Source organism: Microbacterium sp. ARD31 (assembly GCF_031844425.1).
Genome location: NZ_JAUZVE010000050.1, coordinates 1 through 51,249, shown reverse-complemented (window position 1 = coordinate 51,249; position 51,249 = coordinate 1). Strand labels below are relative to the sequence as shown.

Sequence of the window (51,249 nt, the reverse complement as noted above, 5' to 3'; positions counted from 1 at the left end):
CATCGATTTCATCCCAACGCAGATCCGACACCGGGCCGCTCTCCTTCGAGGTCTGGCGGAAGTCCCTCTTGACATCCACCGCTTTGTGATTATGGTTTATCTAACGTGAGTCTTGTTGAAGATCACATAAAGATAACATGAGACCTTCGGGTCGGCGAGGTCTCCCGGCGCAGCGCTGCAGGGATGGCCACGCAAGGATCGTCGCCTTCAACGCCGGAGGCGGCAGACCGAAAACGGGAGCAAAGATGCGCGCAGTGGTTTTCAGTTCGGAGGGGCAGCTGGCCCTCGAAGAGCGATCGACGCCTGAACCGGGTTACAAGGAGATCCTGATCGAGACCGCCGCGGTGGGGATCTGCGGAACAGACACCCACGTTCTCGACGGCGAGTTCGAGGGGACCGTGTTCCCCCTCGTGCCCGGACACGAGGCGACGGGAACCATCGTCGCCTTGGGCGAGGGGGTCAACAACGGCGTCTTCGACTTCAAGGTCGGTGACCACGTCGCGGTCAACCCGAGCACCACCTGCGGCGAGTGCGAATTCTGTCTCAACGGACACCAGAACCTCTGCCGCTTCTGGAACGGCCTGGGCGTCGTCGCCTCGGACGGTGCTGCCCAGCAGTACTTCACCGCCCCTGCGGGCAACGTGTACAAGCTCAAGCCCGACACCGACATCTTCGAGGCCGCTCTCATCGAGCCCCTCGCGTGCGCCATCCGCGGCTGGGATGTGCTGCCCCGTCGTCTGGGCGATCACGTGCTCGTCTACGGTGCCGGAACCATGGGCCTGATGATGGCTCAGCTGGCCAAGCGCGCCGGCGCCGCCACGGTCTCGATCGTGGATCTGAACGAGGCGCGACTGAAGACCGCGGAGGAATGCGGTATCGAGCTGCGGTTCACCTCGGCGGACGACGCCGACCGCGAGAAGTGGGACGTGGTCATCGACTGCACCGGCAACATCCGGGCGATCGAGGATGCGCTCACGCGGGTGAAGCCCGCCGGCTACTTCCAGGACTTCGGTGTCGCGCCGGCTGACAAGACCGCTCAGTTCTCCCCCTTCCGCGTCTACCGCGACGAGATCTCCATCGTCGGGACCATGGCCGTCCTCAACTCCTTCGGCAGAGCCGTCGAGCTGTTCGAGGCGGGTGCGATCAACGCCACGGCGATGATCAGTCACTCCTTCACCCTCGACGACTACTCCGACGCGCTCGAGATGTTCCGCCGAGGCGAGGGCCGCAAGTTGCAGATCCGCCCCAACGACGCTGAATCGCGGGTGCTCCTGTGATGACGACGACGGGCTCCGCGCCGACGCGGAACCGGCTGCAGCCGGCAGTCGTGAAGCGGGCGATCTGGATCGGCGTCGCCGTCATCGCGCTTCTCCTCGTGGTGCTGGGCACCAAGGTCGTCCCCAACGACGATCCTCGCGCGCAGAGCGACGTCGCCTTCGACCCGGCCACCTTCGGCGCCGAGACCTTCCCCGCGGTCCGGGACGGGGTCATCGACCGGGCCGTGGATGCTGCGACTCTCGCCCAGGCGATCGCAGAGGACTCGGAGGCCGCGGCCGAGGAGTATTCGATGCCGAGTTCGGGCGGCCCCGTCTACAGCGTGACCTTCACCGGCGTCGCCGGAGAGGGCCAGTCCGGCATCTATCCGATCTCCGTCGAGGGCCTTCCCGAGGATCTGCTCGTGCGGGTGCAGACCGGACCGGCGATCAACGGCACCGATCTGCGCGATGCGACCGGAGACATCCAGTTCGGGCAGTTCCGCAACCAGATCGAATTCCAGAACGCCGCCGCCGCCCTGAACGAAGAGGTGAAGACGCAGGTGCTCGCCGATGTGGACACCGCGGCGCTGGAGGGGCAGACCGTCCAGGTCACAGGCGCCTTCACTCTGGTGAATCCTGCCGCGTGGCTCGTCACGCCCGTCGAGCTGAGCGTCCAGTGAGCGGCGGCGAGTTCGATGAGGTCGTCCTCGAGGCGCGCAACATCGTCAAGAACTACGGCGGTACGCGCGCGCTCAAAGGGGTGAACTTCGAGATCCGCAAGGGGACCGTGACGACCCTGTTCGGAGAGAACGGCGCGGGCAAGTCGACGCTGATGAAGATCCTCTCGGGCGTGGAGCGTCCGACCTCCGGTCAGATCATCCTCGACGGGGAGCCGGTGGAGTTCGCGTCGACCAACGACGCCCGAGACCGCGGGATCTCGATCATCCATCAGGAGCTGAGTCTCGCGCCGAATCTCTCGGTCCGCGACAACATCTTCATGGGTCGTGAGATCGTCGGACCGTTCGGCGTGGACTACGCCGAGGAGGCGCGGCAGACGCGCGCTCTGCTCGAGGAGATGCAGCTCGCCATCGGTCCCGACACCCTGGTCCACGACCTGCGGGTGGGGCAGCAGCAGATCGTCGAGATCGCACGCGCCCTGTCGGTGAATTCGCGCATCCTCATCATGGACGAGCCGACGTCCGCCCTCGCTGCAGCCGAGGTCGAGGTCCTCTTCGGGATCATCCGCGATCTGCTGGCTCGCGGAGTGGCGATCGTCTACATCTCCCACCACCTCGAAGAGGCGCTCGAAGTAACCGATCACGCGGTCGTCCTACGCGACGGAACCATGACGGCGAAAGCCGAGCGCAAGGACATCGACCTGGAGTGGATCGTCAGGAACATGGTCGGCGACAACTTCGACCTGGGGTCACCGCCGACCGGGTACGACTTCGGGCCGCCCGCACTCGCGGTCACCGGTCTGACGGTGCTCGATCGCGAGAACCCCGAGCGCGCCGTTGTGAACGGCCTGGATCTCGAAGTCCGCGCGGGTGAGATCGTCTGCCTGTACGGGCTCATGGGTGCCGGCCGCACCGAGCTGCTGGAGGCGATCGCAGGACGGGAGCCCATCGCCTCGGGCGACGTGCTGCTCGAAGGCCGGTCGATCCTCAAGGACTCCATCGCCGAGAGGATCGACGCCGGTGTGGGGCTCGTGCCCGAGGACCGCCAGCGGGACGGGCTGGTGCAGACCTTCGATGTCGGCACGAATCTCACCCTCGCCAGCCTGGGGCGCAGCCTCGTTCGCGGCATCATCTCGCGCCGTACCGAGAACGACAGGGCCACGGCGCTCATCGCGGACGTCACCGTGAAGACGCCCGGTCCGGATCTGCCCATCGGCGCCCTGTCGGGTGGCAACCAGCAGAAGGTCGTCATCGGCAAGATCGTCGGCACCCACCCTCGGGTCATGCTTCTCGACGAGCCCAGTCGCGGCATCGACGTCGGGGCGAAGGCGGAGGTCTTCCGGCTGCTGTCCGATCGGGCGCGGCAAGGCTTGGCGATCGTCTACTCCACATCCGAAGTCGGCGAATGCCTGAGCATCGCCCATCGGATCATCGTGCTGCGCCGAGGCCGCATCTCTGCGGAGTTCGGGCCCGACGCCACCAAAGAAATGATCATGGCCGCCTCTGGCGAGGCCGTGGCCGCCTGACCTTCAGAACGGACCTGAACAATGACGACAACGAACGTCATCATCGAGAACAAGAAGAGGTTCTCGGTGGCGAAGCTGCTCCTCGAAGGGCGCGCGTTCCTCGCGCTCGTCCTCATCATCGTGGTCTTCTCGATGCTCTCGCCGAACTACCTCACGGTCGGCAACCTGCTCATCATGGCCTCCCATGTGGCGATCTACGCCATCCTGGGCCTCGGGATGCTGATGGTCATCCTCAACGGCGGCATAGATCTGTCCGTAGGCTCCACACTCGGCTTCTCGGCCATCATCGCCGGGTTCCTCCTCCAGGGCGTGCCGATCAACATCTTCGGCATCACCCTCTTCCCCAGCGTGCCCGTGGTCGTGCTCCTGTCGTGCGGGGTGGGCGCGCTCGTCGGCCTCGTCAACGGCGTGCTCGTTGCGAAGTTCAATGTCGCCCCCTTCGTGGCCACCCTCGGCATGCTCTACGTCGTCCGCGGGCTCGCGCTCCTCATGACCAACGGCCTGACGATCAACGATCTGGCGGGCGACGCCGAGCTGGGCAACACGGGCTTCAACTGGCTCGGATTCAACCGCATCTTCAACATCCCGATCGGCGTGCTGATCATGGGTGTGGTCGCGCTCATCCTCGGGTTCGTCCTGGGGCGCACCCGCTTCGGCCGTTGGCTGTACGCAGCGGGCGGAAACGAGCGGGCGGCTGAACTCTCCGGGGTGCCCGTTCGCAAGGTCAAGATCTCGGTGTATGTGATCTCAGGACTGTGCGCGGCGATCGCCGGGCTCATCCTGGCCTCGACGCTGACCAGCGCCAGCCCGACGGCGGGCAACACGTACGAGCTCACCGCGATCGCCGCGGTGGTCATCGGTGGTGCTGCGCTCAGCGGTGGTCGTGGAAACGTCCGCGGCACTCTGCTCGGGGCATTCGTGATCGGCTTCCTCGCCGACGGACTGGTCATCGTCGGAGTCTCGGCGTACTGGCAGATGGTGTTCATGGGTGCGGTGATCGTCGTCGCGGTGCTGCTGAACACGCTGCAGTACGGACGTCGACGCCGGCCGGCGCCCGCATCCCCCACCACCCCCTCGGTGCCGCCCTCGGCGAGCGCGACGCCGGCCCCCACCTCGTCGGAACAGCAGCGACCGGTCTCCACCGAACGCTCGAACTGACCGTCGATCTCGGCGGCGATCACCGCCGCCGAATCATCAAGAAAGGACAATCCACATGAAGCGCATGAAGGCACTTGCCGCCCTCGCAGCAGCGGGCGCGCTCGTCATCGGACTCGCCGGCTGCGCCGGCGACTCGACCACCGGCGGAGGTGCGACCGACGGCGGTGACGCCGGGGCAGCCGGCGGCGACGCGGGCGGCCTGATCACCATCATCGTCAACGACCCGGCCAACCCCTACTGGAAGACCGAGGGCGACGTCGCCGCGGCCACCGCCGAGGAACTGGGCTACGAGGCGACCGTCGGCGCCCACAAGGGCGACACCAACACCGAGAACACCCTGATCGACACCGCGATCTCGAACCAGTCCGTCGCCATCATCCTGGACCCCGCGAACGCGGACGGCTCGGCGGCGGCGGTCAAGAAGGCGACGGACGCCGGCATCCCGGTGTTCCTCGTCAACGCCGAGATCAACGAGTCGGGCATCGCCAAGGCTCAGCTGGTTTCCAACAACGCGCAGGGCGCGGCGATCGGCGCTCAGGAATGGGTGCGTCTGATGGAAGAGAAGGGCGACTACGTCGAGCTCTTCGGCGCACCTTCGGACAACAACGCCCAGACCCGCTCCAACGGCTACACCACGGTGATCAGCCAGTACCCCGAGCTCGTCCAGAAGGGCATGGAGGTGGCCGACTGGGACCGCACGAAGGGCCACGACAAGATGCAGTCGCTGCTTCAGGCGAACCCCGACATCGACGGCGTCATCTCCGGTAACGACGAGATGGCTCTGGGCGCGATCGCCGCGCTCAAGGAGGCCAACAAGCTGGAGGGCGTGCTCGTCGGAGGCTTCGACGGCTCGCCGGACGCCGTCGAAGCCGTGAAGGCGGGCGAGATGGCATACACCGTCCTGCAGCCGGTCGCCGTCTTCTCGAAGACCGCCGTCGAGATGGCGGACGAGTTCATCCGCACCGGCGAGGCTCCGGAGACCGAGAAGCAGGCATTCGACTGCATCCTCATCACTCCGGAGAACGTCGACAAGATGACGGAGCCGTTCACCTACTCCGGCTGAGTCCGGCCAGATCGACCGTGCGCTCCCGCGCGGTCCGCGGGGGCGGACGCCCGGCGTCCGCCCCCGCACCACCATCGAGAGAGCAGCCATGAGCTACATCGTCAACGACCCCGACGACTTCGCCGCCGAGTCGACTCTCGGCTTCATCGCCGCGCACCGTGGCCTCGTCCGCCGTGTGAACGGCGGAGTCGCCCGCGCTTCCGCCACTCCGGCGGGCGAGGTCGCCGTCGTCATCGGCGGGGGGTCGGGTCACTACCCGGCGTTCGCCGGACTCGTCGGCCCGGGGCTCGCGCACGCGGCCGCGATGGGCAACGTCTTCGCGTCTCCGAGCGCGCAGCAGATCTACTCCGTCGCCCGGTCGGTTGCGACGGAGGCCGGCGTGCTCTTCAGCTACGGCAACTACGCGGGCGACGCCCTGAATTTCGACCAGGCGCAGGAACGTCTCCGCGCCGAGGGCATCCCCACCGCGACGGTGCGGGTCACAGACGACATCTACAGTGCTCCCCTCGCCGACCGCGCGAAGCGCCGCGGCATCGCCGGTGACCTTGCCGTTTTCCGCGCCGCGGCGTGGGCGTCGGCGCAGGGCATGGGACTCGCCGAGGTCGAGGCGCTCGCTGCCCGCGCGAATGAACGCACCCGCTCGGTCGGGGTGGCCTTCTCGGGCTGCACGCTCCCGGGCGCCACCGCGCCCCTCTTCACGGTTCCCGACGGGATGATGGCCGTAGGGATGGGGATCCACGGCGAGCCGGGCATCGATGTCGTCCCACTGCCTTCTGCGGGCGAGATCGCGGATCTTCTCGTCACCCGTCTTCTGGAAGAGCGTCCCCATGATCTCGGCGACGGCGCCTCCGCTCGAGTCGGGGTCATCGTCAACGGCCTGGGATCGGTGAAGTCCGAAGAGCTCTTCCTGCTCTACCACTCCGTCGCAGGGCTGATCACGCAGGCGGGCCTCGAGATCGTGGACCCGGAGGTCGGTGAGTACGCGACGAGTTTCGAGATGGCCGGAGTTTCACTCACTCTGATATGGCTGGATGACGTCCTGGAGCAGGCGTGGTCGTCCCCGGCGTACGCGCCTGCATACCGCAAAGGCGTCGTAGACCTCGCCGACCGAATCGCGGACGAGAACGCCGCCGAGGGCGAGACGGCAGAGGATGACGTGATCCATCCGGCGGCGACAGCCGATGCGCAGCGCGCAGGAAAGGACGTCGCCCGGGCTCTGAGCGCGATCCGGGCGATGATCGATCGCGAAGTAGACGAGCTGGGACGGCTGGACGCCATCGCGGGCGACGGCGACCACGGCATCGGGATGCAGCGCGGAGTGCGGGCTGCAGACGCCGCTGCGCAGGCGGCAGCCGGTTCCGACGCGGGACCGGGCACCGTGCTCGCGCGGGCCGGCGACGCATGGGCGGACAAGGCGGGTGGCACCTCGGGGGCCCTGTGGGGACTGGGTCTTCGCGCCGCGGCGAAGGTGCTCGGTGATGCGGCCGCCCCTGACGGGAGGACCGCCTCCGAGGCGGTCGCCGCGGCGAGGGATGCCGTGCAGACATCCGGCAAAGCGCAGATCGGCGACAAGACGATGGTGGATGCGCTCGTACCGTTCGCCGAGACCCTCGCCGAGCGGATCGCCGGCGGCGACGACCTGGCCACGGCGTGGGAGGCAGCCGCCGCCGAGTCGATGAAAGCGGCGCGAGCGACGGCGGACCTTCTCCCGAGGATGGGCCGTGCCCGGCCCCACATGGAGAAGAGTCTCGGGACACCGGACCCCGGGGCGATGTCCCTCGCTCTGGCGATGGCCGCGGGGGCTTCAGCATGGAACGACGGAACGACGGAGGAGAAACGATGAATCGAACGTGGCGCGTGGTCGTCGGCAGCGATGATGCGGGATTCGAGTACAAGGAGATGCTGAAAGCGGATCTCGAGAGCGATCCCCGGGTCGGCGAGGTCATCGACGTCGGCGTCGACGCTGACGGGCACACCGCGTACCCGTCGATCGCCATCAACGCGGCGGAACTGGTGAAGGACGGCCGCGCCGACCGGGCCCTCCTGGTGTGCGGAACCGGTCTGGGCGTCGCCATCGCGGCGAACAAGGTCCCGGGGATACGTGCGGTGACCGCGCACGACAGCTACAGCGTCGAGCGCAGCGTGCTGAGCAACAACGCGCAGGTCCTGACGATGGGTCAGCGCGTGATAGGACGCGAACTTGCTCGCAGGCTCGCGAAAGAGTGGCTGGGGTACGAGTTCGACGAGTCCTCGGCCTCCGCGGAGAAGGTCGCGGTCATCGACGGGTACGAGCAAACCGGAAGCTGTGGCTGACCCCGGGACGACCGGCCCCGACAAGGCGCGCTCCGTCGTGCTGGGCGTGAGCCTCAAGCTCTACATGGACGTGGCGACGACGCTGTCATGGGCCGAGGACGTGGCCCGGATGGCCGCGCGTCACCCTGCAGTGCAGGACGGCAGGGTGACCCTTTTCGTGCTGCCGTCGTTGCCCGCCCTGACTGGAGTGCAAGCCGCATTCGGGGGCACGCCGGTGAAAGTCGGGGCGCAGGACCTCCACTGGGCCGATCGTGGCGCATTCACCGGCGCCGTGAGCGGTGCAGATCTGAGAGAAGTGGGATGCGCCCTGGTGGAGGTAGGGCATGCCGAGCGCCGGAGCGTCTTCGGGGAAAGTGAAGGCACGTTCCGCCTCAAAATGGCAGCGGCCGTACGCAACGGGCTCACTCCCGTGCTGTGCGTGGGAGAGCGTGTGCGCACCGACGCCGCTGATGCTGCCGTGCAGTGCTGTGCTCAGCTCGCCACCGTGCTGGAAGGCATCGACGACCCCGGCGAGCTCATCGTGGCCTACGAACCGGAATGGGCGATCGGGTCGACCGAGCCTGCATCGGCCGAGCATGTCGCTGTCGTCGCCGCGGCACTGCGTCGACACGTGATCTCGCTCGGGGCAGCGGCATCGTCATCGGTCATCTACGGCGGAAGCGCCCAGCTCGGGACGCTCCGGGCGCTCGCCGGTCAGGTCGATGGGCTCTTCCTCGGTCGTTTCGCTCACGACCCCGATGCGCTTGCGCAGATCATCGACGAGGCGGCGCTACCGTGAACAGGGTGACGCACCCCGCATCATCCGCGACGGACAAGCTCGCCGATGCGCGCCAGAGCCGGCAGGCCGAGCGTCAACGCGCCATCACGGAAGCCGTCATGGCGGAGGGCACGGTGCGGATCGAGGACATGGCGAGTCGTTTCGGCATAAGCGTCATGACCGTGCACCGCGATCTGGATGAACTCGAGGCGCGGGGTCTGCTGCGAAAGAGCCGCGGAGTGGCCTCGGCGCTGTCGACGTCTCTCGTCGAGTCGAGCGACGTCTACCGCGCGAGCCGTCAGCTCGTCGAGAAGGACGCCATCGCGCACGCCGCACTGGAATTCATCGAGCCTGGCCAGGCGATCTTCCTGGACGACTCGACCACCACCCTCCACCTCGTGCCGCTGCTGGCAGCGAAGACGCCGTTGACGATCATCACGAACACCCTGACGATCATGAATCAGCTGCAGGGGGTGCGAGGGATCACCCTTCTCGGAGTGGGCGGCCAGTACTACAACTGGTGCAGTGCGTTCATGGGCCGGATCACGACCACCACCATCGCAGGCATGCGGGCCGATCTCGCCATCATGTCGACGCCTGCGATCACCGACGGCCAGGTCTTCCATCAGACACTGGAGACGGTGGACGTGAAGCACGCCATGTTCGATTCAGCCAGCAGGCGTCTCCTGCTGGCGGATCACACGAAGTTCGAGCGGCGGGCGCTGCATGCGCTGTTGCCGCTGTCCGACTTCGACGCCGTCATCGTCGACACCGGTATCGACCGGGATACGCTGCGGGCGATGCGCGATAGTTCGGTCAACGTTGTGGTCGCCCGTGGACAGCACGTCGGGCGGGGGTGACGCGATGACGCCGGCGGAAGCCGCGGTACTGACGGTGCTGGGTGCGGTGAACCTCGATCTGACAGCGCGTGTAACTGCGCTGCCGGCGGCCGGGGAGACGGTCGGCGGCGGTTCTCTCAGCCGTGAACCGGGGGGCAAAGGTGCCAATCAGGCTGTCGCCGCCGCCCGGCTCGGTGCACGCGTGAGGCTGGTAGGCGCGGTCGGCGCAGACGGCGAAGGTGCGTCCATGGTCTCCAACCTCGATGCGGCGGGCGTCGACACGAGCGCCTTGCAACGTGTAGACGAGCCCACGGGGACGGCCCTCATCGTCGTCGACGATGAGGGCGAGAACTCGATCGTCGTGTGTCCCGGAGCGAATGGGCGGATCGACCCGCGCCGTCTGCAGGAGGAGCGCCCCGACGCTCTCCTCGCGCAGCTGGAGGTCGATCTGCGACTGGTCGCCGATCTCGCGCAGCGCACGTCCGGCCTCGTCGCACTCAACCTGTCACCTGTCATGCCGTTGGACGACGGACTTCGGCAGCGCGTCGACCTGTTCATCGTGAATGAGGGGGAGTATGCGAAGGTGCCGTACCTCGCCACTGCGCCGCTGGTCGCCGTCACCCTTGGGGGCGACGGAGCACTCCTCCGACGCGATGGCGTCGTCATAGCCAGGGCGCGTGCGGACGCTTCGACGGTTGTGAACACGGTCGGCGCCGGTGACGCATTCGCCGCCGCTCTCACGGTCGCCATGCTGCGAGGCATCGACGATGCGGCAGCTCTGCAGCTCGCGTGCAACGTCGGCGCAGCGGCCGTTGCGGACGAGCGCTCCCAGCCGTTGCTCCAGCCGCTCGAGGCGTATCTCGGGATCTGAGGCTCAGCGCTCCGCCTCATCGGGCAGTTCGGAGCGGGTGATGACGACGACGTCCTGCACTTTCCAGTCCAGGCGGGTGATCGCTTCTCGCAGTCGTTCCACCCGACCCAATCGCACCCACGAACGTCGCGGGACGACGAACACCTCGACGTGGAACACCTGGCCCATGTCGCGCATCCGCACCGCGCACGCGCGCACCCAGCGCTCGGCTTCGACGCGGTCGCGAATCCGATAGAGCAGCGGGTGCGTCCGTGCGTCGTCCTCGGTGCGGGCGCGCTGGTCGATCAGATCGAGCACGGCGGCGCGGGCGTTGCGCCACCCGTCCCACACGATGCCCGCCGAGATGAAGAGCGCTGCGGTGCCGTCGAGCCACCACCAGCCGATGCCGATCCCGAGGACGCCGACGATGGACGCGACGGAGGTGGTCCAATCGGCCTTCGCCATGTCGGCGTCGGCGTAGAGCACCTTGTTGTGCAGGACCGGGGCGAGCTTCGCCTTCGCTCGGCCGTAGATGAAGGGCCCGATGACGATGACGCTCATGACGGCGACCATCAGCCAGCCGAGCCAGATCGTCTGGCCGAGCAGCCGCACGGTGCCGATCGCGGGATGCTCCGCGCGCACGAGGCCGAGGATCGACTCGACGGCGAGGCTGCCGCCGATCGCGAGCAGGGTGACGCCCGCGACGAGGTGGCCGACCCCCATGACGCGGTGCAGTCCGAAGGGGAACGCGCGCGAGGGCGGATGCCGGATGAACAGCAGCGCGACGAGGAACGAGATCTGGGGGACCAGGGAGAGCATGTCTTCGATCCACGCCGTGCGCATGGCCTGCGATCCGCCCACGACGAGGGCGATCAGTCCGATCGTCACGACCGTGTAGCCGATCGTGAACCACTCCCACCGGATCGCCTTGTGCAGCGCTTCCTGCTGCTCACGGGGGAGGTCGGTGCGCCCCATCGACTTCATGAGCCGTACTCCTCGTCGAGGTAGGACTCGAGGGCGCTCTGCAACGCGTTCTCGCCCATGGGGAGGAGAACGACGACGGCCGCCCCGTCCGCGCCGGGGAAGTCGGGATAGCCGCGAGTGACCGACACCTCGGTCGCCCACGGCGTCTGGTCGGTCATGCCGCCGATGGCCAGGTCCAGCTGCCCGCCGACCAGGTCGTCGACGAGATCCTCCTCGCCGTCCACCGACCACTGCACCCGCGCGTCGATGGATGATGCGAACCCCTCGATCGCGTTCGCGAGCGGACCGGTGACCTCCTCTCCGGCGACGGATACCAGACCCCCAGCGGGCGACGCACCGACGCGCAGGACATCGCCGCGCGCGGCCTCGAGCGTGCCGTCGGGGTCGGTCGGGATCGTCAGTGAGCACCCCGACGCGGTCGCCGCGACCAGCAACGCCGCGGCGACGCATCCCACAGCTCTCCTCGAGGCCATCACGCCCACACTGTCACCCTCGCCTTCTGCGGGCGCGACTCCCTTGACGGTCCGATGGGCTCCTGCTAGCCCAGGAGGACGTGATCGGGCGGTCTACGCTGACGGGACGACGAGCGGAGGGGAGTCGATGGAGAACCTGATCGGACGACTGGCAGAGGCGGCGCAGAGCGCGCGGGCGAGGGTCGCCGTCGCCGAGTCGCTCACGTGCGGAATGCTTGCGAGCACCATCGGCATGGGCGAGTCCGCCCAGGACTGGTTCGCCGGGGGAGTGGTCGCGTATCAGACCCGCACCAAGAACGACGTGCTCGGCGTGGCCGAGGGGATCGATGTCGTGTCGGGGGAGTGCGCCGAGCAGCTCGCCGGGGGCGTCCGCTCGCTCCTGGGGGCCGACATCGCGGTCTCGACGACCGGCGTCGGCGGTCCGGACGCCGAGGGCGAGCACGAACCGGGCACCGTCTACCTCGGGTGGGCCGACGCGGGAGGCACCGCTCACCGGCTCTGCCGCTTCGAGGGCGGCCCCGAGGAGGTACTCGAGCAGACGGTCGAGGCGGCCATGGCGCTGCTGGCCGAGCTCGTCGAGGGGGCGGCATCCGATTCTCGTGCCCAGGCGGACGGCGCACCGGAGCAGGAGGTGGATGCCGGGGTCTCCGGTGTCCGGATCCGCCCGATCGAGGAGGACGACGCCGGAGAGGTGCTGACCCTTCAGCGGGCCGCGTTCGTGCAGGAGGCGCTCATCTACGACTCGGTGCAGATGCCGCCGCTGACGCAGACGCTCGAGCAGGTGCGCGCAGAGCTGGAGGCCAACCTCGGCTGCGTCGCGGTGACCGGCGGCCGGATCGTCGGAGCCGCCCGCGCCCGGCGGGACGGCGACCTGCTGCTGATCGGCCGCATCTCGATCGCGCCGGACCAGCAGGGCGCCGGTCTCGGAAGCGCGCTGCTGGACGCGGTGGAGGCGCGCGGCCGGTCGGCGGGATGCCGCGAGGCGGAGCTGTTCACCGGATCGCTGAGCGAGGCGAACCTCCGGCTATACGAACGGTGCGGGTATCGGGAGCGTGAGCGCGTCGACGGGGACGACGGCGTCCAGCAGGTGTTCCTGCGCAAGACGCTCGCCGCCCCCTCCTGAGCGTGCGCCCCGCTCAGTCCGTCGCGATCAGTTCGACGACGACGGCGGTCTGGGGGTGGAGCACGGGCGGGCGCACGCCGATCGCGGCGAGCTGGCGTCCCGAGAGCACGGTGTCGTGCTCGGCCCATGTGAGGTTCGACTGACCCGCGCCGTGCGGCGGGGTGAGGTCGAGCACGCGGAGCCGATAGCTGCGGGAGGGGTCGAGCCCCGGCATCCGCACCCGGCCCGCCGGGTAGGCGATCGAGGTCTGCGTCTGCACGATCGTGAAGACGGCGGACGCGGAGTCGGCGGCGACCATGCCGCGCACGTCGATGCCGGGCTCGGTGCCGTCGACGTCGATCGTGCGGCCCTGCGCGACGAGCGGGCGCAGGCGCTTGGCGAGGGCCACCCACTCGGCGATGCGCGCGCGGGTGGATTCGTCCGTCTTGGTGAGGTCCCACTCGATCCCGAAGTGGCCGAAGAGGGCGACGCTCGCGCTCAGCGCGAGGTCGACCGTGCGGCCCGACGAGTGCACGACCGGGCTGGTGAGGTGCATGCCCATCAGCTCGGGCGCGACCACGAGCGCGGTGTGCCGCTGGTTGGACAGGCGCTCGAGCGGGTCGAGGCTGTCGCTGGTCCAGATGCGGTCGGTGCGGTCGAGGATGCCGAGATCGACACGCGCACCGCCCGAGGCGCAGCTCTCGATCTCGAGCCCGGGGTGCGCTGCGCGCAGCTCGTCGAGCAGTCGGTAGACCGCGAGGGTGTGCGCGTGGACCCGGGCTTCGCCTTCGGGCCCCGTGCCGGCGTCGACGAGATCGCGGTTGTGGTCCCACTTGAGGTAGGCGATGTCGTATTCGTCCAGCAGGGCGTGCAGTCGCCCGGCGATGTACGCGTAGGCCTCGGGGTGCGCGAGGTCGAGGACCTGCTGCTGACGTGCCGACGGGGGCAGTTCCGGGCGTCCGCGCAGGATCCAATCCGGATGCGCGCGGGCGAGGTCGCTGTCGGGGTTCACCATCTCGGGCTCGACCCACAGGCCGAACTCCATGCCTAGAGAGCGGACGTGGTTCACGATGGGGTGCAGCCCCTGCGGCCACACGTCCTCATCGACGGTCCAGTCGCCGAGGCCGGCCGTGTCGTCGCGGCGGCCGTGGAACCAGCCGTCGTCGAGCACGAAGCGTTCGGCGCCGACCTCGGCGCCGGCGTCGGCGAGCGCGGTGAGCCGGGCGAGGTCGTGGTCGAAGTACACCGCCTCCCAGGTGTTGAGCGTGACGGGTCGCGGGCGCCGGGGGTGCTGCGGGCGCGCGCGCCATTCGTCGTGGAAGCGGTGCGAGAGCTCGCTGAGGCCGTCGCCCCACGAGCCGATCACCCAGGGCGAGGCGACCTGTTCGCCGGAGGCGAGGATCAGCTCTCCGGGTCCGTAGAGCTCACCACCCGCGAGGAAGGCCTCGCCGGTGACGCTGCGTTCTGCCAGGGTGCGATGGTTGCCGCTCCATGCGACGTGGATGCCGTGGACACGGCCGGTCTCGAATCCGAAGCCGGGGCGGCCCGCGGCCAGCAGCAGCGTCGCGTCTGCGCCCGGTCGGCCGCGACGGCTTTCGCGCAGGTGCGTGCCGAAGGTGAAGTCGCGCCGCTGGGGCGACCGCTCGCGCAGGTGGCGGCCGGTGGTGTCGAGGATCTCGGTGGCATCCCACGGCACCGGAAAGGCCAGCTGCAGCGCCTGCACGGTGTACGGGGTGTCGCCGGTGTTGCGCAGCAGAACGCGCTGGTGGAACAGACCGCTCGGTCCGACGCGCAGCTCGATCTGGGCCGCGAGACGCGCCTCGGCGTCGACGAGGGCGAGGGTGGCCCGGTGGCCGTCGGACTGCACGCCGGCGAGGGCCAGCCTCGCGCTGAAGCCGGCGCCGGCGCGGTGGCCCTCGAGCGCTGGGGTGCCGAGCCAGCTGCCGGCGGGGGTGGCGAGAACGGTGAGGCGTGCGGTGGCGTCGAGGCCGCCGGACACCCGCTGAGGCTGCGCCGCGCGGGCCAGGCCCTCGAGCGTCCGCGGCGTCGCCTCGTCGAGCTCCTCGCCCCAGTGGACGATGGCGGGGGTCGGCGAGGCGTCCAGGTCGACGACCACACTCGTTCCGCCGCGGCGGAGGTGGAGGATGCGGGGTGTGGCGTCTTCGCGGGAGGTCTCGATGTTGAGATCGGGAGAGGGGGACGGCATGAGTTAGTTCTACCATGGAAGCAATAGCGAGTGTCAGGATGAAGACGATGCACCCCACGGCCGGAGGACAGTGTGCTCACCGCGAGTGAGGCGGCCCTCGCGCGCGCCGTGCTGATCCACGGGCCTGTGTCTCGCAGCGCGCTCACCTCCCGCCTGAACCTGTCGCCCGCCAGCCTCACGCGACTGGCGAAGCCGTTCCTCGACCACGGTCTGTTCGTCGAGCGTGATGAGGATGCGGACGGCAGGGTCGGTCGGCCGGCGCGTCCCCTGGACATGGCGCCGGGTCTCGGATCGTTCGTCGGCATCAAGCTGACCGGTGACGTGCTCTACGCGGTGGCCACCGATATACGCGCAACCGCGTTCGCCACGTACGATCAGCCGCTGGCCGGGCAGGATCCCGCGTCCGTCTTGGCGCAGATCATCAGCGTGGTCGGCCGGTTCGCTCTCGACGACCTTCGCGGCGTCGGTGTATCGGTGGGTGGATCGGTGCGTGACGACCTCGTGGAGTTCGCTCCGTTCCTCGGCTGGGCCGGCGTCGATCTCGCGGGCCCTCTCAGCGAGTCCCTCGGTGTGCCGGTGACCCTCGACAACGACCTGCTGGCCCTCGCCGAGGCCGAGCACTGGTTCGGCGCGGGCCGTGGTCTGCCCGGATTCTCGGTCATCACGATCGGCGCGGGGGTCGGCCACGCCCTCGTGATCCACGATGATGTGGTCCGCTCGCGCGAGGCGGGTGTCGGGCTCGCGGGCCACCTGCCCCTCGCGCACGGCGGACCCCGCTGTGCAGAAGGGCACCGCGGGTGCTCGCAGGCCCTGCTCACCTCGGGGTCGATCGCCGCTCAGGTGGCGGCGGAACTCGGACGCCCGGTGGACTACGACGGCGTCCTCGCGCTCGCCGTCGACGGCGACCCCGTCGCGCGCGCGGTGGTGGATGCCGCCGCAGACGCCCTCGGCCGATTCATCGCGCTCGCCGCCAATCTCACGCAGCAGCCGGCGATCGTTCTGGCAGGTGACGGCATGCAGCTGTTCGCGATCGCCGAGGAGCGGGTGAGGGCGGCGATCGCCGGCGACCGCGACCCGCGGGCCGATCCCGTCGAGCTGTTCGTGGACGACAGCGGCTTCACCGGCTGGGCGCGAGGCGCGGCGGCGGTGGCGATCCAAGCCGCGTTGCGTCGCATCGATCTCAGCGCGTCGTGACCGGCGATGTTGCGTTCTCGGCCCCCGGCCTCAGTAGGATCGGCGGGAAAGTGACCGTGACGACGTCGTCCTGAGCGCGGTGTGAAGAAGCAGCACATCGAGAAGGGGGTGACGTGTCGCGCGTTCCTCAGACTCCCTTCTCGCGGGCCCACTCGGTGCGAACCTCGGTGCGCCGCGCATGGTCGCGCATCGCCCGGGGAGTGTCGGCCGGGCTCGTCCTCGGGGCGCTGGTCGTCGCCTCGCCGGCATCGGCCGCGCTGCTCGAGCCGGATGAAGCCCCACTGGCCCCGGAGTCCGGCGCCTACTTCGGCGTGACGCTCGACTGGGGCACCGACAGCGCCGCGGCGCAGGCGGAGCGACTCGGCGCGGCTCCGGCGGTCTTCGAGCACGTCACGCCGCTTCCCGTCACCGACGCCGAGGCCGAGTACCTCGAGCAGTTCCTCCGCCAGGCGGCGGCGCAGGGCGCCCTGCCGGTCGTGAGCCTGCACCCGGACACCGGGCTCGCCGACTTCGATGACGCCGACGCACGCGAGGCCGTCGCCCACCTCATCGACGCGCGCGACGAGCAGACCTCGCCGGTGTACGTGCGGTTCGCGCCCGACATGAACGCTCCGTGGGTGCCGTGGGGGCAGGACCCCGAGGCCTATGTGGGTGCCTTCCGGGTCTTCGCGGAGGCCCTCCGCGAGGGGCTTCCCGACGCGGCCCTGGTGTGGTCGCCCTTCGACGGCGCGGGGTATCCCTTCGCCGGAGCTCCGGCGTCGAGCGACCCCGCGGTCGACACCGACGGCGACGGCGAACTGACATCCGGGGACGACCCGTACGGCCCGTACGACCCCGGGGCGGAATACGTCGACTGGGTCGGCCTGACCGCCTACCACGACCCGAGCGGGGGAGGCTCGCCGGTCAACCGGCTCCCCGGCGACGGTGACCTCGCCGCGAAGATCGACGGCGAGGGTGCACTCGCCTTCTACACGCGTTTCGCCGCGGCATCCGAGAAGCCGATGATGCTCGACACGGGCGCGATGTACGCCCCGGGTGCGGGCGGCAGCGCCGAGCTCCCTATCAAGCAGAGCTGGTGGCGGCAGGTCATGGATGTGGTGGGCCCGGACGCGTACCCGCTCATCGACGTCGCGATGTGGCGGGATGCGACCACGCGGCGCGCGGTGGTCGGCGAGGTCGTCATCGACTGGAGCCTCACCGAATCGCCCGCGATGGCGACGGCATTCCGGCGCGACGCCGACGAATCCGATCTGGTGTTCGGTCCCGTCTACGAACCGTCTGCGCTCGCGCCCGGCGGGGTCGGGCTCACGATCGAAGGCGCGTGGGTCTGGGCCGTCGCGATCGGCGTCCTCGTGCTGACGATCGCGCTCACGCTGTGGCTTCTCCTGCGTCGCAGGCCCGGACCGCTCGCCTACGAGGGGCCCGGCAGCCGCGATCTGCGCATCGACCTCCTGCGCGGCGTCGCCATCGTCTTCGTCATCGTCAACCACCTCGCGCTCACCTCGCTCCTGCAGAACGCGACGCAGGAGGCGATCGGCATCGTGTCGGGCGCCGAGCTCTTCGTACTCCTGTCGGGCGTGGTCCTGGGCATGGTCTACCGGCCGAAGGTTCTGGCCGGCGGCATCGGCGAGGTGACCGTGCGCACCGGGCGCCGCGCGTGGAAGCTGTATGTGACGGCACTGGCCGTCTCGCTCATCGTGGGCGCTCTCAGCCTGCTCCCCTTCCTCGACACCCGCGCGGCGACCACGTTCGTCGACGAGGGCACGGGCGCCGCCGGGAGCGCCGGTGCCGGACGCGTCTACGACCTGTACGCGGGGTTCGACCGTCTGACGACGTACCCCGTCGACCCCTCGGTGATCGTCGACCTGGCGCTGCTGCAGATCGGACCCTGGCAGGTCAACGTCCTCGGGCTGTACGTGATCCTGCTGGCGGTATCGCCGCTCATCCTGTGGGGTCTCGGACGCGGCCGCTGGCTGATCGTCTTGGCCGTCAGCTGGACGTTGTACATCGCTCAGGCGTTCCTGGCGCTGCGGATCCTGCCCTCGCAGTTCGAGGATTCGTTCCCGCTCCTCACCTGGCAGGTGCTCTTCGTCACAGGGATGGTCGCGGGGTTCTACCGCCGAGAGATCATCGCGTGGTTCCTCACCCCGCCTGGGCGTGTGGTGCTGGCGCTGTGCATCGTCGGTTCGGTCAGCCTGATGCTCCTGTCGTGGAGCAACCCCTACCTCTCGAGCCCGTGGGACGTGAGACTGGGCCTCGTGCCGGCCAACGAGTTCACCCAGCTGTACGCCACCTGGTTCGAGCGCACGACACTCGACATCGGTCGGCTGCTCAACGTGCTCCTCTTCACCGTCACGGCGTACGCCGTGCTCAGCGTGTGCTGGAAGCCGTTCGAGCGCGCGCTCGGGTGGTTCCTCATCCCCCTCGGGCAGGCCACCCTCTACGTCTTCATCATGCAGATGCTGTTCGTCCTGATCGTCGCCAACGTGCCGGTCCTCCGCGAAGGGAACGTGCTCATCAACACCCTGGCCTACGTCGCCGTGCTCGGCGCGCTGTGGGCGATGGTCAAGACGCGCTTCCTGTTCGGGATCGTGCCGCGATGACCTCCGCCCCGCCCACCACGCGCCGCGACACGCGAAGCACGCTCGCATCCCCCGGACGGATGCTTGCGCTGCGCATCGTGATCCTGCTCACCATCGTCCTCGGCGGCAACTACCTGCTGTGGCGGTGGACCGCATCGCTCAACTGGGACGCGTGGTGGATCGCCGTGCCGCTCGTGGTCGCCGAGACCTACAGCTTCATCGACGTGTGCCTGTTCGGCCTGACGATGTGGAGAGCGAAGGGCCGACCCGCACCGCCCCCGCCCGACCCGACGGCGACGGTGGACGTCTTCATCACCACGTACAACGAGCCGATCGAACTCGTCATGACCACGGCCCTGGCAGCCCGGAAGATCTCCTTCCCGCACCGGACGTGGATCCTCGACGACGGCAGCCGGCCCGAGATGCGCGAGGCAGCCGAGGCGGCCGACCTCGGCTACATCACGCGTTCATCGGCGTGGGACGACCGGCCCCGGCACGCGAAGGCGGGCAACCTCAACAACGCCCTTGAGGTGACCACGGGCGAGTACATCCTGATCCTCGACGCCGACCAGATTCCTCGCCCTGACATACTCGACCGCACGCTCGGCTACTTCCGCGACGACAAGGTCGCGCTCGTGCAGACTCCGCAGGTCTTCTCGAACGTCGCCACCGGTGACCCGCTCGGCAGCCAGGCGCCGCTCTTCTACGGGCCGATCCAGCAGGGCAAGGACGGCTGGAACGCCGCGTTCTTCTGCGGCTCGAACGCCGTGCTCCGACGCGACGCGCTCATGCAGCTGGGCATCGTGGGCTATGTGCGCGAACTCGACAAGCGCATCGCGCGCGCCCTGCCCGCAGCCGCGCGGGCGGTCACGAAGGCGTCGTCCCACCCCGCGGCGAAGGACCCGACGGTGCGCGCTGCACTCGACGACGTCGCCGCCGCGATCGGCGACGCGCGTCGCGCGCTCGACGCCGGTGAGCCGGTGGCCTCGGTCACGTACGCCCTCGGTCGTCGGGTGGATGCCGCGAGCCTGTCGCTCGTGGCCTCGGACGTCGCCGAGGTCGAGCGCGACCTGGCCGAGATCCGCGCGCTGGCGCTGGCGAGCACGTCGGACGACCCGGACGCCGATGTCGACGTCGAGCGGATCATGGCCGCCCTGGTCGAGCAGGACCTGTCGCCCCTCAACGCCCTCGAATCGGTGCAGGCGATCCTGCAGGACATCACGATCGACCGCCCTGGCGAGGCGCAGCCGATCATGCCCCTGGCGACGATCTCGGTCACCGAGGACATGGCCACGTGCATGCGCCTGCACGGGCTGGGCTGGAAGAGCGTCTACCACCACGAGCTGCTGGCCGACGGCCTCGCCCCCGAGGACCTCGGCACGATGCTGACGCAGCGGCTGCGCTGGGCGCAGGGCACCATGCAGGTCTTCCTGCGCGAGAACCCGCTGGTCCAGCGCGCGCTGACGATCCCGCAGCGGCTGATGTACTTCGCGACGATGTGGAGCTATCTCAGCGGCTTCGCCGCCGTGGTCTACTTCGCCGCGCCGATCGTGTTCCTCGTTCTCGGCATCCTCCCCGTCGACACGCTCTCGTTCGACTTCTTCATCCGGTTCATCCCGTTCATGGTCGTCAACCAGCTGCTGTTCCTCGTCGCCGCGCGAGGAACCCCGACCTGGCGAGGTCAGCAGTACAGCCTGGCCCTGTTCCCGGTGTGGATAAAGGCCTGCAGCACCGCGTTCGAGAACGTGGTGCTGCGCATCCCGCTGGGGTTCGCCGTCACCCCCAAGACGCGTCCGCAGAGCACGGGACCGCAGTGGCACCTCATCCGGGTGCAGCTGGTGGTGATGGTGCTGCTGGTGTTGGCGATCATCATCGGATGTGTCAATCTCTTCCTGAACGACGCCGAGGTGCTCGGGACCGCGGTCAACATCGCGTGGGCGATCTTCGACCTGGTGGTTCTGAGCGTGCTGTTCAGCGCTGCCACGTACCGCGGCTTCACTCCCGAAGACGCCCCCACCGACGAGAGGACGCCGTGAAGTTCGAGATCGAGAAGGCCCGCCGAGGAGTCGCCATCATCCGTGGAGCCGGCAAGCTCAACATGGTCAGCGCGCCGGACCTGCGCGCAGCGGTGCACAGCGCCGTGGAAGACCAGTTCACCCGCATCGTCGTCGACCTCAGCAAGATCGACTTCATGGACTCCTCCGGGCTCGGTGCCCTCGTGGGCTCGCTGAAGACCGCTCGGCAGGCGGGCGGAGATCTGCGCATCGCAGCGCCCAGCGCCCAGGTCACCATGGTGCTGCAGCTGTCGAACCTCGACCGGGTCCTGGCGAGCTTCGACACCGCCGAGGACGCCTACCGTGACTGAACGCACGCTGGTGTTCCGCACTCCGCCGGACGGAGTCGACGTCGTGCACGACCGGCTCGCCGCGCTGTGGAGCGAGTTCCCCGGGGTGAGCGACACCGACCGAATGATGTTCGAGACCGCCCTCATCGAGCTGACCAGCAACATCGTCCAGCACGGCAGCTCCGACACCACGATCGTGTGCCGCCTCGACCTCGACGCCGACGACGACGCGCTCCGGGCAGTGCTCGTCGACACCGCCGAGCCGCCGCGCATCGACATCGAGGACGCGACCATGCCGGACGAGCTCGCCGAGTCCGGACGCGGCCTGGCGCTGATCTCGGCCATGGTCGACGAGTTCCGGCTGGAGCGCGACGGCGGCAGCAACGTCTGGACGATCGTCAAGACGCGTTCAACGCCGTCATGACCTCTGCCCCTCCGCCGACGCGGACGGTTGCCGTGCCGGGAGTGGACTCGCTCGCGATGGCAGCCATCGCGCTCGGCGAGCGGTCGGTCCTCATCAAACAGCTTCCCGTGCTCGCGCTGTTCACCGTCGCGGCCGTGCTGAGCATGGCGGTGCCGACGATCTCGATCTCGAGTCCGGTCGCGTTCGCGGCGGCGATCGCGATGATGCTGGCCGCGACCGTGCTCGCGGCGGTCTTCCACCGCATCGACGTGTCGGACCGGGCGGTGCTGCTCGTCCCGGCGATCGATTTCGCCGTCGTGGGGGTGCTGAGGTTCGCCACTGGAGAGAGCGCGTCGATCTTCTCGTCGCTGGCGATCCTTCCCGCGGTCTGGATCGCCGCCATGCCCGGACGCCGATTCGTCGTCTGGGCGTTCCTGGGGGTGGCGCTCGGCCAGCTCGTGCCGTTCCTTCTCGGCTCGAGCCTCGAGGAGAACCCGAACGAACTGGCCCGCACCGTCTTCTCTGCCGTCGCGTTCGGTCTCGCGGCGGCCATCGTCAACGACCTCGCCCGCGTCGCCAGGCAGCACGTGGCCGACATCGCCTCGCGCGAGCGGTCGACCCTGCTCGAGCTGGAGCACGCGTCCACGGTGCAGCGCGCGCTGCTGCCCAAGGCCGGTACGCACGTGGCCGACTTCGGTCTCGCCGCGGTGTGCGTTCCTTCTCGGGCGATCGGCGGCGACTTCTTCGACTGGTACCACACGGGTGGAGGCACCGCGTTCACGGTCGGCGATGTGATGGGAAAAGGCGTCGGCGCGGGGATCATCGCCGCCACCGTGCGCGCGGTCGTCCGCAGCGCCCGAGGCGAGCGCGACCTCTCGGTCGCCGTCGAGCGCGCCTCAGAGGCGCTCGCCGCCGATCTCGGCGACGCCGGCGCGTTCGCCACCCTGTTCCACGCGCGCGTTGATCCGCTGACCGGGGTGGTCCGCTACGTCGATGCCGGGCACGGGCTGAGCATCGTCGTACGCGCCGACGGCACGTGGACGCGTCTGCCGTCCCGGAACCTCCCGGTGGGCATCCCCGTCGACGAACCGTGGGTCGTGGAGGAACTCGAGCTCGCAGCATCCGAAGCCCTCGTCGTCTGCAGCGACGGCGTCCTCGAGTTGTTCGAGGGTGATGTCGGGGCACTCGGCCGGATCGCCGACCTCGTCGCCGCCGAGCGCAATGCGGATGCCGTCGTCGGTCGGATCCGCGCGCTCGCCCGCGACAGCGACCCCGACGACGACGTCACGGTGCTGGTGCTGCGCCGCGACGCCGGTGACGCCTGACCGCTACTGGCGGCGCTGCGCCAGGGCGGCTGTGAACGCCGTCGCCGACGCCGCGGAGCTGTCGATGCGCCAGTCGGTCTCTTTGTCGTGGTGGAACCACACGAACCCGACGATGTCGGGCTGAGCGGCGAGGTACGACACCAGCGTGGTGTTCCAGTCCGCCTTCGACCCGCCCGCCTCGGCCGAGGCGGTCTCGGCGATCATGATCGGCTTGCCGGGTGCGATGGTCCGCAGCTCGCTCAAGCCGCCTGCGAAGAGGGCCTCGGGGGCCGTCCACGAACTCCAGGTGGCCGACGTGCCCCAGTTGTACCCGTCCAGTGCCACGACATCGACGTAGGCGTCACCGGGGTAGAGGCCGGTCAGAGGCACGGATCCCGTGTACGGGACATTCGGGCTCCACACCCACCTCACGTTCGTGGCGCCCTGTGAGGTCACCACGTCGTGCACGTGGCGCCACGCCGCGGCGTACGATCCGGGCGCGTTGCCGTTCACACCCTCCGCCCACGGGTACCAGTTGCCGTTCATCTCGTGGGCGTAGCGAACGTACACGGTGCCGCCCCACGCGGCCAGCGCCGTACCCCACTCCCGCAGGTACGCGTCATGGTCGCCGGCGGCGACGCGCGCGTTGGAGTAGGCGGACTGGGTCACGCCGCCGCCCCACCGCCAGGGCTCCCACGTCAGCATGCTGTCGGCGCCGCGGGCTGCGACACTGTCGAGGCCCGTGGTCGGTGCCGGCTGGCCGAAGTCGTGATACGACATCACGATCGACGGATTCTCGCCCGCGACGGCCGCGACGGCGTCCAGTTCGGCGTTCGCCGTGGCGCCACCGGGCGTGGTGACCCCGAACCGCAGGGCTGCCGTCTCGGTCGGCGGGGTGTCGGGCTGACCGGTCACGGTGAAGGTCGCGGCGGCCGACGTCCGACCGACCGTGGCGGTGACGGGGAGGGTGGACGCCGTTCCCGAGGGGATCGTCACCGTGGCGGTGAAGTAACCCGATCCCGTCGTCGTGACGCCGACCGTCGTGGTGCCCGCCGTGACGGTTCCGGAGGACTTCTTCGGAAACCGAAGTCCGGTCACGGTCACGGTCGTTCCCGCAGGTCCCGAGCTGGGGGAGAGGGTGATCTCGGCAGTGCTGGACGTCGAGGGCGGGGCGGCCGCCGCCGGTCCGGCAGAGGCCAGGGCGCCGGCGATCGCCAGCATGCAGGTGAGAAGCACGGCGGCGACGAGCCGCAGGTGCCGGATGCCGGCGGTCATGGGTCACTCCTGAAGAAAAACGGGTCACGGAAACGCGGGGGGTTTTGCTTCGGGCGGTGTGATCAGAGTGCACGGCGCAGGGTCGCGGGTCAAGTGCGGTTCTGCCTCCGAGGCAGATCATCCGTATCGAGCCCCGCCCGCTGATACCTCGCTACCCTTTTCACTAGCCGAACTAGTGAGGTGCATCGTGGCGAAGAAGCACGAACAGACCTCGGTCGTCGAGTACGACCGCGTGGGAGACACCGACGTCCTCGAGGTGCGTCAGCATCCGCTCGCGCCTCCGGGGGACGGCGAGGTGGTGGTCGAGGTCATCACGTCGGGGATCAACCACATCGACGGATTCATCCGCAGCGGCACCGAGACCGAGTGGGAGGAAGCATGGCCCCGGCGGTCGGGCAGCGACTTCGCCGGCATCGTTTCGGCCGTCGGGCAGGGTGTCACGCGTTTCCGGGTGGGCAGCGAGGTGATCGGGCACGTCCGGTCGGGCGCGCACGCGACCTTCCTCACGGTGCCCGCGGCGGCGCTGGTGGCCAAGCCGAAGACCGTCTCGTGGGAGACCGCCGGCAGCCTCTACCTAGCCGGCGTCACCGCCCTCGACACCCTCGACGACCTGCGCATCAAGAAGGGTGACGTCGTCGTGATCTCGGCGGCCGCCGGCGGGGTCGGCAGCATCGAGGCGCAGATCGCCAAGCACCTCGGGGCGGTCGTCATCGGCACCTGCGGCGACCGCAACTTCGACTACCTGCGGCAGCTCGGCATCAAGCCCGTGCGCTACGGGGACGGCATGGCCGACCGCATCCGCAAGGCGGCCGGGGCGCCGGTCACGGCGTTCATCGACAACTTCGGCCAGGACGGTCGAGACCTCGCCGACGAGCTCGGCGTGCCGGAGGAGCGCTACCGTTCGAGCGCGGATCGCCGCGACGTCGAACTCCGCCTGCTGCGGGACGACCCCGAGGAGCTCGCGCGGCAGACCGCGCAGCTGGAACGCCTGACGCACTTGGCGGAGCGCCGGGCATTCACGGTGCTGATCTCGGGTTTCTACCCCCTCGGCGACATCGCGGAGGCGTATGCCGACTTGAAGAAGCTGCACTCCCGCGGCAAGGTCGTCCTCGCCACGCATCCGGTGACGACCTACCGCAGCCTGAAGGCGCGCGACATCCACGAAGCCAGCTGACGGCGCTCGGAGCTCCGCTAGATCACGCCTCCGCCGACCTGTCAACCCCCGGGGTGACAGGCGGGTGCACGAGGCAGTATCGGTGGCGGAGGTTCGAAAATGTCGCTCATTGAGGTCGAAGACGACCGGTTCACCGGAGATCGGGACGAGAGCGCCGGGGATCGGGCCGAGGGTTCACTTCATCAGCTGGAGTTCCAGCCGCTCGACGACTGTTCCTGGCGCCTGTGCGATCGCACGCTCGCCGCCGACCACCCGTCAAGCGTGGTCGCGTATGTGGAAAAGGTGCCCGACGGCCTGTCCGTCGTCTGGCTCGTCGGTCCCCGCACGCCGCGGACGGCGCTGTCGCTGGAAGAGGTGCTCGCCCACGCGGTCGAGCGTCTGTCCGAGCCGGTGAGCGCCGGTCCGCGTCGCCCGACGCACATCCCTCACCGCCAGCCGTGGTGATCCAGGCCGGGCGCGCCTCGGCCGGGCGCATTCCTTCGCGCCGATCGACGCCGCGAGACGCGGTGCCGTCTACGCTGGCACCGTGAGCCCGGCTGACGAAGAAGTACCAGAGGCGCCCTCCGAGGCGCCGCTGACCGATCCCGACGCGCGCCGCAACGTCGCCCTCACCACCGGGGTCGCGGCGACCGTGGCTTTCGTGATCTGGCGTGTCGTGGTCGCCCTCAACGGACATGAGCCGCTGCCGATGGACATGTGGTGGCAGGACCTCATGGTGTCGCTCCGCAGCGATGTGTGGTTGGTTCTCGCCTGGATCCCCGCGATCGGCGGCGGCACCGTCGCCATGATCGTCATCCTCATCGTCAGCGTGCTGCTCTTCCTGTGGCGGAAGCGGAAATGGGATGCCGTGAACATGGCATCCGCGATCATCCTGGTCGTGGCGATCGGCGCCCCCATGGCCGCCGTCATCGCCCGCGAGCGTCCTGAGGGCTCGCTCGCCGAGAGCGTCGACACGTCATTCCCCTCGGGGCATACCGCCGTGGCGACCACCTTCACCATCACCCTCGCCCTGCTGCTGCGGAAGTGGTGGCTGTGGCTGGCGGGGGCCGTCTGGGTCATCTGGATGATGTGGAGCCGGACCTACCTGAGCGCGCACTGGCTGAGCGATGTCTTCGCCGGTTTCTTCGAGGGGGTCGCGGTCGCGACGATCGTGTGGTGTGCCATCGAGGCGCTGCGAGACCGCCGCGCGAAACGACATCTCGCCGATCCGTCGCGGCCCGGCGAGCTCCCCGAGAGCGTGCGCTGATCCATCCACCGGGGCCGGCGCCCACGCTCGCGGGTACCGTTTAAGGCATGCAGCTCTCCGAGACCCTCGTCACCTACCCGGGCGGCGCCACCGAGTCCGACGGCATGGTGATCGCGGTGCAGTCGCTGCCCGACGGCAGACAAGCGGTCGTGCTCGACCGCACCGCGTTCCATCCGGTCGACGCGCACTGGCCCGATCAGCTCGCCGACCGCGGACACCTGCGCCTGGCAGACGGGACCGCCATCCGCATCGAGGACGCGGTCGTCGCGGGTTCCGACGGCGCAGAGCTGCTGCTCGGCGCGGACGTGCCGGTGCGGACCGGGACGGCGGGGTGGGTCTTCGTCGTCGCGCATGTCGTCGCCGGTGACGCCCCTGTCGCGACGGGAGACGCCGTCACGGTGGTCGCCGACGCCGACCACCGCCGTCGCCTGTCGCTCGGGCACACCGCGTGCCACCTCGCCTCGCTCGCCCTCGACCGGGCGCTCGCCGACGCGTGGAGCAAGGACGTTCCCCCCGATGCGCTCGGCGCCCCCGGATTCGACGCCCTGGCATGCACGTCGTCCCGCATCCTCGAGAACGGCTCGGTCGACACCTACCGCGTCGGCAAGTCGCTGCGCCGCAAGGGGTTCGACGCCGCCGCGTTCGACGACCCGGCGGCACTCGCCGCGCGGGTCGAAGAGCAGCTCGCGTCCTGGATCGCCACCGGTGCCGAGGTCCGCGTCGACGTCGAGGGCGATTCCCTCACCGCGCGCCGGGCATGGGTGTGCGCGCTGCCGGGCGGCGACGCCATGATCCCCTGCGGAGGCACGCACGCGCACAGCCTCGCAGAACTCGGCCACGCACATGTCCGGTTCGAGGTCGTCGACGTGCCCGGCGCCCGCGAAGTCGTCATGCACACATCCGTCACATCGGAGTGATATCAACGAACCGGCATCGACCGTGACGGAAGGACGTCCATGACCGCTCACCTCGCCGAGATCCGCGGTGTCGTCCGCGACTACGCCTGGGGCACACCGGGCGGGATCTCCCGCGCCCTCGGGATGCCGGCGTCCGACGCGCCCGAGGCCGAGCTGTGGCTGGGCTCTCACCCGTCGGCGCCGAGTCGCTTCCACGAGTCGGCGAGATGGGCCGATCTGGCGGACTGGGAGCGGAGCGAGGGCACCCGCGTGCCGTTCCTGCTGAAGCTGCTGTCGGCGGCATCCCCGCTCTCGCTGCAGGCGCACCCCACCCCCGAGCAGGCGGCCGAGGGGTTCGCACGGGAGGAGGCTGCGGAGATTGCGCGGGACGCCCGGGAGCGCAACTACAAGGACCCTCACGCCAAGCCCGAGCTGATCGTCGCGCTCGAGGACGGCTTCGAGGCGCTCTGCGGATTCCGGCCGGTCGCCGAGACGCTCGCGGTCATCGACGCCCTCGCCGCCGAGGCGACCGACCCCGAACCGTTCGCCGTCTGGCGCGACCGCCTCGCCGCGGCAGAGGGGATCCGTGCGGCCTTCGAGGATCTGCTCGCCGGCAGGCCCGGCGTGCAGGCGCTCGTGGCGCAGATCGCCGACATCGCCGGACGCCTGCCCGGACGATTCGAACCCGCCGGTCGCATCGCGACGGAGTACCCCGGCGATCCGGGCATCGCGATCGCGCTCATGCTCAACCACGTCACGCTCCGCCGCGGCGAAGCGCTGTGGCTTCCGGCGGGCAACATCCACGCCTACCTGTGCGGGACGGGCGTCGAGCTCATGGGCCCGAGCGACAACGTCCTGCGCGGCGGTCTCACCCCCAAGCACATCGACATCCCCGAGCTCACGCGCGTGCTCGACTTCACACCCGGACCCGCGCCGTACCTGCCGCCGATCTCGCTCACCCAGCACGCGGTGACCTATCGGCCCCGCTCGCTGGCCACGGGCTCCGACGTGCCGTTCGAGCTGATCGAGGTCACCGCCGATGACACCGTCGCCACGACCGGGCCCGCGATCGGGCTGCTGGTCGACGGTGCGTTCACCATCGAGGTCGACGGCGAGACGATCGAGCTCGAGCGCGGCCGAGCTGTCTTCGTCTCGGATGCCGCCACCCTCGGCATCCGCGGATCGGGACGCCTCTTCGTCGCCACCGTCTGATCGGCCCGGGGGGACGCTCGGGCTATGCTCCAGACATGGGCAGGTTCATCTACGACACCATCGGCAACGCCATCGACATCGAAGATCGGACCCTCGCGCACCTTCGCATCGTGATGATGAACAAGCTCCGGCGTGGAGAGTCCTTCATGTTCGACGTCGAGGTCGGCGATGGCACGGGGCGGCGCAGCTTCTGGATGCACGCATCTGTCCCCATGCAGTTCCACTTCTACGGCAGCCGTCCGCCGCGCATCAATCGCGCATGGGTGGACGAGATGATGATCGCCGCGAGCGGTCCGCACGGGCTCACGATCGTGCCCGAGCCCACGGAAGAAAGGGAGAAGCCGGCGAACGGCGCAGCCTCCGAAGAGGCTGCCCCTACGGGCTGATCAGGCGCTTCGGGGCTTGCGGGGGCTCGGCAGTGCGCTCGAGACGTCTGCCTCGTTAACCGTGAGCTGGTCGACCTCGAGGTTGTCGATCTGCACGTTGCCCAGACTCACGTCCGACCCCTCGATGGACGCGTTGGTGGCCGCGGTCTGATCGTCGACGGCGACCGGACCGGTGTCGAAGTGCTCGGCGACCAGCATGATCCCGCCCGACGAGGTGGCCGAGTTGGCGAGCTCCTCGATCCACTGACGGCTCAGCTCGGTGGGTTCGGGGGTGTCGAAGACGAACCTCAGCGGAATCGACGGGTGCAGCCAGATCGTGCTGCGACCGCGCGGCTGGTCGTCGGGGTGTGTCCACGACAGGGTGAACGTCTCGTTGCGACGCAGCTTGGTCGCGATGACGACCTTCAGGTGCGCCAGCGCGCGATCCTCGATGTTGATCGGAGTGTCCGACCCGCCGTAGTAGATGGTTCCCACGACGTTCACAATAGCCCGCTTCTCGTCGAGCGCATGGCGCGGTATGACGTCTGATTCCGGACACCGCCCCCTGCTCGGCTACCGTGCTGGAGGAGGGGGGCACGTGAACAGCGCGATCGGCGGAGCGAGCCCGCATCGGCGAGGACCCGCCGTGGCCGTCGACGCGGTCGCCAGTCTCTTCCGGCTCGCGCCCTCGCGCGGCCCCCGCTGGCCGGTGGCGACGCAGGCCGCGATCTCGATCACGGTCCCGATCGCGGTGATGTCACTCGTCGGGATGCCGCAACTCGGCTTCCAGGCCGCGGCCGGTGCCTTCACGGCCCTCCATGTGTCGAGCCTGCGCCCGCGGGAGCGCGCGAAGGTGCTGCCGTTCGTCGCGCTCGTCCTCGTCGCGGCGACCGCCGTCGGGATCGCCGCCGGCGGGTCGATGCTGTGGACCCTCATCGGACTCGTGGTGACGACGATCGCCGCGAGCGTCTTCGTCTACGGCTTCGCGCTCGGTGCTCCCGGTCCGCTGTTCTTCGTGCTGGTGTTCGGGCTCGCCGCGCACATCACCGCGACGGTTCCCGATGTCGATCCGGTCGTGTTCCTCATCGCCGTGGCGGCCGGATGCTGCTTCTCGTACCTCGTCGCGCTTACGCCGCTCCTGCGCTCACACGTCAGGCGCGAGCCGGCGCGCGCGCTGCGCGAGATCATGCCGGGGCCGGTGTGGGACGAGAAGGCGCTCACCCTCCTCGTCCGCGCGTCCACAGTTGCTGTCGTGGGGGCGGCGCTCGGGGTCGTGGTCGATCCGGAACGGGCGTACTGGATCGTCAGCACAGGCGTTGCGGTCGTCGGAATAGCCGTGGAGCGGCGGGTGACGGTGACCCGGGGACTGCACCGCATGGTCGGAACCGTCGCGGGTGCGGCGATCTATCCGCTGCTCATCCTCGTTCCGTGGGGAGGGGTGTGGCTCGCCCTCCTGCTCGGCGGCCTGCAGTTCCTCATCGAGCTGGTCGTCGTGCGTCACTACGCGCTGGCGCTGCTGTTCATCACCCCGCTGGTGCTGCTCATCACCGGCGCCGCCACCGGCGACATCGGCTCGGCGGCCGTCGCCGGCGAGCGCATCGTCGACACGATCGTCGGATCAACGGTCGGTGTGCTCACGGCCGTGCTGCCGCGGATCGGCGGGCGCGGCATCCGCTCGTCGTGACCGACGGCGCCCCGGGGGTCAGAGGCGCGCCCACGCCTCGGTGAGGACGCTGCGGAGGATCTGCTCGATCTCGGTGAACTCGCTCGGGCCGATCGTGAGCGGCGGTGCGAGCTGGATGACCGGGTCGCCGCGGTCGTCGGCGCGGCAGTAGAGCCCTGCGTCGAAGAGCGCCTTCGAGAGGAAGCCGCGCAGGAGGCGCTCGGACTCGTCGTCGTCGAAGGTCTCCTTCGTCGCCTTGTCCTTCACGAGCTCGATGCCGAAGAAGTAGCCGTCGCCGCGGACGTCGCCGACGATGGGCAGGTCGGTGAGCTTCTCGAGGGTCTGGCGGAACAGCGGCGAGTACTCGCGTACGCGCTCGGGCAGTCCTTCCTCTTCGAAGATATCGAGGTTCTCCATCGCCACCGCCGCCGAGACCGGGTGTCCGCCGAAGGTGTAGCCGTGGTAGAACGCCCGGTCGCCGTGGGCGAAGGGCTCGTAGATGCGGTCGCTGACGACGGTGCCGCCGAGCGGGGAGTACCCGCTCGTGACCGCCTTGGCGAACGTGATCATGTCGGGCTGGTACCCGTATGCGTCGCACGCGAACATGTGGCCGATGCGGCCGAAGGCGCAGATCACTTCGTCCGACACCAGCAGGACGTCGTACTTGTCGCAGATCTCGCGCACGCGCTGGAAGTACCCGGGCGGGGGAGGGAAGCAGCCGCCGGAGTTCTGCACCGGCTCGAGGAAGACCGCCGCGACGGTGTCGGGGCCCTCGAACTGGATCATCTCCTCGATGCGGTCGGCGGCCCATACGCCGAACTCCTCGAGGCGCGAGGTGGGCGCGCCCATGTCGGCGGCCCGGTAGAAGTTGGTGTTCGGGACGCGGAAGCCCCCGGGAGTGAGGGGCTCGAACATCTCCTTCATCGCGGGGATGCCGGTGATCGCAAGCGCACCCTGCGGCGTGCCGTGATAAGCCACCGAGCGCGAGATCACCTTGTGCTTGGTGGGCTTGCCCTGCAGCTTCCAGTAGTACTTGGCCAGCTTGAACGCGGTCTCGACGGCTTCGCCGCCGCCGGTCGAGAAGAAGACCTTGTTGAGGTCGCCCGGGGCGTAGTCGGCGATGCGGTCGGCGAGCTCGATCGCGGCGGGGTGGGCGTACGACCAGATCGGGAAGAACGCCAGCTGCTCGGCCTGCTTGGCGGCGACCTCGGCGATGCGCTTGCGGCCGTGCCCCGCGGCGACGACGAACAGGCCCGCCAGGCCGTCGATGTAGCGCTTGCCCTTCGAGTCCCAGATGTGGTGGCCCTCGCCCTTGACGATGATGGGCACGCCGGGGCCGTCGGTCATCACGGACTGCCGGGCGAAATGCATCCACAGGTGGTCCTTGGCCATCTGCTGCAGTTCGGCCTCGGTGCGGGCTGCTCGTTCGGTGATCGTCGACATGCTGCCTCCCAGGGGCGTCGCTCCCGACGATACCCGCGGCCCCGGCATCCGGTCATGGACGGTTCGTCCGGATCGGGCGCGGCGCTCGCCGGACTGTGTGTCGGCGTGATTCGTCGGATGCCGCAACATATGCCCCACCCGCTCTAGAGTGGGCGCGTGGCGGAGGTCGAAGGCGTGCGGCAGCGGAACCTGTCGCGTCTGCTGCGCATCGTGCATCTGGACGGGCCCCTCTCGCGCGCGGCGCTGACGGGCGCGACCGGTCTGAACCGGTCGACGATCGCGGATCTGGTGGCAGAACTCGAGGGCGCGGGGCTCGTGATCGAACGGGCGCCCGACCCGTCGCGTCGCGTCGGTCGGCCGTCGCCCGTGGTCGCCGCCGACCCACGGGTCGTCGCCGTCGCCGCCAACCCCGAGGTCGACGCCCTCACGCTCGGCGCGGTCGGGCTCGACCGTGAGATCCGGGTGCGGGAGCGCATCGAGGTCGACCACCTCCTCACCCCGGACGAGACCGCCCGGCTGATCGCCGACCGCATCGTGCAATGGCGTGGGGGGCCGCTTGCGCAGGCCCGCATCGCCGGGGTCGGGCTCGCCGTGCCGGGGCTCGTCCGTGCGGTGGACGGGCTGGTCCGCAACGCCCCGCACCTGGGATGGAACGACGTCCCCGTCCGCGACCTGGTGTCGGCGGCGACGGGCCTTGCGACCACGGTCGGCAACGACGCCAGCCTCGGCACCCTCGCCGAGCACCTCTTCGGCGCCGCGCGCGGCATCGACGACGTCGTCTACCTCAACGGCGGTGCGAGCGGTATCGGCGGAGGCCTCATCGTGCAGGGGATGCCGGTGGGTGGCGCCGGCGGATACTCCGGCGAGTTCGGCCAGAACCGTCCCGGCATCGCCGCCGCCGCCGACCGACGGGCCGACGACGGCACGCTCGAGGACGAGGTCAGCCGCGCGCGCCTTCTCGCGGTGGCCGGTCTCACGACCGCCGACGAGCCCGCTCTCGCCGCAGCCCTGGGTGCGGCCGGCCCCGCCGCGCGCGACGAGATCGACCGGCAGCGACGCATCCTCGCCACCGCGCTGGCCAACGCCGTCAACGTGCTGAACCCCTCGGTCGTCGTGCTCGGCGGATTCCTCGCCACGCTCGCCGACGACGACCTTTCGGGGCTCACCGCGCTCGTGGCCGTGCAGGCGATGCCGGCCAACATGGAGGACCTCAGCATCCGCGTCGCCAGCCTGGCGGAGGACCGCCTGCTCATCGGCGCCGCCGAGTCGGCGTTCGCCGAGCTCCTGCGCGCCCCCGCCGCCTGATTCAGCGGGGCAGGCGGTGACCTTTCGGGAGGGCGATGGTCAGGGCCCCGGGGTCGACGCGCACCGTGATGTGGACGGCCTCGCCGAACTCGTCGCCATCGAGCTGGACCGGATGCGCGCCCTCGGCCGCGCCGACCTCGACGGCCGTGCCCCGGGAGTAGAGCACCGAGCTGTCCTTGGTGCGCAGGGCCAGGATGCGGCGCCCCCCGCGGAAGCGACGGAGCACGCTGTTGTCCCACGCCACCCGCCGCCACACGAAGATCCAGCCGAGCGGACCCTTGGGCTGGAAGATCACGATGTCGAGCTGACCGTCGGCGATCGAGGCCTCGGGGATCAGCTCGAGCCCGGCCGGCAGCGAACCGCAATTGGCGAACAGGATGCTCTGCACCCGGGTCGAGTGCAGGCGGTGCCCGACGATCTGGTAGACGACGCGGAACGGCCGGGCGTTGACCAGTGAGCGGGCGGCGCCGTCGACGTACGCCACCCAGCCGACCGTCTTCTTCAGCTGCGGGCTCGTGTTGGCGATCATCGCGGCATCGAGTCCCATACCGCCCATCACCACGAATGCGCGTTCTTCATACGAGCCGTCTGCGCGCCGCATGCCGGCGTAGCCGACGTCGATGGCGGCGCGGTCGCCCTCGAAGGTGCCGCGGATGACGCGCTCGCGATCCTCCATCGGCAGCCGCAGATTGCGGGCGAGAAGATTGCCGGTGCCGCTCGGCACGATCGTCAGCGGCACGCCGGTGCCCGCCATCGCCTCCGACACCGCCCTGACCGTGCCATCCCCGCCGGCGACGAGCACCGCGTCCGCGCCGCCGTCGACCGCCTGCCGTGCGACGCCGTCGCCGAGGTCTTCGGGGGTGGTCTCGAAGAAGGCCGGAGCATCCCATCCGGCATCCGCCGACGCCCGCTCCACCATCGCGCGCAGGCTCCGCTGTTCGACCTTGATGGGGTTGTAGACGAGCGCCGCGTGGCGTCGGGGTTCCGGCCCGTTCGAGGGGTCGGATGCGGTCGCCATGGGTACAGGCTACGGCCGAGCGGTCCGCGGATGCGGCGACCGCCCTCGCGGCATCCCTTCTCGGGCCGAGACTAAACTGAGCGGATGATCGATCCCGCCCTCCTTCGCGACAGTCCTGAGCTGGTCAAGCGCTCGCAGGAGGCGCGGGGGGAGTCGCCCGACACCGTCGACGCCGCGCTGGCCGCGGACCGCGAACGGCGGGCCGCCATCACCGCGTTCGAAGAGCTGCGAGCGGCGCAGAACGCCCACGGCAAGCGGGTCGCGCAGGCGCCGAAGGAGGAGAAGGCCGCGCTCGTGGCCGAGGCGAAGCAGCTCAGCGAGCGCGTCAAGCAGGCCCAGCACGCCGTCACCGCCGCCGAAGAGGCCTCGGACGAGGCCCTCGCCCGTATCGAGAACATCGTCATCGACGGCGTGCCCGCCGGAGGCGAGGACGACTTCATCACGCTGCGCACCCACGGGGAGCCCGTGGAGTTCGACTTCGAGGCGCGCGACCACCTCGCCCTCGGCGAACTGCTCGGCGCCATCGACATGGAGCGCGGCGCGAAGGTCTCGGGGAGCCGCTTCTATTTCCTCACCGGCATCGGGGCGCGACTCGAGCTCGCCCTCATGTCGCTTGCGCTCGACCGGGCGCTGCAGGCCGGGTTCACCCCGATGATCCCGCCGACGGTCGTGCGCCCCGAGGTGATGCGCGGCACCGGCTTCCTCGGGCAGCACGCCGCCGAGGTGTACCGGCTCGAAGAGGACGACCTGTACCTGGTCGGCACCAGTGAAGTGCCGCTGGCCGGCTACCACATGGGCGAGATCCTCGACCTCTCGCGCGGCGCCAAGCGCTACGCCGGGTGGTCGACCTGCTACCGCCGCGAGGCGGGGTCGCATGGCAAGGACACCCGCGGCATCATCCGGGTGCATCAGTTCAACAAGCTCGAGATGTTCGTCTACACGTCCATCGAGGATGCCGAGGCCGAGCACCTGCGCCTGGTCCAGCTGCAGGAGTCGATGCTCCAGGACCTCGGGCTGTCGTACCGCGTGATCGACGTCGCCGCGGGCGACCTCGGCTCGAGCGCGGCCCGCAAGTACGACGTGGAGGCGTGGGTGCCCACCCAGGGCGCGTACCGCGAGTTGACCTCCACCTCGAACTGCACGACGTATCAGGCGCGCAGGCTCGACATCCGGCACCGGCCGCCGGTCGAGGCGGGTGCCGCGACGGGCGGTGCGAAGACGCAGCCGGTGGCGACGCTCAACGGCACGCTCGCCACGACGCGCTGGATCGTGGCGCTGCTCGAGACCCACCAGAGGGCAGACGGGTCGGTGACGGTGCCCGAGGTGCTGCGCCCGTACCTCGGCGGACTCGAGGTCATGGAGCCGATCGCATGACCGAGGCGCACCTGCCGAAGACCGGCAGCATCAAGGTCGTCAAGCCCAAGAAGGCCGCGAAGCTGGTCGAGCGCGTCGCGCGCGACACCGAGGACCCCGAGAAGAAGGTCGAGCGCCTTCTCATCGTGCTCGACATCGACGGCACCGTCCTGCTCGAGGACGAGACGCTGAGCCCCGGTGTGGTCGGAGCCGTCGAGCACGCGCATCGCGCCGGCCACGAGGTCATGATCGCGACCGGACGATCGTGGGAGGGCACGCGCGGCATCCTTCGCGTTCTGGGTATCGCTCCCGAGTACGTCGTGTGCTCCAACGGCGCCGTCGTGCTGAAGCGCCGCAATGCCGACGACCTGGATTACGAGCGCTGGCACATCGAGACCTTCGACGCGTCGGAGGTGCTCGCCGATCTGCGCCAGCACCTGCCCGACGCGCGCTACCTCGTCGAGCTCCCCAACGGCGACCGCCTCTACACCGAATACCTCGACGACTGGAACCTCGTCGCCGCGCGCCGCGTCGCCTTCGACGAGCTCGGGAAGCAGCGGGTGTGCCGCGTCGTCGTCGTCGCGCCCGACCAGGCCGAGCAGGACTTCGTCGAGCTCGTCGACCGCATCGGCCTGAACCACGTGTCGTACGCGGTCGGCTGGACCGCCTGGCTCGACATCGCGCCCCTGGGTGTGGACAAGAGCACCGGACTGGAACGTGTGCGCACGGAGCTCGGGATCGACCCCGCGCACGTGCTCGTCATCGGCGACGGCCGCAACGACGTGGGCATGATGCGCTGGGCGGTCGAGAACGGCGGGCGCGCCGTGGCGATGCAGCAGGGGCCGCCCGAGGTGCACGACGCGGCGGGCGAGATCACCCTGTCGGTGCAGGCCGGCGGCGTCGCCGAGGTCCTCCGCCAGCTCTGACCCCGGGCGTTCGCTTCTGCTCGCTCCGCTCGCGGCCCGGTCGCTGAGCGAGGAGCGGAGCGCGCCTGTGGACGCCGCTTCGTCTCGCTGCGCTCGCTCAGCGCCCGGGAGGGGGCTGCGCTCGCTGTGCGACCGTGGGGCCGGTCGCTGAGCGAGGAGCGGAGCGACGAGACGAAGCGCGCCCGTTGACGCCGCTTCGTCTCGCTGCGCTCGCTCAGCGCCCGGGAGGGGGCTGCGCTCGCTGTGCGACCGTGGGTCCGGTCGCCGAGCGAGGAGCGGAGCGACGAGACGAAGCGCGCCCGTTGACGCCGCTTCGTCTCGCTGCGCTCGCTCAGCGTCCGGGAGGGGCCGCGCTCGCTGTGCGACCGTGGGTCCGGTCGCTGAGCGAGGAGCGGAGCGACGAGACGAAGCGCGCCTGTGGACAGGCCTGCGGTCTGCTCTGCGGCATCCCGTACCGTCCTGAGATGCCCTTCGTCTACATGCTCCAGTGCGCCGACGGGTCGTACTACACCGGCAGCACGATCGACCTCGAGCGGCGGCTCTCCGAGCACCAGTTCGGACAGGGGGCGGTGTACACGCGAGACCGGCGCCCGGTGGCGCTCGTGTGGCACGCCGAGTTCGACCGGATCGATGAGGCGTTCGGTTGGGAGAAGCGGATTCAGGGATGGAGCCGAGCCAAGAAGCGGCTGCTCATCGAGGGTCGGTACGCCGAGCTGGCAGGCTGGAGCGCCCGGCAGCGGGCCTGTCGTGAGCGGGACGGCTGAAGTGCGCTTCGTCTCGCTGCGCTCGCTCAGCGTCCGGAGTGACGCGCTCGCTCAGCGTCCGTTGGGCCCGGTCGCTGAGCGAGGAGCGGAGCGACGAGACGAAGCGTGTGGTGGGGACGCCGCTTCGTCTCGCTGCGCTCGCTCAGCGTCCGGAGTGGCGCGCTCGCTCAGCGTCCGTTGGGTCCGGTCGCTGAGCGAGGAGCGGAGCGCCTTATCCCGCGGTCGCTGAGCGAGGAGCGGAGCGACGAGACGAAGCGTGTGGTGGGGACGCCGCTTCGTCTCGCTGCGCTCGCTCAGCGTCCGGAGTGGCCGCGCTCGCTCGGCGTCCGGAGTGGCGCGCTCGCTCGGCGTCCAGGAGGGGCTGTGCTCGCTGTGCGACCGGGAGGGGCGGGCTTGCTCGGCGTCCGGAAGGGCGGGCGCGCCGTTCAGCGCGTCCACAGGCGTGGTGGCGAGAATGGGGTGTTCGTGCCGGTCGGATAGACTCGCCGTTCGACGGATGCTGCGGCATCCGCCGGGAGGGTTGTCCGAGCGGCCGATGGACCTGGTCTTGAAAACCAGTGGGCAGCAATGTCCCGTGGGTTCGAATCCCACACCCTCCGCTCAGGGTTGCGTCGGGTGTGCGAGCCCCGCCCGTCATCCGAGAGGACCCGAGTGAGCACGCCGAACACGCCGCCGCGGCGCCGCCGACGCACTGTCGCGCGCCACGCCGCGCTGTCGTCGCCGAGCCCGTTCGGCATGGTCATGAAGGTCCTCGGCATCGTGCTGGCGGTCGTGTTGGTCTCGGGCGCCGGCGTCGCCGTCTACGCCGCATACGACCTGTCGTCCAACTTCGCCGACGACGCGGTCGCGCTCGAAGGGCAGGAATCGGTCGCCCCCGACATCGGCGCCATCGAGGGCGGCGTCAACATGATGGTCATCGGCACGGACGAGTGCGAACCCGAGTACGCCAAGTACTTCGGCGACCGCTGCACCGGCGAGGACGCCGAGGGCCAGCTCAACGACGTCAACCTGCTGCTTCACATCAGCGACAACCCGCGCCGCGTCACCGTCATCTCGTTCCCCCGCGACCTCATGGTGCCGCTCCCTGAGTGCACCGCCGAGGACGACACCGTGAACGCCGCGATCGAGCGCGCTCAGATCAACCTCGCGTGGGAGCACGGCGGCATGAACTGCGTCGTCAAGACCGTCTCGCAGCTCAGCGGCGAGAACATCCCGTTCGCCGCCAAGGTCAGCTTCGGCAACGTCATCAACGTCACCGACGCCATCGGCGGCGTCGACGTCTGCATCGGCAACGGCGGCATCCGCGACCGCTACACCGGCATCGACTGGCCCGCCGGCGAACGCACGGTCCAGGGACTCGAGGCACTGCAGTTCCTGCGCACCCGCTACGGGCTCTCCAACGGCAGCGACCTCGCCCGCATCTCGAACCAGCAGCAGTACATGTCGAGCCTCGCCCGCAAGCTCGTGAGCGAAGAAGTCCTCTCGGACCCCGCGACGCTGCTGCGGCTGGCGACCACCGCGGTCGAGAACGTCACCCCGAGCCAGAGCCTCACGAACCCCTTCACGCTCGTGCAGATCGCGCTCGCGGTCAAAGATGTGCCGTTCGACGAGATGGTCTTCGTGCAGTACCCGGTGCAGGAAGACCCCTACGACTCCAACCGCGTCGCCCCCGACTACGAGGCAGCGGCCGAGCTGTGGGCCGCGCTCGAGGCCAACCAGGCCATCTCGATCGCGGACGAGGCCGAAGACACCGGTGGCGTGACGAAGCCGTCGGCGACTCCCGAGCCCACCCCGACCGAGACCGCCGAGCCCGAGCCCGACCCGGTCGAGTCGCCTGCCCCGAGCGCGACGCCCGGTGCGACGCCGGCTCCGACCGACGAGGTCGTCGAGCTGCCCGATTCCATCCCCGGCACCACCGCGGCCGAGGTCACGTGCTCGGCCGGCAACCTGGCGGCACAAGGCTGATGGCCGCGACGCCCACGCCCCCGGAGCCGGGGCGCCGACCGGTCGCGCGCCACGCGCGCCGCACGCACCGGCATCCGCTTCTGCGCATGCTCTCGCTCGCGGCCGTCCTCGTCTCCGTCGTCGCGACGAGCGTCGTCGGGGTGGGCGCCTTCACGGTGTGGGATGCCGCAACCGCGCTCGGCTCGAACGCGGTCGTGCTCGACGAGGAGCGGGAGCTGCCTCCGTCGCTCGGAGCCATCGAGGGCGGCGTGAACATCCTCATGGTCGGCACGGACTCGTGCGAGGGTCAGGACCTGGAGCTGTTCCCGCGCTGCGCCGAGGACGACGGGGGCGAGCGCAACGACGTCACGATGCTCGTGCACATCAGCGACAACCCTCGCCGGGTCACGGTGGTGTCGTTCCCGCGTGACATGATCGTGCCGATCCCGGCGTGTTCGGACGGGCAGGGCGGGGAGTATCCCGCAATGACGGCGCAGATGCTCAACGCGTCGTACCTCGAGGGTGGGCTCGCCTGCACCGCGCGCACCATCGAGGAGCTCACCGGCGAGCGGATCCACTTCGCCGCCGCGATCCGCTGGACCGGCGTCATCAACATGTCCGACGCCATCGGCGGGGTCGACGTGTGCGTGTCGGGCGACGTCAGCGACCGCCACACCGGTCTCGAGCTGACGGCGGGGAACCACACGCTCGTCGGCGCCGAAGCACTCCAGTTCCTGCGCATGCGGCACGGGATCGGCGACGGCTCCGACCTCGGGCGCATCTCGAATCAGCAGCAGTTCATGTCGTCGATGGTGCGCAAGCTGCAGTCGGATGCCGTTCTCGCGAACCCGTCGGCCCTGTTCACCCTCGCCACCACGGCCGTCGATCAGGTGTCGCAGGGGCAGCTGGTGCTCAGCTCGGGACTCACCAACCCCACGCTCATGGTGCAGATCGCCATGGCCGCGAAGGACGTCGCCTACGAGGACATCGTGTTCGTGCAGTACCCGACCGTGTACTCCGTCGACGGGGTCCACGTGCAGCCGGTCACCGAGACCGCCGACGTGCTCTTCCAGGCGCTTCGCGACAACGAACCCCTCACGCTGACGGGTGAGGCCAGTCAGGGCTACGGGGTCGAGGTCACGGGCGAGGCCGACAAGCCCGAGCCGGATGCCGCGCCCGACGCTGAAGCCACGGCATCCCCGTCTCCCGCTGATACGGCAGCGCCTTCACCCACGAGCTCGCCGTCGCCCCCGGCGGTCGACGAAAGCGAGGAGCGTGTCGCATTGCCCAGCGACATCGCAGGCACGACCGCGGCGCAGGTGACCTGCACCGTTCCGGAGGGATAATCTGAGCGCGGAAGGGAGCACGATGGACGTGTGCGATGTCGATTCGCTTCCGGTCGGCGTCATTCGCCTCGATCGTGAGGACCGCGTCGTGGCGGCCAACGCCTGGTTCCGGCGGTGGGCCGGAGAGGACGTCATCGGGCGCCCCCTCAGGGACACGCTGGTGCCGGTGAAGGATTTCCTCGACGGGACCGGGCAGTACTCGGTGATGATGGCGGCGGTCCGCGATCCGGAGCGCGCCGTTCTCGCGGTGCGCGCCGCGGACGGCGACGGTGCGGTGCTGACCGTCATGGACGCGTCCGACCGGTACGTATCCGGACAGCGACTTCGTGACTCGTTCGCTCTTGCCGACCGCACCCGCCATCGTCTGCAGCTCATCATCGACGCGTCGATCGCGTTCGCGGACGCCACCAGCGAAGAGCGACTGAGCGAGATCCTCGCGGCGGCGGCGGCCAAGGCCTACGGCGCCGACGAATCAGCGGTCTTCCTCTTCGACGAGCACGCGCACGCGCACCGTGTGGCGGGGGAGAACCCGCTCGATCTCGAGATGTCCGCGGCTGCCATCACCGACGCGGCACGACAGCTGCACTCTGTCGTCACCATCACGAGCCGGGCCGAGGCGGACGGCTTCGCCCCCGAGCTCGGTGAGGCGATGCAGGGCGCCGGCGTACGGGCGCTCATCGCGGCGCCCTTGGAGGTCGAGGGGATGACGCTGGGTGTGTTCGCCTGCTTCTTCCGGCACCCGCGGGTCTTCGACGCCGAGGCCGGCCCGCTGGCCGAGGCGCTCGCAGGCCAGGCCGCGCAGACCCTCGCGACGGTACGTCTTCAGCGGCAGCTCGAGCACGCGGCGACCCACGACGAGACGACCGACCTGCCCAACCGCCGCCGCCTCGACGAGATCGCCCGCCAGGTGGACCACGCGCGTGCGGCGGTCATCTTCATCGACCTCGACGGCTTCAAAGACGTCAACGATCAGCTCGGCCACGACGTGGGTGATGAGGTTCTTCGCGAGGTGGCTGCGCGCCTTCGCCAGCACATCCGTGACGTCGACGTCATCGCCCGCTACGGCGGCGACGAGTTCGTCGTCGTCTGCGACGCCGACGCCGAGGTCGCCACCGAGATCGCCGCGCGCTTGCGCGAAGCACTGTCGGAGGAGTACTCGTTCCTGCCTGCGGGGCTGTGCGTCGGAGCGAGCATCGGAGTGGCCATCGCAGACGTCAACAACGGGGTGCTGGGCATCGACCGCCTGATCCGCGACGCGGACCAGGCCATGTATCTCGCGAAGGGCCGTGGGGGCAACCAGATCGCGGTCGCCGGGCTCGCCGTCGGCGCCGGCTGAACGAGCCTTCGTCAGTTCGTGGCCGGATGCGCCATCGGGTTATGATGTGCGGGTGCGTTCGCGCGGCCGAGGCTGCCGGATGCGTGGAGACGTCGCATAGTCAGGCCTAGTGCACCACCCTGCTAAGGTGGAGTCCTCGCAAGGGGACCGAGGGTTCAAATCCCTCCGTCTCCGCGAAAAAATCCCTGGTCAGCCGGGGATTTTCGCTTTTGGGCGCGAGGTCGCCTCGTGATCGATTCCTGCTCTCAGGTGACCCCTGGGTGTCCCCGTGGGGTCACTTGGGGGTCACCTGGAACACCACCCTTACCGTTCTGCCCAGAGGTGGTGCACCCCTCGGTAGCTATGGGTTCCGCGTGTTTCCGCGGCGAACGGCTTCGGGGGAGTGCGCCACCCCGCAGGAGTGTTGTTCTTCGGGGGATCTGGCAGTCTTCCGGTCTGCGTTCGTTAGGCGCGCCGTCATCGGGCCCTGAAACGTGTCGGCTATCCGGGCACACCCAGTGCCTGTGGTGGTGCAGTGGCCAGCATCACACCCACAGGTGCACGCGGGGGGACCGGCTATCGCTCTCCGCTCGACGTCCCGGCACGGCTACCACTGCGGACCGCAGCAATACGCGCTGATCCGATCCCATCTAGCAACCTCGGGTTGACGGCAACGGACCAATGTAGACAGGCTCGGAGCTATGGCATCCGTGGAGCACTTCGAGATCCCCGCTGACGACGTCGACCGCGCGCAGGCCTTCTACGGAAAGGTCTTCGGTTTCACGTTCGAGGACTGGGGCGACGGCAACATCATGCTGCGCACTGGGAGCGCCGCCGGTATCAACGGCGACATCCACCAACGCGGTCCCGTGTCGCACCCCACTGTCGTGATCTCGGTCGATGATCTCGAGGCGACCATCGCGGCCGTCCTCGAAGGCGGTGGCGAGCACGTCGGCGAAATCGAAGCGATGGGCGAGACCGCCCGCTACGCATACGTGAAGGATTCCGAAGGGAATGTCATCGGGTTGTACGCCGACGCCCTGTAGCGCGCCAGACCCTAACTCTCCCGCAGCATCTGCGCGCTCACGACCGTACCCGGGTTCGAACCCGTGAGCCGGTAGCTGACGCCCGACGCGCGAGACGCACGCTTCAGGATCCCGCGGCTGCGATCACGAATGCTTCGGTGGGACCACGATTCTCATGACGGTCTTGCTCTTGCCGATGTGACGCTCGAAGGTGAAGCCGGCCTTCTCGAACATGGCCCGTGTGCCGTTGTGGAGGAAGGATGACGAGGTCCTCTTGCCGGGCTGCAACTCGTTGGGAAAGGAAACCACCTCACCCCCGCCGGCCTGGGCGATCAGCTCAAGAGCGCCGTCGAGGGCCTCGCGTGCGACCCCGGAACGCCGGTGGTCTCGATCGACGAAGAAGCAGGTGATCCGCCATGGCGCGGGGTTGGCCTCGCCCGTGTCGTACTGTTTGCGGTGGTAGATGCCGGGCAGTTCGTCAGGGTTTCCGTACTCGCACCACGCGATGGCGTCGTCTCCGTCGAAGACAAGCGCGGCGTGCGCGACGCCCTCGTCGACGAGCCGTCTCTTGAACGTCGCGCGGTCGTAGTCGTCCTTGACAGTGTGCTCGGTGTCGCTGTGGAAGTAGGAGCAATAGCACCCGCCCCACACACCGTTGTGCTTCTCGGCCAGCGCGAGCCACGCCGGGAATGTCTCGGGCGTAAGTGGCTTGATGACGTGCGACCCTGTAGGAACGTTCTCGTGGCTCATGGCACACTCCAATCTTGAGTGCTGCCAGCCTGAGTGCTGACCCCGAGTCCCGTCGGGCCGCGTTATGCGGCTCCGCCGCGGTCCGGGCGGCCCGTCCATCATGCCGCGACGGCGTTCGGGCGGTCAAGGCGTGCGGCTCGAGTTCGCCCCGAGAAAGACGAACCGGTCATCCGGAGATGAGACGTACTTCTCGTCGCATCGGCATCCCGGGTAGCCGCGGTTCGCCGTCCGCACTGGCCCCTCACCAGAGCAAGGCGCGGTTAGGGATCGCTTTGCTGCGACGGAGGGCGTCGATTCCGTCGGCTACTGCTCGGGTGATAGCGCAGCTTGCAGCGCCGCGATGCCATGTTCGTCGCCCTGTTCGATGAGGTGCTGAGCATCACGGATGCGCGCGGCGACGCTTGGCGGTGTGGAGGGCGACTCGAGTGCCCAGTACGCGCTGTCGAGCAACCCCCGCGCATAGAGGCTCAGGGCGAAGCCACCGTCATCGGGAATGATGTGCCTGAAGTTGGCGACTGCGTCGACTGCGGCGGCGAGCACCCTTGCCGCTGCGGGGTCACCCTCGCGCGCCAAGCCAAGTCCGCGATCGAGTTCGTCCGCCAGGTCACTGCGTGTCGAGGGCAGGCGGCGCAGCGCCTCAGCGCGGGCGATGACCCGGGGATCCGCCGACCCGCGACCTGAGATTTCAGGCATCGGTTCGATCATCGGAACTGCACAGTCTGCGCGCTGCGGAGGGTATCCACCGTCGCGTCATCGAGATCCACGCGGATCACCTCGACCCCCAGGTCGGTCAGCGCCTGCGTCAACCATGCCTTCGGCCGCTGCAGGTAGGACTCCACCGCTTCGTCGGCCACCGCGAGGATCAGCCTCTTGGCCTCGAGCTGCCTACCGATCCAGGTCAGCTTGAGTGCGTCGGTCGCGAGCTTCTTTGGCTGGCCACCACGGAGTGCTCCTTGGTGCGCATAGGCCTCGACGAGGATGGTCAGATCGTCGGTGGCGCCATCGAGTTCGACTAGGCCACCATTGCCCGTCGGAACCGAGGTCTTTGCGAGCGGCTGACCGAGTTGCGCGCTGAGCGCGGCGATGATCGTCACCTCGGCTTCTCGTTGGGCTCGCGAGTCTGAGGGATGGGCTCCGTCGATTGTCACAGCGACGAGCCTTCCACGCTCACCCGACACACCGCACGCGACGCCCCCCGAAGTCGGACATCGCCCGCATGAGGATCGTCGTTCCGGGGAGGGTTATCGGGGGGCGACACGCAGTGTGGTCTGCCGTGCGAGCGCGCTGGTGATCGAGCGGGAGGGCGCGCCTCGGCCGTACTTGGCGAAGTAGGCGTCATCGATCGCGTTGTCGTGGGTGTGGTCGAGGGTGAAGACCACCGGGCGGGTGGTGCCGGCGCTGTGGAGGAAGCCTTCGAAGTGGCGGGCGACGCCCCGGTACCACTGCCCCTCGGGCCCTTTCACGGATCGCAGGTACAGGTTCCCGTCGACGACGACGTGCCACACGATCGTGAGGGTGCGCGATGAGCCGTCCGCGCGGCGCCCGGCGACCCGTACCTCGGACGCGCGGGCGAGCCCGGCCAGCTCGGTGGGAGTCCATGCGGTCATGACCGTCTCCGTGGTTCAGGCTTCGGGGATGTCGCGACCGAAGGTCTCGAGCGTGATGTCCGCGGGTTCGGGGCCGCGGCGGATCCCGGTGTCCAGTGCGTCGATGGCGTCGAGTTCGTCTGCGGTGAGTTCGAAGTCGAACACGTCGAAGTTCTCGCGGATCCGGTCCGGGCGCACCGACTTCGGGATCGCGGAACGGCCCTGCTGCAGGTGCCAGCGAAGCATCACCTGCGCGGGGGACTTACCGTGCGCGGCTCCGATCGCGGTGATCGTCGGGTCCTGGAGGGCGTTCGCGTCGCCGCCTCGGTAGGCGGTGATCCCGCCGATCGGGGACCAGGCTTGGGTGAGCACGCCGGCGGCAGCATCCGCGTCCTGCACCGCGCGCTGCGCGAAGTACGGGTGCACCTCGACCTGGTTCACCGCGGGCACGATGCTGGTCTGGTCCAGGAGGGCGGCGAGGTGGTCGGGCATGAAGTTGCTGATCCCGATCGCCCGCACCCGCCCCTCGGCGAAAAGGGTCTCGAGGGCGTTGTACGCACCGCGGGTGAGGTCGAACCGGGACGGCAGTGCCTGGTGCAGCAGGAGCAGGTCGATCCGTTCGACGCCGAGCTTGCCGGCGCTCTTGTCGAAGGCGTGGAGCGTCTGGTCGTACCCGTAGTCGCTGATCCATACCTTCGTTTCGATGAACACATCGTCCCGTGCCAGACCCGAGCGGCGGATTCCTTCGCCGACCTCACGTTCGTTGCCGTACGCAGCGGCGGTGTCGATGAGCCGGTATCCGGTCTCCAGGGCGGCCTGCACCGCCGCGACGGTCTCGTCGGGCGGGGTCTGGAATACTCCGAACCCGAGTGCGGGCATCATGATGTCGTTGTTGAGCGTGAGTTCCATTTCTTCGCCTTCCCAGCAGTAGATGATCCTGTGGTCGCCGGCTACCGGCCGACCATTCCCATGCCGGCGTCGTCGTATCGGTTTCCGGCGACCCCGAGCCGATCGACCAGGCTGTTCAGGTCGGCGATGTCATCTGCGGACAGCCCGACGGTGGTGGCTGCGGCGTTCTCATCGATCCGATCCCGCCGACGGGTCCCCGGGATCGGGAGGATGTACGGTCGCTGGGCGAGGAGCCATGCCAGCGCGACCTGCGCGGGGGATGCGGCGCGCGTGGCGGCGAGCGCCGTGACGTGGTCGATGAGAGTCTGGTTCGCGGCGAGGTTCTCCGCTTCGAACCGGGGCACCCGGGCTCTGATCTCGCCCGGCGCGAAAGTGGCGTCGGGTGTGACCGTCCCGGTGAAGAAGCCCTTGCCGAGCGGGCTGAACGGCACGAACCCGATGCCCAGCTCGTCGCACACCGGCAGCACCGCGGCCTCTGGGTCCCGGGTCCACAGCGAGTACTCGCTCTGGAGCGCCGTCACCGGAAACACCGCGTGCGCGCGGCGAATCGTGTCCGCGCCGGCCTCGGACAACCCGAAGTGCTTCACCTTCCCCGCCGCGACCAGCTCCCCGACCGTCCCGGCGACGTCCTCGATCGGGACGTCCGGGTCGACACGGTGCTGGTAGAACAGGTCGATCGCCTCAACGCCCAGGCGTTTCAGGGAAGCATCGGCGACGCGGCGGATCTGCTCCGGCCGCGAATCCGTGCCCTGCATCGTCCCGTCGACAATGCGCCACCCGAACTTGGTCGCAACCACGACCTCGTCCCGGACCGGGGCGATCGCATCACCCACGAGCTCTTCGTTCACGTACGGGCCGTACACCTCGGCGGTGTCGATGAAGGTGACGCCCTGCTCGACCGCGTACCGGAGCACGCCGATCATGTCGTCCCGGTCGCCCGGATTCGGGCCGTACGACATCGACATGCCCATCGCCCCCAACCCGATCGCCGAGACCTCAAGCCCCTGGCCCAGTGTCCTGGTGTGCATTCCGGTCCGCCTTTCGTCGGTGTGGTTCCAGACAACCGCGTCCGTGCGTCATGTGGGAGTGGCGGCCGTAACCGGTACTGCCAGCCCCTCCCTCGGCCACGGCGACCGGCGTACGGTCATGGCATGGACAATCGCAGCGAGGTGAAGGAATTCCTCACCACCCGCCGCGCACGCATCACCCCCGACGTCGCGGGGCTCCCCGCCTTCGGGGGCAACCGGCGCGTCCCCGGGCTGCGCCGCGAAGAAGTCGCCCTGCTATCCGGAATGAGCGTCGACTACTACACCCGCCTCGAACGCGGCGACCTTTCCGGCGTCTCCCCCGGCGTCCTCGACTCCCTCGCCCGCGCCCTCCACCTCGACGACGCCGAGACCGCGCACCTGCACGACCTCGCCCACGCCGCGAACACCTCCCCCGTCGCGCGGAAACCGCGCAAGAGCACCACAACGCTTCGACCCAGCATCCAGCGTCTTCTCGACGCCATCACCGAAGCACCCGCGATCATCCGCAACAACTACTACGACTACGTCGCAGCGAACCGCCTCGGCCGCGCCCTCTATTCACCCGTGTTCGCCGAACCCGCTCCCAACAGCGCCCGGTTCGCCTTCTTCAACCCTGCCGCGCACGACTTCTACCCCGACTGGGACAAAGTCGTGCAGGAATTCGTCGCCGCCATGCGCGGCGACGCCGGCCGCAACCCGTTCGATAAACGCCTCACCGACCTCGTCGGCGAACTCGCCACCCGCTCCGAAACGTTCCGGACCCTCTGGGCCGCACACGACGTCCGCTACCACCGCACCGGCGTCAAACGCATCCACCACCCCCTCGTAGGCGACCTCGAACTCACCTATGAAGCGTTCGAGCTGCCCGCCGACCCCGGCCTGCAACTCTCGACCTTCACCGCCGAACCCGGCTCACCATCCGAAGACGCCCTCACACTCCTCGCCACCTGGGCCGCCACCATCAAGACGCCAGCGGAACAAGCACCACCGTCCTCCCAGAGAACCTGACCCCCGAGCGCAAACAACCCCGCTCGATTCGACCGCTCGCCCGCCCTCGCCGGCCCCTCCACAGCGGCCAGAACCCACGGCCAACGGCAGCCCGCCCAGGTCCCGCATGCGCGCAATGCCCGCAAGGGGATCCGCCGGGGGCAGCGGCGCGAACGGCTCGTCGCCGTGCAGCGGCTTGGATTTACCGCCATCGACGTGTACATCCCGTGGAATCAACACGAGAGACATGACGGTGGGTGGGGCTTCACCGGCGAGAAGGATGTCCCTCCGCAGACGGTGATCACCGGCATCGACGAGCTGCTGGACTTCGGGCTCCTCATAGCCGATCCGCCCCGCGAGGTGGGGACGAGAGGGCAACGTGTGCGCTATCGAGTCAATGACCAAGCGGTGACCGAGATGTACCTGCGCCTCGGGTTGGCGATCGGCGAAATCTAAGTCGCGCGCGAGCAACCGTGCTCAGCGAAGGCGGCTGATACGCCGCCCACCGCTTCGGGCCGTCAAGCGGGCTCGGTCGGCGTGCTGTTCAGTCGCGATTTCGCGGCGTCGAGGCCTCGGATGCAGAGGTCGATCGCCTGTCGATAGCGCGCCTCTTCGCTGCGTGCACCCGCCAGTGCAATGACCTGACGCACCGCGGAAAACTCCGCAGGATCGGAGTCGGCGAGCATTCGAGGCAAGGTGGTCAGCTCGGGTTGGCCCCGCTGCCGGGCGCGCAGGATGCGACGAGCAGCGTTGGTTGCGACGTCCGTGATCACCGAGACCGCTGCTACAGCGGTGTCTGCGTCGAAGCCCGCTGCGAGGAGTCGGCCGAGCGAGTTCTCGGCTACGCCCAGCAGTGTCAATTCCCACTCCGAGCCTCCGAACTCGATATCGGCCACGCCGACCTCGATCACAGCCTGAACCATGGCGTCGGCTTGACGGACGAGTGCCTCGCGCCAGTCGAGGCTCGTCGGCTCCGCACGATGGGCAAGCTCGGCCGCGACAGCCTCTGATGCCACGAGGCGGCGCAGGGTCGGACGGTCGCCCACATGATTCGCGACGGTCTTGCGGTCGACTCCGAGTGATTCGGCGACGCGGGTGATGGTCATGTCATCAGGGGGGAGCAGTCGAGCCGCCGCGACGATGTCCGCCACCCCGATGGCGGGCGGGCGCCCACGTCGAGCCTCGCGCGCACTGCCGCTCATCGCACCCCCTCTGTCCACTCCCCAGCTTGCCGCATGTGAACGAACCCGATCGTGATGAATCGTTACATTCTATTCTTCCCCACTGGGTAGAAATCCGTCAGAATGCCTGTGACTGACATCTCGGTTGTGAGCCCACGTGCGAAGACGCGCGTGAAAGATCAAGGAAGATCACCCATGACACAGAAGGTTCCGCCTCTTCCCCGTGCCGCGACCCGTGCGGCGATCATCGCGCTGAGCGTGCTCCTCGCCGTCACCCTGGTGGCGTTCTTCGGCCTTTTCGGTGCCTATGCGTCGGGCGCGAAGGCGCTGAGCGACGGCTCCGGTCAGCTGACTGACGGCGCGGTCCAACTCTCGGACGGCACGAGCCAGCTCTCCGACGGGGTCGGACAACTGGCTGACGGCGCGCACGCCACATCGGATGGCACCGCGCAGTTCGCCGACGGAGTACGTCAGACGAGCAGTGGAGTCGGTCAGTACATCGGCGGCGTCCACCAGCTCGACGACGGCCTCGGGCTGTACATCGACGGTGTGCATCAGACGTCGAACGGGGTCGACCAGTACGTGGACGGAGTGCATCAGCTCGACCGTGGGCTGGGTCAATACATCGACGGTGTGCACCAGACCAGCGATGGTGTGGGTCAGTACACGGCGGGCGTCGCGCAGGTGTCGACCGGCGTGGACCAGTATGTCGACGGCGTGCACTCGACGGCGGACGGGGTCGGGCAGTTCGTCGCGGGGATCCACTCGCTCGCCGACGGCGCTGCCGCGCTCCCGGCGGGGCTGGACCAGATCAGCGGGGGTGTCACTTCGCTCGCACAGTCCATGAGTGCCACACTGCCGGCCTCGCAGGCGGCGGTGGATCTGGCAGCTGGAGCATCCGCTGCTCAGTCCCAGGCGGCGGGGTCACTCGCCACGGCTCGCGGCGCGGCGGACGTCGCCGTCACCGATGCAGACGAGCTCTCGAACCTGATCGCGGCACTGGCCGTCGGTGAGGCGCTCTCGCAGGAGCAGAAGGATGCCCTCATGGCGCAGGTCGCAGAAGTGTCGGCGAGCGCGAACACGTCCGCCTCGTCTCTTGCCGACGCCGAGGCCTCCGCAGGGCTGGCGCTCGGCACGGTCGACAACGATCTGCTCCCGGCCGTCACGGGCGTGAACGCCGCGTTCGTCGGCCTCAGTCAGGGTCTCGATGCGCTGGCCCCCGGCCTTGCGCAGACATCAGGAGGCGTGACCGCCGTGTTCTCTGGCATCGACGCGTTGGCGTCGGGCGGAGATCAGCTCGTCGCGGGAGTCGACCAACTCGCCATCGGAGGCGATCAGCTCGCGGACGGAGCCACACAGCTTGCCGTCGGTGGCACCGAGCTCGCCGCCGGCGTGGGCCAGCTCGCATCGGGTGGAGATCAGCTGGTCGGTGGGATGGGTCAGCTCGCCGACGGCGGCGATGCTCTCTCCAGCGGCGTCGGTCAGCTGGCCTCGGGCGGTGACCAGC

At 69.2% G+C, this 51,249-nt stretch carries 47 protein-coding genes, 2 tRNA genes and 3 pseudogenes; 38 read left to right on the top strand and 14 right to left on the bottom strand.

Annotated features, from left to right (window positions below):
• Positions 1–245: 245 nt before the first annotated feature.
• The 10 genes from Q9S36_RS43745 (at position 246) to Q9S36_RS43700 (ending at position 10,460) form a co-directional block, all read left to right on the top strand.
• Positions 246–1,277, top strand: coding sequence for a zinc-dependent alcohol dehydrogenase family protein (locus Q9S36_RS43745; protein ID WP_251453760.1), 1,032 nt, complete (start codon positions 246–248; stop codon positions 1,275–1,277).
• Entirely contained in the window at positions 1,277–1,936 is a 660-nt protein-coding gene (locus tag Q9S36_RS43740) for a DUF2291 domain-containing protein (RefSeq protein WP_311291018.1), read from the top strand. The genes Q9S36_RS43745 and Q9S36_RS43740 overlap by 1 nt, the downstream gene beginning before the upstream one ends.
• Positions 1,933–3,459, top strand: coding sequence for a sugar ABC transporter ATP-binding protein (locus Q9S36_RS43735; protein WP_311291017.1), 1,527 nt, complete (start codon positions 1,933–1,935; stop codon positions 3,457–3,459). Before Q9S36_RS43740 ends, Q9S36_RS43735 begins: the two co-directional genes overlap by 4 nt.
• A gap of 21 nt (positions 3,460–3,480) precedes the next feature.
• Positions 3,481–4,617, top strand: a complete 1,137-nt coding sequence (locus tag Q9S36_RS43730) for an ABC transporter permease (RefSeq protein ID WP_311291016.1) — start codon at positions 3,481–3,483, stop codon at positions 4,615–4,617.
• A gap of 55 nt (positions 4,618–4,672) precedes the next feature.
• Complete coding sequence (locus tag Q9S36_RS43725; protein WP_311291015.1) at positions 4,673–5,680, top strand: D-ribose ABC transporter substrate-binding protein; 1,008 nt, start codon at positions 4,673–4,675, stop codon at positions 5,678–5,680.
• An 88-nt stretch (positions 5,681–5,768) separates the two neighbouring features.
• Positions 5,769–7,523, top strand: a complete 1,755-nt coding sequence (locus Q9S36_RS43720) for a dihydroxyacetone kinase family protein (protein ID WP_311291014.1) — start codon at positions 5,769–5,771, stop codon at positions 7,521–7,523.
• The gene (locus tag Q9S36_RS43715) at positions 7,520–7,993 is read left to right on the top strand and encodes a ribose-5-phosphate isomerase (protein ID WP_311291013.1); all 474 of its coding nucleotides are present in this window, start codon (positions 7,520–7,522) and stop codon (positions 7,991–7,993) included. Before Q9S36_RS43720 ends, Q9S36_RS43715 begins: the two co-directional genes overlap by 4 nt.
• Positions 7,986–8,771, top strand: coding sequence for a triose-phosphate isomerase family protein (locus tag Q9S36_RS43710; RefSeq protein WP_311291012.1), 786 nt, complete (start codon positions 7,986–7,988; stop codon positions 8,769–8,771). Before Q9S36_RS43715 ends, Q9S36_RS43710 begins: the two co-directional genes overlap by 8 nt.
• A 5-nt stretch (positions 8,772–8,776) precedes the next feature.
• Entirely contained in the window at positions 8,777–9,610 is an 834-nt protein-coding gene (locus tag Q9S36_RS43705; RefSeq protein ID WP_311291010.1) for a DeoR/GlpR family DNA-binding transcription regulator, read from the top strand.
• Positions 9,585–10,460, top strand: a complete 876-nt coding sequence (locus Q9S36_RS43700) for a ribokinase (RefSeq protein WP_311291009.1) — start codon at positions 9,585–9,587, stop codon at positions 10,458–10,460. Before Q9S36_RS43705 ends, Q9S36_RS43700 begins: the two co-directional genes overlap by 26 nt.
• A gap of 3 nt (positions 10,461–10,463) precedes the next feature.
• Here Q9S36_RS43700 and Q9S36_RS43695 read toward each other — a convergent pair whose 3' ends face one another.
• Positions 10,464–11,423 carry a cation transporter gene (locus Q9S36_RS43695; protein WP_311291008.1) on the bottom strand — a complete coding sequence of 320 codons (960 nt, stop codon included), beginning with the start codon at positions 11,421–11,423 and terminating at the stop codon, positions 10,464–10,466.
• The gene (locus Q9S36_RS43690; protein ID WP_311291007.1) at positions 11,420–11,878 is read right to left on the bottom strand and encodes a hypothetical protein; all 459 of its coding nucleotides are present in this window, start codon (positions 11,876–11,878) and stop codon (positions 11,420–11,422) included. The genes Q9S36_RS43695 and Q9S36_RS43690 overlap by 4 nt, the downstream gene beginning before the upstream one ends.
• 145 nt (positions 11,879–12,023) lie before the next feature.
• Between Q9S36_RS43690 and Q9S36_RS51720 the strand changes: the two are divergent.
• Positions 12,024–12,458 (top strand): annotated as a pseudogene (locus Q9S36_RS51720) (CinA family protein); the annotation flags it as partial.
• 69 nt (positions 12,459–12,527) lie between these two features.
• Positions 12,528–13,019, top strand: coding sequence for a GNAT family N-acetyltransferase (locus Q9S36_RS51715; RefSeq protein WP_396653959.1), 492 nt, complete (start codon positions 12,528–12,530; stop codon positions 13,017–13,019).
• Positions 13,020–13,032: 13 nt separating this feature from the next.
• Here Q9S36_RS51715 and Q9S36_RS43680 read toward each other — a convergent pair whose 3' ends face one another.
• Complete coding sequence (locus Q9S36_RS43680) at positions 13,033–15,204, bottom strand: alpha-galactosidase (protein WP_311291005.1); 2,172 nt, start codon at positions 15,202–15,204, stop codon at positions 13,033–13,035.
• A gap of 72 nt (positions 15,205–15,276) precedes the next feature.
• On the opposite strand from Q9S36_RS43680, the gene Q9S36_RS43675 reads away from it, so the two are divergent.
• From Q9S36_RS43675 to Q9S36_RS43650, 6 genes are all read left to right on the top strand, one after another.
• Complete coding sequence (locus tag Q9S36_RS43675; protein WP_311291004.1) at positions 15,277–16,398, top strand: ROK family transcriptional regulator; 1,122 nt, start codon at positions 15,277–15,279, stop codon at positions 16,396–16,398.
• A gap of 113 nt (positions 16,399–16,511) precedes the next feature.
• Positions 16,512–19,001 (top strand): OpgC domain-containing protein, encoded by a 2,490-nt coding sequence (gene opgC, locus Q9S36_RS43670; RefSeq protein WP_311291003.1) that lies wholly within the window; start codon positions 16,512–16,514, stop codon positions 18,999–19,001.
• A gap of 59 nt (positions 19,002–19,060) precedes the next feature.
• On the top strand, positions 19,061–21,016 hold the full coding sequence (locus Q9S36_RS43665) for a glycosyltransferase (RefSeq protein ID WP_311291020.1): 1,956 nt from the start codon (positions 19,061–19,063) through the stop codon (positions 21,014–21,016).
• Positions 21,013–21,345: an STAS domain-containing protein gene (locus Q9S36_RS43660; protein WP_311291002.1), complete on the top strand. Its 333-nt coding sequence runs from the start codon at positions 21,013–21,015 to the stop codon at positions 21,343–21,345. Before Q9S36_RS43665 ends, Q9S36_RS43660 begins: the two co-directional genes overlap by 4 nt.
• Positions 21,338–21,748, top strand: a complete 411-nt coding sequence (locus Q9S36_RS43655) for an ATP-binding protein (protein WP_311291001.1) — start codon at positions 21,338–21,340, stop codon at positions 21,746–21,748. Before Q9S36_RS43660 ends, Q9S36_RS43655 begins: the two co-directional genes overlap by 8 nt.
• The gene (locus Q9S36_RS43650; protein WP_311291000.1) at positions 21,745–23,052 is read left to right on the top strand and encodes a PP2C family protein-serine/threonine phosphatase; all 1,308 of its coding nucleotides are present in this window, start codon (positions 21,745–21,747) and stop codon (positions 23,050–23,052) included. Before Q9S36_RS43655 ends, Q9S36_RS43650 begins: the two co-directional genes overlap by 4 nt.
• Before the next feature lie 3 nt (positions 23,053–23,055).
• Here the strand turns inward: Q9S36_RS43650 and Q9S36_RS43645 are convergent, their stop codons facing one another.
• Positions 23,056–24,306: a glycosyl hydrolase gene (locus Q9S36_RS43645; RefSeq protein WP_311290999.1), complete on the bottom strand. Its 1,251-nt coding sequence runs from the start codon at positions 24,304–24,306 to the stop codon at positions 23,056–23,058.
• 187 nt (positions 24,307–24,493) lie between these two features.
• On the opposite strand from Q9S36_RS43645, the gene Q9S36_RS43640 reads away from it, so the two are divergent.
• The 6 genes from Q9S36_RS43640 (at position 24,494) to Q9S36_RS43615 (ending at position 29,220) form a co-directional block, all read left to right on the top strand.
• The gene (locus Q9S36_RS43640; RefSeq protein ID WP_311290998.1) at positions 24,494–25,480 is read left to right on the top strand and encodes an NADP-dependent oxidoreductase; all 987 of its coding nucleotides are present in this window, start codon (positions 24,494–24,496) and stop codon (positions 25,478–25,480) included.
• Positions 25,481–25,579: 99 nt separating this feature from the next.
• The gene (locus tag Q9S36_RS43635) at positions 25,580–25,924 is read left to right on the top strand and encodes a hypothetical protein (protein WP_311290997.1); all 345 of its coding nucleotides are present in this window, start codon (positions 25,580–25,582) and stop codon (positions 25,922–25,924) included.
• An 82-nt stretch (positions 25,925–26,006) separates the two neighbouring features.
• Complete coding sequence (locus Q9S36_RS43630) at positions 26,007–26,726, top strand: phosphatase PAP2 family protein (RefSeq protein ID WP_311290996.1); 720 nt, start codon at positions 26,007–26,009, stop codon at positions 26,724–26,726.
• Positions 26,727–26,773: 47 nt separating this feature from the next.
• Positions 26,774–27,643: a metal-dependent hydrolase gene (locus Q9S36_RS43625; RefSeq protein WP_311290995.1), complete on the top strand. Its 870-nt coding sequence runs from the start codon at positions 26,774–26,776 to the stop codon at positions 27,641–27,643.
• 39 nt (positions 27,644–27,682) lie between these two features.
• The gene (gene manA / locus Q9S36_RS43620; protein ID WP_311290994.1) at positions 27,683–28,834 is read left to right on the top strand and encodes a mannose-6-phosphate isomerase, class I; all 1,152 of its coding nucleotides are present in this window, start codon (positions 27,683–27,685) and stop codon (positions 28,832–28,834) included.
• Positions 28,835–28,869: 35 nt separating this feature from the next.
• On the top strand, positions 28,870–29,220 hold the full coding sequence (locus Q9S36_RS43615) for an ATP-dependent DNA ligase (RefSeq protein ID WP_311290993.1): 351 nt from the start codon (positions 28,870–28,872) through the stop codon (positions 29,218–29,220).
• Between the two features lie 171 nt (positions 29,221–29,391).
• On the opposite strand, the pseudogene Q9S36_RS43610 reads toward Q9S36_RS43615, so the two are convergent.
• Positions 29,392–29,694 (bottom strand): annotated as a pseudogene (locus Q9S36_RS43610) (hypothetical protein); the annotation flags it as partial.
• 103 nt (positions 29,695–29,797) lie between these two features.
• Here Q9S36_RS43610 and Q9S36_RS43605 point away from each other — a divergent pair.
• Positions 29,798–30,883, top strand: coding sequence for an FUSC family protein (locus Q9S36_RS43605; protein WP_311290992.1), 1,086 nt, complete (start codon positions 29,798–29,800; stop codon positions 30,881–30,883).
• A gap of 18 nt (positions 30,884–30,901) precedes the next feature.
• On the opposite strand, the gene Q9S36_RS43600 is transcribed toward Q9S36_RS43605, so the two are convergent.
• Positions 30,902–32,305 carry an aspartate aminotransferase family protein gene (locus Q9S36_RS43600; protein ID WP_311290991.1) on the bottom strand — a complete coding sequence of 468 codons (1,404 nt, stop codon included), beginning with the start codon at positions 32,303–32,305 and terminating at the stop codon, positions 30,902–30,904.
• A gap of 156 nt (positions 32,306–32,461) precedes the next feature.
• On the opposite strand from Q9S36_RS43600, the gene Q9S36_RS43595 reads away from it, so the two are divergent.
• Positions 32,462–33,610 (top strand): ROK family transcriptional regulator, encoded by a 1,149-nt coding sequence (locus Q9S36_RS43595; RefSeq protein WP_311290990.1) that lies wholly within the window; start codon positions 32,462–32,464, stop codon positions 33,608–33,610.
• A 1-nt stretch (position 33,611) separates the two neighbouring features.
• Here the strand turns inward: Q9S36_RS43595 and Q9S36_RS43590 are convergent, their stop codons facing one another.
• Positions 33,612–34,628 carry a diacylglycerol kinase family protein gene (locus Q9S36_RS43590; RefSeq protein ID WP_311290989.1) on the bottom strand — a complete coding sequence of 339 codons (1,017 nt, stop codon included), beginning with the start codon at positions 34,626–34,628 and terminating at the stop codon, positions 33,612–33,614.
• 84 nt (positions 34,629–34,712) lie between these two features.
• Here Q9S36_RS43590 and serS point away from each other — a divergent pair, with 84 nt between their 5' ends.
• The 9 genes from serS to Q9S36_RS43545 all read left to right on the top strand — a co-directional run bounded on the left by serS (position 34,713) and on the right by Q9S36_RS43545 (position 43,322).
• A complete protein-coding gene (gene serS, locus Q9S36_RS43585) occupies positions 34,713–36,002 on the top strand; it encodes a serine--tRNA ligase (RefSeq protein ID WP_311290988.1) in 1,290 nt (429 codons plus the stop codon).
• Positions 35,999–36,907, top strand: coding sequence for an HAD-IIB family hydrolase (locus Q9S36_RS43580; RefSeq protein ID WP_311290987.1), 909 nt, complete (start codon positions 35,999–36,001; stop codon positions 36,905–36,907). Before serS ends, Q9S36_RS43580 begins: the two co-directional genes overlap by 4 nt.
• Positions 36,908–37,371: 464 nt before the next feature.
• Positions 37,372–37,671 (top strand): GIY-YIG nuclease family protein, encoded by a 300-nt coding sequence (locus tag Q9S36_RS43575; RefSeq protein ID WP_311290986.1) that lies wholly within the window; start codon positions 37,372–37,374, stop codon positions 37,669–37,671.
• Between the two features lie 514 nt (positions 37,672–38,185).
• Positions 38,186–38,270: transfer RNA gene (locus Q9S36_RS43570), tRNA-Ser, on the top strand.
• Between the two features lie 52 nt (positions 38,271–38,322).
• Positions 38,323–39,636, top strand: a complete 1,314-nt coding sequence (locus Q9S36_RS43565) for an LCP family protein (protein WP_311290985.1) — start codon at positions 38,323–38,325, stop codon at positions 39,634–39,636.
• Complete coding sequence (locus Q9S36_RS43560) at positions 39,636–40,961, top strand: LCP family protein (protein ID WP_311290983.1); 1,326 nt, start codon at positions 39,636–39,638, stop codon at positions 40,959–40,961. The genes Q9S36_RS43565 and Q9S36_RS43560 overlap by 1 nt, the downstream gene beginning before the upstream one ends.
• A gap of 22 nt (positions 40,962–40,983) precedes the next feature.
• On the top strand, positions 40,984–42,297 hold the full coding sequence (locus Q9S36_RS43555) for a diguanylate cyclase (protein ID WP_311290982.1): 1,314 nt from the start codon (positions 40,984–40,986) through the stop codon (positions 42,295–42,297).
• 85 nt (positions 42,298–42,382) lie between these two features.
• A tRNA-Ser gene (locus tag Q9S36_RS43550) sits at positions 42,383–42,471 on the top strand.
• A 506-nt stretch (positions 42,472–42,977) separates the two neighbouring features.
• The gene (locus Q9S36_RS43545; protein WP_311290981.1) at positions 42,978–43,322 is read left to right on the top strand and encodes a VOC family protein; all 345 of its coding nucleotides are present in this window, start codon (positions 42,978–42,980) and stop codon (positions 43,320–43,322) included.
• Between the two features lie 123 nt (positions 43,323–43,445).
• Here Q9S36_RS43545 and Q9S36_RS43540 read toward each other — a convergent pair whose 3' ends face one another.
• The 6 genes from Q9S36_RS43540 to Q9S36_RS43515 all read right to left on the bottom strand — a co-directional run bounded on the left by Q9S36_RS43540 (position 43,446) and on the right by Q9S36_RS43515 (position 47,574).
• Entirely contained in the window at positions 43,446–44,051 is a 606-nt protein-coding gene (locus Q9S36_RS43540) for a GNAT family N-acetyltransferase (RefSeq protein ID WP_311290980.1), read from the bottom strand.
• 303 nt (positions 44,052–44,354) lie between these two features.
• A complete protein-coding gene (locus Q9S36_RS43535) occupies positions 44,355–44,756 on the bottom strand; it encodes a hypothetical protein (protein WP_311290979.1) in 402 nt (133 codons plus the stop codon).
• Complete coding sequence (locus tag Q9S36_RS43530) at positions 44,753–45,145, bottom strand: hypothetical protein (RefSeq protein WP_311290978.1); 393 nt, start codon at positions 45,143–45,145, stop codon at positions 44,753–44,755. The genes Q9S36_RS43535 and Q9S36_RS43530 overlap by 4 nt, the downstream gene beginning before the upstream one ends.
• Positions 45,146–45,292: 147 nt before the next feature.
• Positions 45,293–45,658, bottom strand: coding sequence for a DUF2255 family protein (locus tag Q9S36_RS43525; protein ID WP_251454159.1), 366 nt, complete (start codon positions 45,656–45,658; stop codon positions 45,293–45,295).
• A gap of 15 nt (positions 45,659–45,673) precedes the next feature.
• Complete coding sequence (locus Q9S36_RS43520) at positions 45,674–46,546, bottom strand: aldo/keto reductase (RefSeq protein ID WP_311290977.1); 873 nt, start codon at positions 46,544–46,546, stop codon at positions 45,674–45,676.
• A 41-nt stretch (positions 46,547–46,587) separates the two neighbouring features.
• A complete protein-coding gene (locus Q9S36_RS43515) occupies positions 46,588–47,574 on the bottom strand; it encodes an aldo/keto reductase (RefSeq protein WP_311290976.1) in 987 nt (328 codons plus the stop codon).
• Between the two features lie 123 nt (positions 47,575–47,697).
• Here Q9S36_RS43515 and Q9S36_RS43510 point away from each other — a divergent pair, with 123 nt between their 5' ends.
• Together Q9S36_RS43510 and Q9S36_RS43505 are read left to right on the top strand one after the other, a co-directional pair.
• The gene (locus tag Q9S36_RS43510) at positions 47,698–48,582 is read left to right on the top strand and encodes a helix-turn-helix transcriptional regulator (protein ID WP_251454165.1); all 885 of its coding nucleotides are present in this window, start codon (positions 47,698–47,700) and stop codon (positions 48,580–48,582) included.
• 129 nt (positions 48,583–48,711) lie between these two features.
• Positions 48,712–49,017 (top strand): beta-galactosidase, encoded by a 306-nt coding sequence (locus tag Q9S36_RS43505; RefSeq protein WP_311291019.1) that lies wholly within the window; start codon positions 48,712–48,714, stop codon positions 49,015–49,017.
• A 62-nt stretch (positions 49,018–49,079) separates the two neighbouring features.
• Here the strand turns inward: Q9S36_RS43505 and Q9S36_RS43500 are convergent, their stop codons facing one another.
• Positions 49,080–49,667, bottom strand: a complete 588-nt coding sequence (locus tag Q9S36_RS43500; RefSeq protein ID WP_311290975.1) for a hypothetical protein — start codon at positions 49,665–49,667, stop codon at positions 49,080–49,082.
• 270 nt (positions 49,668–49,937) lie between these two features.
• On the opposite strand from Q9S36_RS43500, the pseudogene Q9S36_RS43495 reads away from it, so the two are divergent.
• Positions 49,938–51,249 (top strand): annotated as a pseudogene (locus Q9S36_RS43495) (hypothetical protein); the annotation flags it as partial.

Bases quoted from the DNA above. Each gene is read 5' to 3' on its own strand.
- Q9S36_RS43535 (WP_311290979.1), bottom strand. From the start codon at position 44,756: ATGATCGAACCGATGCCTGAAATCTCAGGTCGCGGGTCGGCGGATCCC.
- Q9S36_RS43695 (WP_311291008.1), bottom strand. From the start codon at position 11,423: ATGAAGTCGATGGGGCGCACCGACCTCCCCCGTGAGCAGCAGGAAGCG.
- Q9S36_RS43600 (WP_311290991.1), bottom strand. From the start codon at position 32,305: ATGTCGACGATCACCGAACGAGCAGCCCGCACCGAGGCCGAACTGCAG.
- Q9S36_RS43525 (WP_251454159.1), bottom strand. From the start codon at position 45,658: ATGACCGCATGGACTCCCACCGAGCTGGCCGGGCTCGCCCGCGCGTCC.
- Q9S36_RS43545 (WP_311290981.1), top strand. From the start codon at position 42,978: ATGGCATCCGTGGAGCACTTCGAGATCCCCGCTGACGACGTCGACCGC.
- Q9S36_RS43715 (WP_311291013.1), top strand. From the start codon at position 7,520: ATGAATCGAACGTGGCGCGTGGTCGTCGGCAGCGATGATGCGGGATTC.
- Q9S36_RS43720 (WP_311291014.1), top strand. From the start codon at position 5,769: ATGAGCTACATCGTCAACGACCCCGACGACTTCGCCGCCGAGTCGACT.
- Q9S36_RS43745 (WP_251453760.1), top strand. From the start codon at position 246: ATGCGCGCAGTGGTTTTCAGTTCGGAGGGGCAGCTGGCCCTCGAAGAG.
- Q9S36_RS43665 (WP_311291020.1), top strand. From the start codon at position 19,061: ATGCTTGCGCTGCGCATCGTGATCCTGCTCACCATCGTCCTCGGCGGC.
- Q9S36_RS43590 (WP_311290989.1), bottom strand. From the start codon at position 34,628: ATGGCGACCGCATCCGACCCCTCGAACGGGCCGGAACCCCGACGCCAC.
- Q9S36_RS43510 (WP_251454165.1), top strand. From the start codon at position 47,698: ATGGACAATCGCAGCGAGGTGAAGGAATTCCTCACCACCCGCCGCGCA.
- Q9S36_RS43650 (WP_311291000.1), top strand. From the start codon at position 21,745: ATGACCTCTGCCCCTCCGCCGACGCGGACGGTTGCCGTGCCGGGAGTG.
- Q9S36_RS43635 (WP_311290997.1), top strand. From the start codon at position 25,580: ATGTCGCTCATTGAGGTCGAAGACGACCGGTTCACCGGAGATCGGGAC.
- Q9S36_RS43725 (WP_311291015.1), top strand. From the start codon at position 4,673: ATGAAGCGCATGAAGGCACTTGCCGCCCTCGCAGCAGCGGGCGCGCTC.
- Q9S36_RS43615 (WP_311290993.1), top strand. From the start codon at position 28,870: ATGGGCAGGTTCATCTACGACACCATCGGCAACGCCATCGACATCGAA.
- Q9S36_RS43680 (WP_311291005.1), bottom strand. From the start codon at position 15,204: ATGCCGTCCCCCTCTCCCGATCTCAACATCGAGACCTCCCGCGAAGAC.
- Q9S36_RS43555 (WP_311290982.1), top strand. From the start codon at position 40,984: ATGGACGTGTGCGATGTCGATTCGCTTCCGGTCGGCGTCATTCGCCTC.
- Q9S36_RS43515 (WP_311290976.1), bottom strand. From the start codon at position 47,574: ATGCACACCAGGACACTGGGCCAGGGGCTTGAGGTCTCGGCGATCGGG.
- Q9S36_RS43645 (WP_311290999.1), bottom strand. From the start codon at position 24,306: ATGACCGCCGGCATCCGGCACCTGCGGCTCGTCGCCGCCGTGCTTCTC.
- Q9S36_RS43575 (WP_311290986.1), top strand. From the start codon at position 37,372: ATGCCCTTCGTCTACATGCTCCAGTGCGCCGACGGGTCGTACTACACC.
- Q9S36_RS43625 (WP_311290995.1), top strand. From the start codon at position 26,774: ATGCAGCTCTCCGAGACCCTCGTCACCTACCCGGGCGGCGCCACCGAG.
- Q9S36_RS43560 (WP_311290983.1), top strand. From the start codon at position 39,636: ATGGCCGCGACGCCCACGCCCCCGGAGCCGGGGCGCCGACCGGTCGCG.
- manA (WP_311290994.1), top strand. From the start codon at position 27,683: ATGACCGCTCACCTCGCCGAGATCCGCGGTGTCGTCCGCGACTACGCC.
- Q9S36_RS43730 (WP_311291016.1), top strand. From the start codon at position 3,481: ATGACGACAACGAACGTCATCATCGAGAACAAGAAGAGGTTCTCGGTG.
- Q9S36_RS43580 (WP_311290987.1), top strand. From the start codon at position 35,999: ATGACCGAGGCGCACCTGCCGAAGACCGGCAGCATCAAGGTCGTCAAG.
- serS (WP_311290988.1), top strand. From the start codon at position 34,713: ATGATCGATCCCGCCCTCCTTCGCGACAGTCCTGAGCTGGTCAAGCGC.
- Q9S36_RS43500 (WP_311290975.1), bottom strand. From the start codon at position 49,667: ATGACCATCACCCGCGTCGCCGAATCACTCGGAGTCGACCGCAAGACC.
- Q9S36_RS43520 (WP_311290977.1), bottom strand. From the start codon at position 46,546: ATGGAACTCACGCTCAACAACGACATCATGATGCCCGCACTCGGGTTC.
- Q9S36_RS43740 (WP_311291018.1), top strand. From the start codon at position 1,277: ATGACGACGACGGGCTCCGCGCCGACGCGGAACCGGCTGCAGCCGGCA.
- Q9S36_RS43540 (WP_311290980.1), bottom strand. From the start codon at position 44,051: ATGAGCCACGAGAACGTTCCTACAGGGTCGCACGTCATCAAGCCACTT.